Source organism: Sinomonas cellulolyticus (assembly GCF_014656475.1).
Taxonomy (GTDB): Bacteria; Actinomycetota; Actinomycetes; order Actinomycetales; family Micrococcaceae; genus Sinomonas; species Sinomonas cellulolyticus.
Map to the genome: position 1 here is coordinate 1 of NZ_BNCM01000017.1, position 56,138 is coordinate 56,138.

Annotated in this window: 55 protein-coding genes, 1 pseudogene and 2 riboswitches (1 of these 58 running past the window's edge); of the genes and pseudogenes, 24 read left to right on the forward strand and 32 right to left on the reverse strand. The window is 70.2% G+C overall.

Features of this window, described 5'->3' with window-relative positions; all coding sequences use genetic code 11:
- Positions 1-247: 247 nt before the first annotated feature.
- The 15 genes from IE231_RS16365 to IE231_RS16435 all read right to left on the reverse strand — a co-directional run bounded on the left by IE231_RS16365 (position 248) and on the right by IE231_RS16435 (position 13,059).
- Positions 248-529, reverse strand: a complete 282-nt coding sequence (locus tag IE231_RS16365) for a hypothetical protein (protein ID WP_189695067.1) — start codon at positions 527-529, stop codon at positions 248-250.
- Positions 530-661: 132 nt separating this feature from the next.
- Complete coding sequence (locus IE231_RS16370) at positions 662-2,317, reverse strand: hypothetical protein (protein ID WP_189695068.1); 1,656 nt, start codon at positions 2,315-2,317, stop codon at positions 662-664.
- A 716-nt stretch (positions 2,318-3,033) separates the two neighbouring features.
- Complete coding sequence (locus IE231_RS16375) at positions 3,034-3,276, reverse strand: hypothetical protein (protein WP_189695069.1); 243 nt, start codon at positions 3,274-3,276, stop codon at positions 3,034-3,036.
- 97 nt (positions 3,277-3,373) lie between these two features.
- The gene (locus IE231_RS16380) at positions 3,374-4,912 is read right to left on the reverse strand and encodes an NYN domain-containing protein (RefSeq protein ID WP_189695070.1); all 1,539 of its coding nucleotides are present in this window, start codon (positions 4,910-4,912) and stop codon (positions 3,374-3,376) included.
- A 149-nt stretch (positions 4,913-5,061) separates the two neighbouring features.
- Complete coding sequence (locus tag IE231_RS16385; protein ID WP_189695071.1) at positions 5,062-5,583, reverse strand: CYTH domain-containing protein; 522 nt, start codon at positions 5,581-5,583, stop codon at positions 5,062-5,064.
- Positions 5,584-5,792: 209 nt separating this feature from the next.
- Positions 5,793-6,278, reverse strand: coding sequence for a hypothetical protein (locus tag IE231_RS16390; protein WP_189695072.1), 486 nt, complete (start codon positions 6,276-6,278; stop codon positions 5,793-5,795).
- Positions 6,275-6,532, reverse strand: a complete 258-nt coding sequence (locus tag IE231_RS16395) for a hypothetical protein (RefSeq protein ID WP_189695073.1) — start codon at positions 6,530-6,532, stop codon at positions 6,275-6,277. The genes IE231_RS16390 and IE231_RS16395 overlap by 4 nt, the downstream gene beginning before the upstream one ends.
- A gap of 51 nt (positions 6,533-6,583) precedes the next feature.
- Positions 6,584-6,967: a hypothetical protein gene (locus tag IE231_RS16400; protein WP_189695074.1), complete on the reverse strand. Its 384-nt coding sequence runs from the start codon at positions 6,965-6,967 to the stop codon at positions 6,584-6,586.
- 367 nt (positions 6,968-7,334) lie between these two features.
- Positions 7,335-7,694 carry a hypothetical protein gene (locus IE231_RS16405; protein ID WP_189695075.1) on the reverse strand — a complete coding sequence of 120 codons (360 nt, stop codon included), beginning with the start codon at positions 7,692-7,694 and terminating at the stop codon, positions 7,335-7,337.
- A 103-nt stretch (positions 7,695-7,797) separates the two neighbouring features.
- Positions 7,798-9,051 (reverse strand): OmpA family protein, encoded by a 1,254-nt coding sequence (locus IE231_RS16410; RefSeq protein ID WP_189695076.1) that lies wholly within the window; start codon positions 9,049-9,051, stop codon positions 7,798-7,800.
- Positions 9,052-9,338: 287 nt separating this feature from the next.
- A complete protein-coding gene (locus IE231_RS16415) occupies positions 9,339-10,112 on the reverse strand; it encodes a hypothetical protein (protein WP_189695077.1) in 774 nt (257 codons plus the stop codon).
- Between the two features lie 158 nt (positions 10,113-10,270).
- Positions 10,271-11,071, reverse strand: a complete 801-nt coding sequence (locus IE231_RS16420; protein ID WP_189695078.1) for a hypothetical protein — start codon at positions 11,069-11,071, stop codon at positions 10,271-10,273.
- 120 nt (positions 11,072-11,191) lie between these two features.
- Positions 11,192-11,428: a hypothetical protein gene (locus IE231_RS16425; RefSeq protein ID WP_189695079.1), complete on the reverse strand. Its 237-nt coding sequence runs from the start codon at positions 11,426-11,428 to the stop codon at positions 11,192-11,194.
- Positions 11,429-11,518: 90 nt separating this feature from the next.
- Positions 11,519-12,418, reverse strand: a complete 900-nt coding sequence (locus IE231_RS16430; protein WP_189695080.1) for a hypothetical protein — start codon at positions 12,416-12,418, stop codon at positions 11,519-11,521.
- Between the two features lie 278 nt (positions 12,419-12,696).
- On the reverse strand, positions 12,697-13,059 hold the full coding sequence (locus tag IE231_RS16435) for a DUF5663 domain-containing protein (RefSeq protein ID WP_189695081.1): 363 nt from the start codon (positions 13,057-13,059) through the stop codon (positions 12,697-12,699).
- Between the two features lie 173 nt (positions 13,060-13,232).
- On the opposite strand from IE231_RS16435, the gene IE231_RS18480 reads away from it, so the two are divergent.
- Entirely contained in the window at positions 13,233-16,445 is a 3,213-nt protein-coding gene (locus IE231_RS18480) for a tetratricopeptide repeat protein (RefSeq protein ID WP_189695082.1), read from the forward strand.
- 91 nt (positions 16,446-16,536) lie between these two features.
- On the opposite strand, the pseudogene IE231_RS18345 reads toward IE231_RS18480, so the two are convergent.
- The 8 genes and pseudogenes from IE231_RS18345 to IE231_RS16480 form a co-directional block, all read right to left on the reverse strand.
- Positions 16,537-17,383, reverse strand: a pseudogene (locus IE231_RS18345) (ISL3 family transposase); the annotation flags it as partial.
- 104 nt (positions 17,384-17,487) lie between these two features.
- The gene (locus tag IE231_RS16450; protein WP_189695084.1) at positions 17,488-17,802 is read right to left on the reverse strand and encodes a histone-like nucleoid-structuring protein Lsr2; all 315 of its coding nucleotides are present in this window, start codon (positions 17,800-17,802) and stop codon (positions 17,488-17,490) included.
- 149 nt (positions 17,803-17,951) lie between these two features.
- On the reverse strand, positions 17,952-18,116 hold the full coding sequence (locus IE231_RS16455; protein ID WP_189695085.1) for a hypothetical protein: 165 nt from the start codon (positions 18,114-18,116) through the stop codon (positions 17,952-17,954).
- Positions 18,117-18,306: 190 nt separating this feature from the next.
- A complete protein-coding gene (locus IE231_RS16460) occupies positions 18,307-19,086 on the reverse strand; it encodes an enoyl-CoA hydratase/isomerase family protein (RefSeq protein ID WP_201896859.1) in 780 nt (259 codons plus the stop codon).
- 10 nt (positions 19,087-19,096) lie between these two features.
- Positions 19,097-20,272 carry a CaiB/BaiF CoA transferase family protein gene (locus IE231_RS16465; protein ID WP_201896860.1) on the reverse strand — a complete coding sequence of 392 codons (1,176 nt, stop codon included), beginning with the start codon at positions 20,270-20,272 and terminating at the stop codon, positions 19,097-19,099.
- Entirely contained in the window at positions 20,260-21,897 is a 1,638-nt protein-coding gene (locus IE231_RS16470; RefSeq protein ID WP_189695087.1) for a class I adenylate-forming enzyme family protein, read from the reverse strand. Before IE231_RS16470 ends, IE231_RS16465 begins: the two co-directional genes overlap by 13 nt.
- Before the next feature lie 37 nt (positions 21,898-21,934).
- Positions 21,935-23,155, reverse strand: coding sequence for an extracellular solute-binding protein (locus IE231_RS16475; RefSeq protein ID WP_189695088.1), 1,221 nt, complete (start codon positions 23,153-23,155; stop codon positions 21,935-21,937).
- 117 nt (positions 23,156-23,272) lie between these two features.
- Positions 23,273-24,382 carry a LacI family DNA-binding transcriptional regulator gene (locus tag IE231_RS16480; RefSeq protein WP_306341575.1) on the reverse strand — a complete coding sequence of 370 codons (1,110 nt, stop codon included), beginning with the start codon at positions 24,380-24,382 and terminating at the stop codon, positions 23,273-23,275.
- A 129-nt stretch (positions 24,383-24,511) separates the two neighbouring features.
- Here IE231_RS16480 and IE231_RS16485 point away from each other — a divergent pair, with 129 nt between their 5' ends.
- From IE231_RS16485 to IE231_RS16515, 7 genes are all read left to right on the forward strand, one after another.
- Positions 24,512-25,444, forward strand: a complete 933-nt coding sequence (locus IE231_RS16485) for an MBL fold metallo-hydrolase (protein WP_189695090.1) — start codon at positions 24,512-24,514, stop codon at positions 25,442-25,444.
- Positions 25,441-26,448, forward strand: a complete 1,008-nt coding sequence (locus IE231_RS16490; RefSeq protein ID WP_189695091.1) for a 3-hydroxyacyl-CoA dehydrogenase family protein — start codon at positions 25,441-25,443, stop codon at positions 26,446-26,448. The genes IE231_RS16485 and IE231_RS16490 overlap by 4 nt, the downstream gene beginning before the upstream one ends.
- Entirely contained in the window at positions 26,445-27,488 is a 1,044-nt protein-coding gene (locus tag IE231_RS16495) for an L-idonate 5-dehydrogenase (RefSeq protein ID WP_189695092.1), read from the forward strand. The genes IE231_RS16490 and IE231_RS16495 overlap by 4 nt, the downstream gene beginning before the upstream one ends.
- Positions 27,485-28,219, forward strand: a complete 735-nt coding sequence (locus IE231_RS16500) for an SDR family oxidoreductase (protein ID WP_189695093.1) — start codon at positions 27,485-27,487, stop codon at positions 28,217-28,219. The genes IE231_RS16495 and IE231_RS16500 overlap by 4 nt, the downstream gene beginning before the upstream one ends.
- Before the next feature lie 63 nt (positions 28,220-28,282).
- Positions 28,283-29,689, forward strand: coding sequence for an MFS transporter (locus tag IE231_RS16505; protein ID WP_189695094.1), 1,407 nt, complete (start codon positions 28,283-28,285; stop codon positions 29,687-29,689).
- Positions 29,686-30,354, forward strand: coding sequence for a bifunctional 4-hydroxy-2-oxoglutarate aldolase/2-dehydro-3-deoxy-phosphogluconate aldolase (locus IE231_RS16510; RefSeq protein WP_229867267.1), 669 nt, complete (start codon positions 29,686-29,688; stop codon positions 30,352-30,354). Before IE231_RS16505 ends, IE231_RS16510 begins: the two co-directional genes overlap by 4 nt.
- A 26-nt stretch (positions 30,355-30,380) precedes the next feature.
- On the forward strand, positions 30,381-31,313 hold the full coding sequence (locus IE231_RS16515; RefSeq protein WP_189695133.1) for a sugar kinase: 933 nt from the start codon (positions 30,381-30,383) through the stop codon (positions 31,311-31,313).
- Positions 31,314-31,764: 451 nt separating this feature from the next.
- Here IE231_RS16515 and IE231_RS16520 read toward each other — a convergent pair whose 3' ends face one another.
- The 4 genes from IE231_RS16520 to IE231_RS16535 all read right to left on the reverse strand — a co-directional run bounded on the left by IE231_RS16520 (position 31,765) and on the right by IE231_RS16535 (position 33,006).
- A complete protein-coding gene (locus tag IE231_RS16520; RefSeq protein WP_229867275.1) occupies positions 31,765-32,112 on the reverse strand; it encodes a DUF6283 family protein in 348 nt (115 codons plus the stop codon).
- Positions 32,113-32,129: 17 nt separating this feature from the next.
- Entirely contained in the window at positions 32,130-32,375 is a 246-nt protein-coding gene (locus IE231_RS16525) for a hypothetical protein (protein ID WP_189695134.1), read from the reverse strand.
- A gap of 83 nt (positions 32,376-32,458) precedes the next feature.
- Positions 32,459-32,728 (reverse strand): type II toxin-antitoxin system RelE family toxin, encoded by a 270-nt coding sequence (locus IE231_RS16530; RefSeq protein WP_189695096.1) that lies wholly within the window; start codon positions 32,726-32,728, stop codon positions 32,459-32,461.
- Positions 32,725-33,006 carry a type II toxin-antitoxin system Phd/YefM family antitoxin gene (locus IE231_RS16535; protein ID WP_189695097.1) on the reverse strand — a complete coding sequence of 94 codons (282 nt, stop codon included), beginning with the start codon at positions 33,004-33,006 and terminating at the stop codon, positions 32,725-32,727. The genes IE231_RS16530 and IE231_RS16535 overlap by 4 nt, the downstream gene beginning before the upstream one ends.
- Before the next feature lie 388 nt (positions 33,007-33,394).
- A riboswitch (SAM riboswitch) is annotated at positions 33,395-33,511 on the forward strand.
- 37 nt (positions 33,512-33,548) lie between these two features.
- On the opposite strand from IE231_RS16535, the gene IE231_RS16540 reads away from it, so the two are divergent.
- Together IE231_RS16540 and IE231_RS16545 are read left to right on the forward strand one after the other, a co-directional pair.
- The gene (locus IE231_RS16540) at positions 33,549-34,895 is read left to right on the forward strand and encodes an MFS transporter (RefSeq protein ID WP_189695098.1); all 1,347 of its coding nucleotides are present in this window, start codon (positions 33,549-33,551) and stop codon (positions 34,893-34,895) included.
- A 61-nt stretch (positions 34,896-34,956) separates the two neighbouring features.
- Positions 34,957-36,336 carry an LLM class flavin-dependent oxidoreductase gene (locus IE231_RS16545; RefSeq protein WP_189695099.1) on the forward strand — a complete coding sequence of 460 codons (1,380 nt, stop codon included), beginning with the start codon at positions 34,957-34,959 and terminating at the stop codon, positions 36,334-36,336.
- A gap of 50 nt (positions 36,337-36,386) precedes the next feature.
- On the opposite strand, the gene IE231_RS16550 is transcribed toward IE231_RS16545, so the two are convergent.
- The 3 genes from IE231_RS16550 to IE231_RS16560 all read right to left on the reverse strand — a co-directional run bounded on the left by IE231_RS16550 (position 36,387) and on the right by IE231_RS16560 (position 40,764).
- Positions 36,387-37,592, reverse strand: a complete 1,206-nt coding sequence (locus IE231_RS16550) for a S53 family peptidase (protein WP_189695100.1) — start codon at positions 37,590-37,592, stop codon at positions 36,387-36,389.
- A 158-nt stretch (positions 37,593-37,750) separates the two neighbouring features.
- Positions 37,751-39,007: a magnesium transporter MgtE N-terminal domain-containing protein gene (locus tag IE231_RS16555; protein WP_189695101.1), complete on the reverse strand. Its 1,257-nt coding sequence runs from the start codon at positions 39,005-39,007 to the stop codon at positions 37,751-37,753.
- 95 nt (positions 39,008-39,102) lie between these two features.
- Complete coding sequence (locus tag IE231_RS16560; protein ID WP_229867286.1) at positions 39,103-40,764, reverse strand: Nramp family divalent metal transporter; 1,662 nt, start codon at positions 40,762-40,764, stop codon at positions 39,103-39,105.
- 233 nt (positions 40,765-40,997) lie between these two features.
- A riboswitch (M-box (ykoK) riboswitch) is annotated at positions 40,998-41,174 on the reverse strand.
- Positions 41,175-41,278: 104 nt separating this feature from the next.
- On the opposite strand from IE231_RS16560, the gene IE231_RS16565 reads away from it, so the two are divergent.
- From IE231_RS16565 to IE231_RS16585, 5 genes are all read left to right on the forward strand, one after another.
- Positions 41,279-41,866, forward strand: coding sequence for a hypothetical protein (locus IE231_RS16565; RefSeq protein WP_189695102.1), 588 nt, complete (start codon positions 41,279-41,281; stop codon positions 41,864-41,866).
- A 100-nt stretch (positions 41,867-41,966) separates the two neighbouring features.
- Positions 41,967-42,698: a YcnI family copper-binding membrane protein gene (locus IE231_RS16570; RefSeq protein ID WP_229867288.1), complete on the forward strand. Its 732-nt coding sequence runs from the start codon at positions 41,967-41,969 to the stop codon at positions 42,696-42,698.
- Positions 42,699-42,706: 8 nt separating this feature from the next.
- Positions 42,707-43,282, forward strand: a complete 576-nt coding sequence (locus tag IE231_RS16575) for a copper resistance CopC family protein (RefSeq protein WP_189695104.1) — start codon at positions 42,707-42,709, stop codon at positions 43,280-43,282.
- A 59-nt stretch (positions 43,283-43,341) separates the two neighbouring features.
- Complete coding sequence (locus IE231_RS16580) at positions 43,342-44,073, forward strand: glutamine amidotransferase (protein WP_189695105.1); 732 nt, start codon at positions 43,342-43,344, stop codon at positions 44,071-44,073.
- A gap of 1 nt (position 44,074) precedes the next feature.
- Positions 44,075-45,352 carry a M18 family aminopeptidase gene (locus IE231_RS16585; protein WP_189695106.1) on the forward strand — a complete coding sequence of 426 codons (1,278 nt, stop codon included), beginning with the start codon at positions 44,075-44,077 and terminating at the stop codon, positions 45,350-45,352.
- Between the two features lie 18 nt (positions 45,353-45,370).
- Here the strand turns inward: IE231_RS16585 and IE231_RS16590 are convergent, their stop codons facing one another.
- A complete protein-coding gene (locus tag IE231_RS16590) occupies positions 45,371-46,036 on the reverse strand; it encodes a DUF1345 domain-containing protein (RefSeq protein WP_229867290.1) in 666 nt (221 codons plus the stop codon).
- Positions 46,037-46,339: 303 nt separating this feature from the next.
- Here IE231_RS16590 and rpsF point away from each other — a divergent pair, with 303 nt between their 5' ends.
- From rpsF to IE231_RS16620, 6 genes are all read left to right on the forward strand, one after another.
- Complete coding sequence (rpsF, locus tag IE231_RS16595) at positions 46,340-46,645, forward strand: 30S ribosomal protein S6 (protein ID WP_189695107.1); 306 nt, start codon at positions 46,340-46,342, stop codon at positions 46,643-46,645.
- A 69-nt stretch (positions 46,646-46,714) separates the two neighbouring features.
- Positions 46,715-47,332: a single-stranded DNA-binding protein gene (locus IE231_RS16600; protein ID WP_189695108.1), complete on the forward strand. Its 618-nt coding sequence runs from the start codon at positions 46,715-46,717 to the stop codon at positions 47,330-47,332.
- Between the two features lie 72 nt (positions 47,333-47,404).
- Positions 47,405-47,644: a 30S ribosomal protein S18 gene (rpsR, locus tag IE231_RS16605; RefSeq protein ID WP_010144869.1), complete on the forward strand. Its 240-nt coding sequence runs from the start codon at positions 47,405-47,407 to the stop codon at positions 47,642-47,644.
- A 16-nt stretch (positions 47,645-47,660) separates the two neighbouring features.
- Positions 47,661-48,113, forward strand: coding sequence for a 50S ribosomal protein L9 (gene rplI, locus IE231_RS16610; protein ID WP_189695109.1), 453 nt, complete (start codon positions 47,661-47,663; stop codon positions 48,111-48,113).
- Positions 48,114-48,269: 156 nt separating this feature from the next.
- Positions 48,270-48,962: a CE1759 family FMN reductase gene (locus IE231_RS16615; RefSeq protein WP_189695110.1), complete on the forward strand. Its 693-nt coding sequence runs from the start codon at positions 48,270-48,272 to the stop codon at positions 48,960-48,962.
- Between the two features lie 28 nt (positions 48,963-48,990).
- On the forward strand, positions 48,991-50,148 hold the full coding sequence (locus IE231_RS16620) for a dipeptidase (RefSeq protein WP_189695111.1): 1,158 nt from the start codon (positions 48,991-48,993) through the stop codon (positions 50,146-50,148).
- Between the two features lie 24 nt (positions 50,149-50,172).
- Here the strand turns inward: IE231_RS16620 and IE231_RS16625 are convergent, their stop codons facing one another.
- Positions 50,173-50,931 (reverse strand): hypothetical protein, encoded by a 759-nt coding sequence (locus IE231_RS16625; RefSeq protein WP_189695112.1) that lies wholly within the window; start codon positions 50,929-50,931, stop codon positions 50,173-50,175.
- A 469-nt stretch (positions 50,932-51,400) separates the two neighbouring features.
- Between IE231_RS16625 and IE231_RS16630 the strand changes: the two genes are divergently transcribed.
- The 3 genes from IE231_RS16630 to IE231_RS16640 all read left to right on the forward strand — a co-directional run.
- Positions 51,401-54,070, forward strand: a complete 2,670-nt coding sequence (locus IE231_RS16630; protein WP_189695113.1) for a replicative DNA helicase — start codon at positions 51,401-51,403, stop codon at positions 54,068-54,070.
- Positions 54,071-54,231: 161 nt separating this feature from the next.
- Positions 54,232-55,395, forward strand: coding sequence for a helix-turn-helix domain-containing protein (locus IE231_RS16635; protein WP_189695114.1), 1,164 nt, complete (start codon positions 54,232-54,234; stop codon positions 55,393-55,395).
- A 211-nt stretch (positions 55,396-55,606) separates the two neighbouring features.
- Positions 55,607-56,138 carry the start of an NAD(P)/FAD-dependent oxidoreductase gene (locus IE231_RS16640; protein WP_189695115.1) on the forward strand. The gene runs 1,256 nt beyond the window's last position, so the window shows 532 of its 1,788 coding nt (coding positions 1-532); it begins with the start codon at positions 55,607-55,609; its stop codon lies off the right edge, out of view.

The window sequence follows — 56,138 nt, forward strand, 5'->3', positions numbered from 1 at the left end:
CGGCTCTCCGCAGCCCGCCGCTGACCCGACAATCACAACCCACTTACACCGAAAAATTGACAGTCCCCACACGGACAGCGGGGCCGGGAAGTCTGCTTGAGTGCCGCGCGGAGGGGCGTGGGGAGTGATGGCTGAAGTCCGGCCTGCTGGGGATTCGTGGGTGGGCGGCCCCGTCCGTGTCTGGTGAGAAAGACCCTTCCCTGGGGAATCATGTCCACGGACACGGGGGCTCGCGCTGGGAGCGGAGTCAGTCGGTGAAGGTGGCCAGGATGGCGCGCTCGGCGCGGCGGTCGAGGCCAAGGATGACGTTGAGCAGCGACCCGTCCTCCGTGCGGCCCATGATCCGCAGCTCGCCGTCATCATCGTGGACGCCGTTGGGTTTGACGGTGACGTGCAGGACGTGGTCCGGGCAGGCCAGATCGAGTTCGAACGTGCTCCCCGCCGCGGATGCCGCTGCGAAGAGCGGATAGGCTTCATCGGCCTGTAGGACCGTGTAGCGGCTGAGGCTGGACGGTTTGCGCCCTGCCATGCGGTACTCCATTCCATCGGGGCCGCCGCCGAAGCGGGGCGGCATCACCCGCCAGAGGGATTTCCGCCCGCCGGAGTCACACGTGCGTCGCGGTGGTGTTACCGTGGGCGAGCCGCCCCCGGGGTGCTTTCGCTACCAGAGGCGGACGGCGTTCTCCGTGGAGCGCAGGGGCTCGCCGACGAGATCTTCATAGCTGGCCTGGACGCAGACTGGGCCCTGCCGCAGGCCCTTGACCAGGGCCGGTGGCGGGTGGGCGGGGAGGGCACTTGAGCGCAGCGCCGCCTGGTGTTCCGGTGCCGCACCCTGCGGGCCGACTGTCATCGGGCCGTTCCCCGCATCGAAGCGGAATGTGATCCCGCTGGGGCGGTGACTGAGGAGTCCCTCGGTGTGGCTGTGCGCGCAGATGGCGTAGTCGACCAGATCGGCGAAGGTCCCTGCCCGGCCTGACAGGGCGGCACTATCGAGTGCGAGGCCGTACGGGTCGAGATTCGTGTTGTGCCGGTGTGCGGCGCGGGCGCTGGGGTCGGTGAACTGGTTGCCCTCGGCTAGCGTGTGCATGGCATGGGCGGCCCCGTGGTCGATGATCTGCGGCGGCATGGTGGCGTGCCGCATGGTTTGGGTCCACATGGCTGAGCCGAGGAGATTGTCTGCGTGGCCGCTGTCTCCTGATTCGCGGAGCCAGGTGATGGAGGTCAGCAGGGCAGTCCAGTCGATCACAGGGTGTTCCCTGTAGATGGTCTCGAGCCCTCTGGCGAACTCGGCTGTTGCCGCGAGGCCAGCCTCCCGGGCCTGCTCGGAGGCGAGGCCGAACCAGCGGGCGGCTTCATGGTGCTTGTCAGCGCGGATGCTGATTCTGCCGAGCCGGAGCTTGAAGTCGACCGCCCGCCCCGCGGGCAGCCCCGTGTTCGAAAAGGTGTCGCGAAGCCAGATCAAGGCTTTTCCCGGGTCCAGCGACTGGGCCTGGACCCAGCGGATCTCGAGCCGCAGATCCCGGAGCGTGCGCTCCTTGTACGAGGGCGTCGACCCCTTCACCAGTTTCTCCGCAGAGGTGAGGAAGGAGAGAGCATCGTCCCACTGCTCGACTTGCTGGAACACGGCGGCGGCATGGACATACGCATTCGCTTGGGCGACCGGATCCCCCTCGCTCTGGGCAGCTGTCGCGGCCGCATTGTAGGCGTAGGCGGCTACGGCAAGCTGGCCGGAGTGCCACGCTGCCGTGGCCGCGGCAAAGGCTGCAGCGCCGCTGCCGTCGGACGCGCCGAGGGCTTCCACAGCTGTCGAGAGTCCTGGCTGGAACCGCCTGACAGCGGTTTCGGCTGACGAACGCGCCTTCAGGTATGCAGCAGTATCGGTCCTCAGGCTTCCGCCTGCGACCATCCGGTCCACCTCGGCAAGGCATGCCGAGGCGTCGTGATGCCGTCCGAGCCCGGCAAGGATGCGGGCCTTGAGCAGCAGCATCTCGCCCGTCCAGTCGGCCTGTCCGTGCAGCCGGGCGACTTCCAGCGCGGAGTCTGCCTTGGCCAGCGCCTCCAAGGTCTCGTTGGCGTCGTTCAGCAGGTAGGCGGCAAGTCCGGCACTGTGGGCGGATGAGACCTCCCTGAACCGCATGGAGTGCTCGTAGCAGGAGAGCGCCCTCGTCTGGCGGCCCTGGGCCTGTGCCAATCGGCCGCGAACGCACCATGCCCTGGCTGCGTCGGCGGTGCGCAGCGAATCGAATGGCTCCAGGCTGTCGAGTTCGCTGTGCGCGGGTGCGAACTGGGACAGCTTCAGCAGCGCGGTCGCCTTCATGAGTGCTATCGCTGTGGCTGATCCCGGCACGGGTGGCTGTCGTTCGGCCGCACGAAGTGCTTCCAGCGCCTCCTGAGGGGCGTCTTCCGTTAGGCTGTTCGCCCTGTCCAGGATGGTCCCGAGGGTTCCCGGCCCCGCTGCGGGCGGACCGTAGAACGTCCTTTCGGCTGGGGCCTTGGCGGAGGGCCCGCACTGCGCTGCACCCAGGGCTCGGGCGACTATATCGACGGTGGCCAGCGAGATCGCCTTGTAGGGCTTCCCTGCTGCTGCCCCCGGTCTCCCTGCAGACGGCATTGGCTTCCCCCCTGCCGAGATCGCCTACGGTGGCGGTTCATGTCCTCAGACATCGGATCCTACAGTGGCCGCGCCGGGCCGGGAGGCGTGTCGTGGGAGGACGCGGCTTCATCGACGAGGGCGTAGGCGAGCAGGAATAGGCCGTGCGCGCCGGCCTGGCCTCTCGGGATCGAGGCCACAGGAGCGGACCTGGCCCGGCGGGGGAGGGGCGGGCGGGTGCGGCGATGCCGCTTTCGGTTCATTCGCTGTGCTGTCCGGCCCGGATGGTGCAGGAGGGAAGGCGGGGTGATGGTGCCCCGGTCGGGGAACGGCTTGGGCCGTTTGGGCCGGGGCTGGCCCGTGGCGGGCTGGTTGTGCCGGTGCGTGCGGTGTGGTGCCAGTGGCCGGGGCCGTGGGCTGGTGTGGCGGCGGCCGGGGGTGTGTCAGTGGAGTGTTGTGAGGGCGTGGGTGATGTATTCGGCGAAGGCGGTGCGGGTGGTCCGGGTGTGGAGGTGGTCTGCTGCGCCGGTGCGCAGGGTCGTGTAGGCCTCGGGGTTGAGTGCGGCGACGGCGGGGATGGCGTGGAGGGCGGCGTCGAGGTCCGTGGGGCCGTCCCAGGGGGCCGGTTCGGGGGCGCGGTTCGGGTTGACGGGTCCGAAGGGGTTGTGCACGGTTGCCGGGCGCATGGTGGTGTGTCCTCTCTCTGGCCGTGGGCGGCGTAGGGGAGAGGGATTTCCGTCCCCGGGGCCGGCTTGTCCGGGGCCGTCTGAGGGGGCTGTGCCGTTAGTAGAGGATGTCCTCGAGCTGGGTGCGGGTGACGGGCCAGTCGATGCGTGCTGCGCGCTGCTCGGCGTCGTCGTGGACGTGGCGGAGTGCTGATGCGACGGTGGTGATGGCTGGGTTGAGGTGGATCTGCCCGGTGCCGTCGCCGGTGTCGTCGAGGACCTGGGAGGCCCAGAGCAGTCCGAGTGTGAAGCGGATCGTCTCGGCGCGCACCCCTGGGCATTGGTCGGCGGCGTACTCGATGAGTTCGGGGACTCCGGCGGGGCGTCCGAGGCTCAGGCAGGCCTGGATGACTTCGGTCAGGACGAATGGCTCCGGGTACACCACGGGCGGCTCGCAGGTTCCCAGCGCGGCGCGCACCGCCTCCGGGGCGGCCAGCGCGTCATCGGTCAGGTCCGGCACGGGCTGGCCGTCGCGGGTGCCCCGCCGGGCGACGACCGGGCCGTCTGCGGTGGGGAACACCGCGTAGCCGGTGGTGGAGAGGGCGTTCTGCAGCAGCGCCGTGAGCTTGGGGTAGCCGAGCGCGGTGTAGGGGGGTCCGCTGATCTGCTCGCGCAGCCTCGTCCCGACGACTGTCAGGGGCAGGGCGCCGCGGGCGTGCGCTTCCGCGGCGAGAGGGCCGTCCTCGGAGAACAGGGCCCGGACCGCGGCGACATAGCCGGGGCGGCCGGTGACCTCAGCCGGCGGCGCGCTCACCGCGGGGGACGCCTGCCCCGGGGGGCGGCGGTCCGCCCCGTTCCGCTCGCTCGCTGCCGGGGAGTGCACGGGAAGGCCGAGGTGGGCCTCCACGAAGGACTTGAGGTTCCGGAATCCATAGGCCGTGTAGTCGATCCCGGGCCACTGCTGGCGCAGGGCCGCCCCGAGGGCTGCCGCGTTGACCCGGCCCGCGATCCGCAGCTGCCCGTCCCCCTCCAGCAGCCTGCGGGCCTCCGCCTCGAACTCCTCGAATGCCGGCAGGGCCTGCGCGGGTCCCTGGCCGGGTTCGGGGCCCTCCTGCGCGGCGGGCGGGTTTTCGGGGCGGGATCCCTGCGGGCCCACGTCGATCCGGTGGTACTCGTCGGCGACGGATGCCAGGAGGCTGTTCACGGACCCCGAGCTGGGGCCGTTCGTGGACACGACGATGGCGTACTTGTCCAGATAGTGCAGGCGCCTGATGAGCGGGACGAATCCGCCGTCGCCGCTGACGACCACGAAGACCTCGATCCACGGGCATTCGTGGGCGGCTGCGAGGACGTCGACGCAGAGCTCGATGTCGGCGGCGTTCTTCACGTTCTTGCCGAAGGAGAACACCTGGACGGGCTCGACCCCGTGCTCGAGCATCTCGCGCCGGTAGGCGCCCATGTCGGCCCGGCCCCAGTTCGCATAGGCCCGCACCGAGGCGGTCAGGGACCCCACGCCGCCCTCGCGGACGATCTTCTCGATCCCGCGCACGACCTCGCCGATCCTGACCGTGGTCACGTCATTGGAGTACCCGCCGAACAGGTTCTCCATGTCCAGGAAGATCGCCACGTTCCGCCGCGGCGGTGCCCCGTCTGCCACCTGCACACCCCTTCCGTCCACGCTTCCGTCCGCGGCCGCCCCGGCGGCGGCGGCGCCCTGCCTGCAGCGGCGCCGCCGCCTTCCGGGCCTCGCCGGGTCCTCGTCGGGCAGCCTATCCGGGATTCCCTCGCCCGGGCGGCTGCCTGGCCTCAGCGGAGCGGGGCGTAGCCGAGCCGCTCCAGCCCGGGGGCGATGTCGGCGAAGGATTTCCCCGCCAGGACGCCGCCGGCGAGGAAGTCCTCCTGCGTCACGTCCGCCAGGCACACCGCGGGGGGCCGGAAGGAGGCCCGTGCGGCCTCGTGGGGGAACTCGAAGTCGATCAGGACCAGCCCTGCCAGGCGTTCGGCGAAGACGTCGACCTCGGCGGGGAACCCCTCGAGCGTCACGGTGTGGCGGTCCTTGACGACGCGCCGGGCGTTTGAGGCGGTCAGGGCGGCGAACTCCCCCTCGTCGAGTTCGATGGTCTCCTCGCGGAGGGCAGAGGCATCATCCTGCGCCAGCCGGGTCTTCTTGGTCAGCTCGAACCTCTGCCCGGCCTGCCGGGCCCTGAGCCGGGGGTGGGCCGGGCCCTTCTCGGGGATGTACACATCGACGATGCGGACCGGCGGCGCGGCCCGGGCCTCCTCGGGGATGCGTGCGGCAAGGAAGGTGTACTCCAGCTCCAGTCCCATGCTTCCCCCAAACTCGCCGCCGCCCGGGCATACCTCCGGTTGCAGCCCACTCTAATGCGCCCGGTCCCCGTCGCCGGATGATGCCGGGCAGGAGAGCGGCCCTGCCTGCAAAGGGGGGCGGGCGGCCTGGGCCCGTATCAGTGCCGGCCGCCACCCCGGGGGGTCCTCCCCTTCGCGCCGGGCCGGAAGGCAGGGGAGCCCGGCCTTGGTCAGTGCGGGGATGGGCTGTCAGGCCCTCTCGCGCCGGCTGCGGGGCAGGCCCGGGTCCGGGGGCGTGCTGGGCCCGGCTCCCGTCCTTGGCGGTCGCGCCGGGCGGACGCGGGCGTGCCGCCGTGTTCGGTCCCGGGTGCGGGGGCTCGCCCCTGGAGTTCCTGCCGGGCACGGGCGGCGGCGGTGCTGGTGCAGGCTGCGGCGATCCGGGCGGCGTGGGGCGGGAGGTTGGCGGTGATCCAGGCGCGGGTGTGCTGGCCGGTGCCGGGGTGGTGGTGCTGGTAGCGGGCGGCGGCGGCGTATTCGGCCAGCTGCGCGGGGGTGACGCGGTGTGTGAGGGCTTCGGCGAGGTCGGCGCACAGGGCGGTGTAGGCGGCCCGGTAGAGGGCGAGGAGGTCCCCTGGCCGGGTGTGGGCGGCCTCGGGGAGGGCTTCGATGGCCGTTCCGAGTCCGAGCGGGTCGTGGGGGAGGGTGCGGTGGCTCATGTGCGGGTTCCTGGGGCTGGTGCCGGTGGCTGGGCTCCCGGTGCCGGGGCGGTCGGGGGGCTCCCGGCGGGGGAGGGGGCTTGGGTGGTCGTGGTGGTCGGCGCGGCGGGGCCGGGACCGGCGGTGAGCTCGCGGGCGCCCCACCCCGCGGCGGCGCCGGCGGCCAGGGCCGCTGCGAGGGCCACGGCGGCCAGGGCGCGCCGGGGCCGGTGGGGGCGGTATCCGGTGAGGCTGTAGGAGAGGGGGCCGGGCATGGTGCTTGGTCCTTTCCGGGGCAGGGCCGGCGGCGGTTCGGCCGGCGGGTTCTAGTGGGCGGGGTTGGCCAGGGCCGCGGCGGCGATGGCGGTCAGTGCGATGCCGTTGGTGATGGCGTGGATGGTGGCGTGGGGCAGGAGGATGGCGTGGCGGATGGCGATGCCGTCGCCGATCTGGGCCAGGCCGACGGCGGGGAGGTCGCGCAGGAACCAGCCGGCGGCTTCCCAGGTGGGCCCGTCGGAGGTGGGGGAGGCAGGGGAGAGGATCTGGAGCCAGAGGTCGTTGGCGGTGTTGTCCAGGATCAGGGTCGCCTCGGGGTGTCCGTGGGGGGCCGCGGTCGCCGTGGCGGTGCGGGCAGCGCCGGGGAAGGGCTCCCAGTGCCGGATGTCGGGGTCGTGGGTCAGGACGGTGAGCACGTCGTTCCAGTCGGCCATGTCGGGTTGCTTCCTTCTCAGGGGTCGGGGTTTGCGGGTGGTGGGGTGTCCCCGTCCGGCCCGCCCCGTGGCGGGGCGGGCCGGAGGGGGTGACGGCGGGCTAGTTCCAGTGCTTGCCGTGGTCGGGGCAGACCTGCCCGGTGCTTGCGCAGGTGGAGCAGGTGAGCCTGCCGAGGGCGTTGCTGAGGTTCTTGCCCCCGTTGCAGCTGGCGCAGGAAGTGGTGAGCTTCCCGCACTTGCGGCATTTGGCCATGGTGTTTCCTCCTCTCGGGGTCTTGTGGGTGCCTTGGGCGGGCCCGCCGGCCAGGGGGTGTGGTGCCCCGCGTCGTGGCCGGCGGGCTGTGGGTGGCCCCGGGTGGGCTGGGTTTCAGCCTTCCGGGGGTGCCGGGCCGGGTCCGTCCTGCCCCCAATGGCGGGGCGGGCCCGGCCCGGCAGTGTGCTCAGGGGTTTCCGCCGCCCGGTCCGGGGCCGTGGCCGGGAGGGTGTGGTCCAGGAGGTACTGGTAGGGCCCGTGGGCGATCTCCCGCAGGATCTGGTCTGTGGCGGTGCCGGGGCCGGTGCCGTGCCCGGTGCGGCGGCGGAGGTCGTGGCCGGCGGCGTGGATCAGGTCGGTGGCCGCGTAGGGGGGCAGGTGTGCGGTGGCGGGGTGGGCGAGGATGGCCCGGGCGAGGGCGGGGGTGTGCTCGGGGCCCCAGGCCCAGGGGCCCCGCGTCTGGGCGGCGGTCATGGCGCGGCGTGTTTCCTTCTCGGTCAGGCAGCCTGCCCCTGTCCGCGTTTCCCCCCTCCCCGGGCGGGAGGCCAGCGGCTCCCGCCCCGAAGAGGCGTGCGGTTCAGGGGGTCAGGGTGATGCGGACGGTGCGGTTGGCCTCGGCCCTGGCGGGGTCCAGGGTTCCGTCGGGGGAGTGGTCGGGGGTGTATCCGGGGAAGTCGTGGCCTGCCCCGGCGGTGGTGATGCGGGCCGGGTCGGGGCCCCGGGCGGTGATGAGGGCGGCGATGGCCTGGGCCCGGGCGAGGGCGAGGTCGTGCTGGGCCTGGGGGGTGCCGGTGTCCGCGGTGGTGCCGGTGACGGTGAGGGTGCGGTGGGGGTCCGCGGTGAGCCAGGCGGCCAGGGCCGCGGCGGCGGTGGCCGCCGCGGCCGGGTCGCGCAGATCGGTGCTGTCGGGCCGGAATCCCAGGGCGGAGGTGTTCGGGTAGACCGCGGTGCCCCCGGCCCGGGGCAGGTCGACCGGGGCCTGGGCGATCGGCGGGACGGGGCGGATGGCGTGGCCGGCGCTGTTGGGGGTCCCGGCCCCGGAGACGGGCCCGGGGATGATCTGCGCGGCCGCGCCGGCCTTGGCCAGGACGGCTTCCCAGATGGCCTGGTAGTTCCCCGCCTGGGCGGCCGGGAGGGGCTGCTGGGCCCCGGCGGCCTGCCCGAGCCCGGCCCACAGCACCCGGGTGCCGGGCAGGGCGGGGACGGCCTTGGCCGCCGTGACGGCGTCGGCGACCTCCCCGGCCGGGGCGGTGGCCATGGAGGCCACCGTCAGGTCCAGCTTCCCGGTGTCGGGCAGGCCGGGGGAGACGACGACCACGGCCGGGGACCACGCCGGGCCGGCGGTGGCCCCGTCGGTGCGGGCGGTGAGCTGGCCGGCCAGGGCCAGGGCGGCAAGGGCGTTGTCCCCGTCCGTGCGGGCAGCGGCGGTGGTGACGGTGCGGATCAGGTCCGTGCGGGCCTTGTCCAGGTCCCCGTCGTGGGTGTCGCTGCCGGGCACGATGCCGTAGGCGTGCCGGGTCAGGACCGCGTACGGGGCACCGTCCTCGGCCACGACGCTGATCGGGGCGTCGGCCTCCAGCGCGGCGTTGACCAGGCATCCGGCCTCGGCCGGGATGCCCGGGGCGGCGTCGGCGTGCACGGCGACCACGATCGCCAGCGCGCTCGGGGCCGGGGCGCACCCGGCGGACTGGGCCGAGGCGGGGGCGGGGGCACCGCACCCGGTGAGCATCGCCGCGGCGGCGGCCAGCGCCGACGCGGCAGCCGCCGGCGCGCGGAACCGCCGCCGGGGCGGGGTCCCGCCGGCGGCGGGGATCGGAACAGGGGACATCATCAGGACAGCTCCTTCCAAAAAAGGGGGTGGTGTGTTGGGCGGGGTCACGGCATGAAGCCGGGGCCCGGCAGCAGGCTCAGGGATTTCCGCCCGAGCCTGCCGGGGCGCCGGGGCTGGGCCCGACGCCCCGGGAGCCCGCCAGGCGCTGCGTGCCGCGCTTGGCCCGGCCATGCGCGACGGGGCCACCCCCAAGGTTGGTGGGGGCGCCCCGTCCGGGGTGCCATGCGCGCTTGCCGGTGAAGCACTGGGGGCCACGGGGCGCGGGGCGCGGGGCCGCCCCGTGGCGGTCAGGCGGCGGAGCGGCCGCGGCCCGGGTCCTCAGCAGCAGTCGGGTCCTCCGCCGCGGCGGTGGCGTCGGCGGGGGCCGGGGGGTCCTCGGCTCCGGGGGCTGGGGTGGCTTCTCCAGCGGCGGCCTGGCCGGCCTCCTTAGCCTGGGCGGGGTCCTGGGCGTGGCTGGGTTCCGTGGGTGCCTGGGCGGGTGGGGCGGTGCGGTGCTCCTGGGCGGTCCCCGGGGCGGGGGTCCGTGCGGGGGCCGGCCGGGCCTCCACGATGGTGGTGCGGGCCCGGGCGGGGGTGCCGGTGAGTGCCGTGCGGGCGTGGGCGAGGTGCGCCTCGGCGTCCTCGAGGTCCGCGCTGGCGTGGGCGAGGGCGTCCCAGGTCTCGCGGTGGGTGCGGTCCTCGTTGGTCTCGGCCCGGCGGAGGAAGTCCAGCTGGGAGCGGGCGTGCCGGTCCGCGGCGGTGTCCATGGTGTGGTGGGCGGCGTCGAGGTAGTGGTCCAGGACCGTGTAGGAGCCCTCGTCCAGGGCCCCGGCGGCGTGGAGGTCGTCCACGCGCCGGGTCGTCTCGGCGAGCAGGTCCGCCACAGCGGGCACCGGGGCCAGCTGCGGGTGGGGGAGGGCGTGGAAGAGGTCGGTGTCCAGGTCCCGGTTGAGCCGGCCCGCGGGGTCCAGGTCGTAGGCGGGGCGGGACTGGAGGCCCTCCAGGGCCTCGCGGTGGGTGGCCACGGCGGCCCTGCGCCGCCGGCTGCGCAGGGCCTCGCGCAGCGAGGAGAACAGTCTCATGATGCGTTTCCTTCCTGGTTCAGGGTGCCCGGCCGGGGGTCCCCGGCCGGGGCGCTGCAGCCGGTTCAGGGATTTCCGCCCACCTTCCTTCGCCCACCGTCCCTTCCTGCCCCGCCGGGACTGCGCGGGGCAGGAAGGGACGGTGGGCCGTCGGGTGGTCAGAGGGCGTGCAGGCGCGGCGCGGCGGCCGGGCCGGCGGCCCCGCCCTCGTGCACGCCGGTGGCGTGGGCGAGGGCGGGGAGGATGGCCGCGTCGGGGTGGGCGCGGGCGATCGGGCGGGCGTAGGCGTTCAGGCGGCGGCGGGTGTGGGCGGCGTGCTCCTGGAGCCGGGTGGCCAGCACGGCGGCGGCGTTCTCGGCCCGGGTGGCCAGCACGTCAGCCTGCGCCCTCGCGGCGGCGGCGGCCTCCCGGGAGGCAGCGGCCCGGGCCCGGGCCGCTGCGGCGCGGGCACGGTGGGAGCCGACCAGTGCCCGGTGGGCGGCGGCGCGGCGGCCCTTGCGGACCTCGAGGCTGTCGTAGGCCTCGGCCGCACCGGAGGGTTCCGGGCTGGCCGGCCCGGCCGCGGCTGCGTCCTCCGCGGCGGCGTCGGCGTCCTCGGCCTCGGCCTCGGCGGCCGCGGCTGCGGCGTCGGCTGCCGCGGCGGCGTGGGCCAGGCGGGTGGTCTCCTGCCGGGCGGGGTCGAGCACGGCCTCAAGGACCGTGCGCTCCTTGGCCGCGACCTGCCCGGCCCGGGACAGGACCGCGTTCGCCCACGGGGTCAGGGGCGGCAGCGGGTCACCCGGGGCATGCTCGGCGGCCTGGGCCTTGGAGAGGGACCCGACCTCCCGGCGGCCGGCCCGCCGGTCGGCGAGCCGGTCGCAGAGCGTGTACCGGGTCGGTGCCTCCGGGGACCGGAGGTAGAAGTCGATCCCCTCTAGGGGATCACGCCCGGACCGGGCGCCCTTGCTGTTCTCGGACATACACGACCTTCCTTCCTTGGTTCAGGGCCCCATGTCGGGGCGTCACGCGGGTCAGGGATTTCCGCCCGCCCCCAGGTGCGGACGGGCCCGGGGAACCACCTGAGGGTCTCCCGGGAATGCTCAGAGGGTGCCGGCCCAGTTCCGCCCGTGGACCGGACACGTGAGGCCGTGGTGGCAGCGGCTGCACGGGCGCGGGGCCCCGGTGACGCGGGTGCCCGGGCAGTCCTCCCCGAGCGGGCACAGCGCGGTGGGGGACCCGCAGTGCCGGCACGCCGGCCCCCCGACGTCCCGGCCGGACGCGCCCCTGAGGGCGCGGCTGTTGCCGCGGCCGTGGTGGTTGTGGTGGTGGGATGCCATGATGCTCTCCTTCCAGCGGGAGCCCCGATCCAACGCGGGGGCCCGCACCACCCCGGAGTGGGGTGGTGTGGGGTCCCCTTGGTGTGGGGGTCAGGGGTTGTCGGTGTCGGGGTCAGTTGGGGTGGTGGGGGCGGGGCCCGCGGTGCGGTGGGTGTTGGGGTGGTTGTGGGTGGGGGTGGTGGGGGTGTGGATGCCGCTGGTGTGCTCGGGGTGGGCCAGGAGTTCGGCGATGCGGGTGCGGGCGTGTTCCTTGGCCTGCTGGATCGCGTGGGCGATCGCGTGCTTCTGGGCGTCCAGGTCGGTGTCCACGTCGTCGATCTCGGCCAGGCGCTTGGCGTGCTGGGACGCGGCCTGGGCGTACTCGGCGTCGGCCCTGGCCCAGACGGCCCGCGCCGCCGCGGCGGCCTCCCTGGCCTTGATGTGGGCCAGCAGGGCCGGGTCGGTGAGGGTGCGGGCCTTGACCGCGGCCAGCAGCCCGCCCAGGACGAACAGGGCCAGGAGCATGAAGGCCTGGAGCTGGTCGTTGGCCGCCGCGGTCGCGGCCGCGGCGTCCAGCTGGGCCTGGCCCGTGCCGAACCCGACCGCCGGCGGGGTCATCTTCGAGTGCTGGATCCGCAGCCAGAACAGGGTCCCCCCGACCGCGGCCCAGGCCGCGGCCAGGGCCACCGCGGTGGCCCGGCTCGCATGCGACTGGGCGCCCGCGGCCCACGCGGCCAGGTTCGCTGCGGCGACCGCGGCCACCGACAGCAGCCACGCCAGGGCCGCGTACCGGGTGACCGGCAGCAGGGCCGCCTGCGCGGTCACCGCCTCACCCGCCCCGCACACCACGATCCCGGCCAGAGCCGCTCCGACCGCCACCCGCCACCGGGCCCGGTCCCACCCCGCCAGCTCCAAACCCTTCCCCGACCGCACCCGCGCACCCGGCCCGGCAGCACCCGGCGGCCGGGCACCCCCGGAGGCCCCGGCGGGGGCATCGAACACATCAGACATCACAACAATCCCTTCTCGAGGACCCCATCGGGACCCGCTCACGCACGGACCACACCGGCCCGCACCCACCACAGGAATTTCCGCCCCCACACCAAACCCACCGCAGCAAACGGCGCCGGGGGCGCGTGAGCGTCTGGGCCCCCGAGGAGGACGCCAGCCCGACGGGCAGCGGCCACGGGGGGCGAGGCGGTGCCGGCAGGGCACCCGCCCCTCGCACGCCCGGAGGGGTCGAGGGGGAGGGGGCCCTTCTGCCCCCGGGCCAGCGGGCCCGGGCCCGCTCAGGAAGGGGTGCTGTCCGGGGTGTGGTGGAGGGCCTGGCGGGTCTGGGCGAGGATCCGGTCGGTCTCCTCCTGGGCGATCTGCCGCCAGCCGGGCCGGTTGGCCTCCATCCACGCCATCGCCGGGCCCTTGCCCTCCCCGAAGTCCCCCGGGTGGGTGTTCTCGTACTCCGTCACGGCGTCGAACTCATCGAGCTGCGCGCCGGACAGGCCGGCCATCAGCCGGCCCCCGACCCGCATCTCGAGCTCCTCATGCACCCGCAGGGCAAGCCCAGCGAAATCAGCCGCGGGAAGCGCCGCGGCCGCGGGGATCCCCCGCAGGCCCTCCACCAGGAACCCAGGAACCGCATCCAGGCCATCCATCACAGAAATCCTCTCCACTGCACCAGTTCGAACCGTTCCAACACCCCCAACAGGCATCTCCGGCGGCCGCGGGAGAGTGGCAGGTGGTTCCTCTAGGCTTGTGCAGAGACGCTGAAGGTGCTGGCCGGATGGCCGGGTGCTGGCGGTGCCTGGATGCCGGGAGGGGAATGGGCGTGCGAGACAGACTGAAGGATCACAGCCGCTCCTGGCCGCTGGCACCCCTCCGCCGTGTGGAGGCGATCCTGAACGCCATCCGCCGCGGCGCCCGGGACAGCAAGGCCCTGCGCCGCCAGCTCAAGGCGGCACAGCGGAACCACCTCGCCCTCCAGCACCAGGACGCGGGCCGGTGGGAGCAGGCCCGTACCGAATACCAGGCCGCCCTATCCATCTACACCGAGCTGGGCCTCGCCGAGGATCAGGCGAGGGTGCGGAACAACCTCGCCGCTCTGCACCGGGCCGCGGGCCGGTGGGAGGAAGCACTGGCCGAGTTCGAGGCGTCCCTGGACCTCTACACCCGCCTGGACCTGCCCGCAGACCAGGCGAAGGTGCGGAACAACCTCGCCGCCCTGCACCGGGACGCAGGCCGGTGGGAGGAAGCCCGCACGGAGTTCGAGGAGGCACTTGGCCTCTACACCCGCCTGGACCTGCCCAAGGACCAGGCGCTGGTGCGGAACAACCTCGCCGTCCTGCACCGGGACGCGGGGCGGTGGGAGCAGGCCCGCACCGAATACCAGGCCGCCCTGGACATCTACACCGAGCTGGGCCTGGCCGAGGAGCAGGCGATGGTGCGGAACAACCTCGCCGGCCTGCACCAGGACGCGGGCCGCTGGGAGGAAGCCCGCACCGAATACCAGGCAGCCTTGGACCTCTACACCGGCCTGGACCTTCCCAAGGGCCAGGCGATGATGCGGAACAACCTCGCCGGCCTGCACCGGGCCGCAGGCCGGTGGGAGGAAGCACTGGCCGAATACGAGGAGGCCCTGGACCTCTACACCCGCCTGGACCTGCCCAAGGATCAGGCGATGGTGCGGAACAACCTCGCCGGCCTGCACCGGGCCGCAGGCCGGTGGGAGGAAGCACTGGCCGAGTACGAGGCGGCCCTCGCCATTTACATCGAGCTGGGCCTGCCCGAGAAGGAGGCGCGGGTGCGGAACAACCTCGGGGCCCTGCACAGTGACGCGGGCCGGTGGGAGGAAGCCCGCACCGAGTTCGAGGCGGCCCTGGACCTCTACACCCGCCTCGGCCTGCCCGAGAAGCAGGCGTGGGTGCGGACCAACATCGCTGGCCTGCACCAGGCCGCGGGCCGGTGGGAGGAAGCACTCGCCGAGTTCGAGGCGGCCCTGGACCTCTACACCCGCCTCGACCTGCCCGAGAAGCAGGCGAAGGTGCGGACCAACCTCGCCGGCCTGCACCAGGACGCGGGCCGATGGGAGCAGGCCAGCACCGAATACCAGGCGGCCCTCGCCATTTACATCGAGCTGGCACTGCCCGCGGATCAGGCGTGGGTGCGGAACAACCTCGGGGCCCTGCACCAGGCAGCGGGGCGGTGGGAGGAAGCGCTGGTCGAGTTCGAGGCGGCCCTGGACCTCTACACCCGCCTGGACCTGCCCGCGGACCAGGCGGCAGTGCGGGCCAACCTCGCCGGCCTGCACCAGGACGCGGGCCGGTGGGAGCAGGCCCTCACCGAGTTCCAGAAGGGCCTGGACCTCTATACCCGCCTGGGCCTGCCCGCGGATCAGGCAAGGGTGCGGAACAACCTCGGGGCCCTGCACCAGGCCGCGGGGCGGTGGGAGGAAGCACTGGCCGAGTACGAGGCGGCCCTGGACCTCTACACCCGCCTGGACCTGCCCGAGGACCAAGCAAGGGTGCGGGACAACCTCGCCGGCCTGCACCAGGACGCGGGCCGCTGGGAGCGGGCCCGCACCGAATACCAGGCGGCCCTGGACCTCTACACCCGCCTGGACCTGCCCGAGAGGCAGGCGCTGGTGCGGAACAACCTGGCCGGCCTGCACAGCGACGCGGGCCGCTGGGAGCAGGCCCGCACCGAATACCAGCAGGCCCTGGACCTCTACACCCGCCTGGGCCTGCCCAAGAATCAGGCGATGGTGCGGAACAACCTCGGGGCCCTCCACCGGGACGCGGGCCGATGGGAGGAAGCCCGCACCGAGTTCGAAGCGGCCCTGGACCTCTACACCCGCCTCGACCTGCTCGCGGACCAGGCGAGAGTGCGGAACAACCTCGCCAACCTGCACCGGGACGCGGGCCGGCGGGAGCAGGCCCGCACCGAGTTCGAAGGGGCCCTGGACCTCTACACCCGCCTGAACCTGACCGAGGGCCAGGCGATGGTGCGGAACAACCTCGGAGCCCTGCACCAGGCCGCGGGCCGGGGGGAGGAAGCACAAGCCGAATACGTGGAGGCCCTAGACCTCTACACCCGCCTGGGCCTGCCCGAGAGGCAGGCGCTGGTGCGGAACAACATCGGGAACCTGCACCAGGACGCGGGCCGGTGTGAGCAGGCCCGCACCGAATACGAGGAGGCCCTGGACCTCTACACCCGCCTGGACCTGCCCAAGAGACAGGCAGTCGTTCGGAACAACCTCGGGGCCCTGCACCGGGACGCGGGCCGGTGGGAGCAGGCCCGCACCGAATACCAGGCGGCCTTGGACCTCTACACCGGGCTGGGCCTGCTGGTGGGTGTGGGCCGGGCCCATGAAGGCCTGGCGGTGCTGTCCGCGAAGCTGGGGAACCCGGTCGAGGCGTGGGAGCACCACGGGCTAGCACGGGAGGCATTCCTGTCCCAGGGGCTGTCCCAGGAGGCGGCCTCCACAGACATCGCCTGCGCCAGCGCCCTCCACGCCACCGGGCTGATCCCCGTCGCCGATGCCCTGGCCATGGCGGTGCCCGCGGCCCTGCACCTGGACGCAGTCCGGTTCCAGTTCACCACAGCGCCCGAACGCATCGCCTGGTCCTCCAAGGCCTCCGACGCCCTGGCACTGGTGTTCGCCCTGGCCGCGGAGACCGGGAACCCGGCCCTGATCGCCGACACCGTCGAGACCCACCTCAACCGCACCGCCCACACCACCGGGACAGCCGGAACAGGAACTGACCCCGGCCAGGTGGTGGACGCGGCCCGGGCCCTCGGAATCGAGGCCGCAGAAGCCGCCCGCACCCGCACACCCCACCCCTTCACACAAGACGCCGATGGGGGGCCCGCCGCCACCGCCGCAGGAACCACCCTCCTTGTGGCCACCGCAGTCCTGCCCGCCGCACCACCCCCACCCCTACTCGCCCCCACCGGCACCGCACCAGCCCGAATCATCCTCAACCTCCCCACCACCCCCTACCCCAGCCCCCACATCACCGCCACCCCCATCCGAACCTGGTAACAGGACCACCAACCGCTTAGTGGCTTGTCACCGCCAGGGGACTGTCTGATACCGGCTCTGGCGCACTTTCGGTGGTGGCGGCTGACGGCGCTCAGCCGAGGAGGATCCGGCGGCGTAGGAGTCTGAAGCCAGCTCGTCCGTACATCTGGCGCTTGAGCATCTTGGTCCGGGTGTTCACGCCTTCGGTCCTGCCGTTGTGGTGTGGGGTGGTGAACGCGGCGCCGACAGTGTCGCGGTCCTGCTCGATGCCACGGGCGAAGGAGTGCACGTGGGGAAGGTCCGCCGCGCGGGCCGGTCTTGATCCACTCCTCGAGTGCGGCGACGTTGGCCTCGTCGGGCTTCAGGAGGGCGGCGAACGCCTGGATCAGGCCCAAGGCCCCGGTGACCTCGGGGCAGGCCGCGGCGAGATGGTCGAGGCGTTCCTGCTGTCCTGGGGTGAGCCTGTCCGGCCGGGTCAGCAGCAGGCGCGCAGCGCGGCGGGGTGAAAGGTGCGGGCGCTCGTCGTCAGCGCGTCCCTGATTCAGGTACCGGGTCAGCAGGTTCGAACTGCCCTGGGTGCCCTGCCCGCGGATCTCGCGTAAGAGCTGCTGGACAGGCACGGCGGGCTCGGCCGCCCGGCGTTCGCGCAGGTGCTCCCTGTAGGGGTCCACGAGGGTGGGCCGGTACTTCGGGACGCGCCGGAGGCGTTCGGGCGCATCCGCGCGGGCATACCGCTTGACCGCGTTCAGGGACAGGTTGAGCCGGCGGGAACAGTCCATGAGGCCCACGCCCTTCTCCAGCAGCCCGTACACCTGGGCCCAGCGATCTACAGTGGTGCGGGCCTGTGGACCGTCCTGCAGCCCAGTCGCCGACGCCCAGCACGCCGAGTGTGCGGCGACCTCCTTGGCGACGGCCTCGGCGAGGCCGTGCCAGAGGTGCCACCGGTCTGCGACCTGGACGGTGCGGCGCTCGTAGCGCTCGAGCAGAGCACTACTTGACGTAATCGCGATTCCCGGCGGCCGACAGGGGCCAGGGGAGTGGGCGGTGCCCCGCGGGGGTTTGGTCAGTGTGCGGCGGCCATGTACTGCTCGACGATGTCCTTCGGGATCCGGCCCCGGGCATTCACGGTGATGCCCCGGGCGGTGGCCCAGTCGCGGATGACCCGCTGCTGCGGCTGGAGCACGGTCCGGCGCGGCCGTGACACCCGGTCACCCCGGGCGGCAGCGACGAACTCGGCAACGCCCTGTCGCAGCCGGGCTGCGTTGTCCGCGCTCAGGTCGATCTCGTAGGCGCGTCCGTCGAGTGCGAAGCGCACCGTCTCCGCCGCGGGGGACCCGTCGAGGTCGTCGACGGTTTCGACGATCACAGTCTTTGCCATGCCTGCGAACCTACCAGCGGACCCGCTTCAGGGCGGCATCCATCTCTGCTGACCCGAATGCGCGCCCGGCAGACCGCCACGGCGGGGCGAGACAGTGACGACCCGCGGGACGGCGCTGAATGGACGGCCCTATCACCGGCTACGGCGCCTCACCTCGGCGCAAACCGGCCTGAGTACAGCAGGGGAGGGCTCAGAAGAGCGTGGGCTGGCCGGCGTCCAATGAACCGGTCCGACAGGGCCGTCCACGGCTCGCCGAGGTCCGCCAGTGCCTCCTCGATGGACGTCTGGCCCTCGAGTTCCCCGGCGACGACCATGCCCCTGACAGTAGGTGCGTTCGCAGTTCCCCAGGCATAGGCGCGCGGGATGGCCTACGCCTCGGCACACTGGTGCGCGAGCGCGGGGCGGCCTCGTGGTCCCGATTGCGATAGCGGGCTGTTGCGCGGCTGGCCAAGCACGGTAGGAGGCGATTCCCCAGGGTCCACCGAATCGCGCCAACCCGGCCAATCAGTGTCCCGTGAACTTCGGTGCTCGTTTCTCGCGGAATGCGCGAATTCCCTCCTGCCCATCTGCCGTGCTGTACAGCCTGCTGAGGGCTTCCTGTTCGAGCGTCAGTGCGGCGCTGAGTTCACTGCTGCTTCCCTCGTTGAGGAGCCGCTTCGCCTCGCGAACGGCACGGGGCGCCTGCGCTGCCAGCAACTGTGCGAACTCCATCGCTGCGGGAACCAGTTCTTCGGCGGAATGGATGCTGCGCACGAGCCCGACGGACTGGGCTTCACCTGCCGTGACGGTCCGCCCGGTCATGATGATGTCCTTGGCCCAAGGCACGCTCACCTTCCTGGACAGCCGCTGGGTCCCCCCGCCGCCCGGCAGGAGGCCGAGCTTGATTTCCGGGAGGCCGAACTTCGCCTTCTCCGCGGCCAGGATGAAGTCGCAGCACAGGGCGACTTCGAATCCGCCGCCGAATGCGTAGCCGTTCACGGCGGCGATGACTGGCTGGGGCATGCGCTCCAGATCGTCGAAGACGCGCCGAGAGTTTCGCTGGTACTCCTCGAAGGATTCCGGGCTCGCTCCGAAGTATTCGTCGAGATCGGCCCCGGCAATGAATCCACGTCCGGTGCCGGTGAGGACGACGGCGCGAATCGCCGGATTCTGCCGGATCGCTGCCAGCTGTTGCCCGAGAGCGTTGACGAGTCTCGTCGACAGGGCGCCCAGCTTGTCTTCCCGGTCGATGCGGAGGACCGCGACGTGACCGGCCCGTTCGACGACGAGGTTCTCGTGGACCATTGAGGCGCTGCTAGCGGGTGGCATCGACTGACCCTATGAGCTCCTTAACGCGTTCCGGGGACAGGACCTCCGAGAGCACCTCCTCTGTGTGGGCTCCTGTCGCGGGGGGTCCATAGCGAAGCTGCCATGGTGTCGCGCTCATCCGAATGGGGCATCCGATCAGTTCGATGGGATCGCCCGTCGGGCCGGCGGTCTCAACGAGAAGATCGGAGCCCTGGCGGCGGAGCTCGTCCACTGCTTCGGCCGTTGAACGGACGGCCGCGGCCCAGAGGCCTGCAGGGAGCAGCACGTCGAGCCAGGCCTGCGTCGTCCGCGTCGCAACGACGGCCTCGATGGCATGCTTCATCTCGTCTCGCTGCTGCCACGCGTCCATTCCAGCGAGCCCGGGAAGGCCGAAGACCGCGGCCACTCGGTCCGGGGAGGCCATCGCGATGGCCATCCAGCCGTCGGCCGTCTGATAGACCCCGAAGGGTGCCGAGAGCCAGGCCTGCCCGACGCCGGACGCCGATCGGGTCCAGGTCTTCTCCTGATTGATGAGGGTGGAGATCTCCTGGCACTGCATCGAGATCGCCGTGGAATAGAGATCCACCTCTATGCGCTGCCCGATGCCGTGTGTGTGCCGGGCCACGATGGCTGCAAGGATGGCGTTTGCAAGGGTGAGGGCCGTCGCATGGTCAACGATCGCCGTCCCGGCGGGGGTGGGAGGATCGCCCGCCCGTCCGGTCGCCGCCGCGAGTCCGGACATGGACTGGATCAGCAGATCCTGGCCGGGCCTGTCTTCCTTGGCAAAAGCCGAATCGCTTCCCCAGCCCGAGCCCGAGCAGTAGATGATATCGGCCTTCACCTGGCGGAAGTCCTCGTACCCCAGCCCGAGTCGTTGCATGACCCCCGGGCGGAAGTTCTCCACTACGACGTCGCAGGTCCTTGCCAATTCCAGGAGTGCCTCCCGCGCCGCGGGATCCTTGAGGTCAAGGGCAACGGAGCGCTTGTTCCTGTTCATGGCGAGGAAAGCAGCCGAGCTTCCGTCGACCAGTTCACCCATCATCTCCAGATGACGTTCCCATTCACCGTCACGGCGCTCAACCTTGATGACGTCGGCTCCGAGATCGCCGAGCAGCTGCGTGCCGAATGGACCGAGCATCATCTGGGTGAAGTCCAGGATGCGGATGGAGTCTAGAGCCTGCACGAGGCCTCCTTACCTTGCGTGTGTGGTTCTGATTGGTCCCCGCCACGTTCCGCGAGTGCATTCCTGAGGGCGGAGCGGTCGATTTTCCCTGTTGAATTCCGCGGCAGCCGGTCCACGAAGGTCACCGATTTCGGCTTCTTGTAGTCGGCCAGGTGTGCGCGGCAGAATGCGGTGATGTCGAGGGCCTCGATCTGGGGCGCGGGCCCTGTACGTGGGGATCGTTCGACGAAGGCAGTCACGGCTTCCCCCCAGCGGGGGTGGGGCATGCCCAGTACCGCTGCTGCGGCGACGCCGGGAAGCTGTTCGATGACCTTCTCCACCTCGGATGGCTGGACGTTGAATCCGCCCGTGATGATGGTCTCCTTGGCCCGCCCGGCTATCGTCAGGAGTCCGTCGGCGCTGAGTGTTCCGAGGTCCCCGGTCGGGAACCAGGACCCGGCGCTGATGGCGGGTTCCTGGGCATGGCCGAGGTATCCGGTCATGACGGTGTCGCCGCGCACGTAGATCTCCTGAGGTCCCTCTCGGGTGTCCCCGCGCGGGCCGATCCGGACTTCGACCTCGGCAAGCGGCCGGCCGGCAGATGACAGGACCCGGTTCGCATCCTCAGCGGTGGATGGGTCACCCAGCCGCTGCACTGCGCGGGAGTGTTCGGCTCCGGAGAGAGACGCGATCGGGGCCAGTGCTTCGGCGAGTCCGTAGAACTGGTGCAGGGCGCCGGGGAAGAGCTTCTCGGCCAGGGCCAAGGTGTCAACGCTGACGCCCGATCCCCCGTACGGGACCGCACGAGTCTGCGGCTGAGGCGCGGCCTCCGGTGCCAGTGCCAGGTCTCGGAGCATGACGGGAATGAGCGGGAGGACCGTCACGAAGTGCCGCTCCATCGCCTCGAATACGTCTGCCGGCCTGAACGTCGACATGGTGACGGTCGCCGCACCGCGAACCGTGCAGTCGAGGCCTATCGATCCACCGAAATGGCTCATGGGCGCGGCGGCCAGCACCACGTCGCCGGGCCCGATGGGCGGAAGGCATACGCCGGCCAGCGTGGTCTGCGCGATCCATGCCCGGTTCGTGACGGGTATGGCCTTGGGCTGGCCAGTCGACCCGGACGAGTACATCAGCATGACCAGGTCCGAGGAGCCTGTGGTCGGGGACGACGTGCTGGTGCCGTGGCGGCGAAGGCCGCCGATGTCGAAGCGGTGGATCGGGCCGGCGGGAGGATTCGTACCCGATGGGTCGGGGCCAGCGGTGCGGGGGGCATCGCGTGTTTCGCCCACCGCTACGATGGTGGGCTGGATCCCGCCGCGCTGCTGAAGGGCTTCGGCAAGTCCGCTCGCGCGATCGGCATCGCAGACGACGATCCGGGCATCGCAGTCGGCGGCGATGCGGATGATCTCCTGCACGTGCAGCCGGGACGACAGGGCGACACGGACCATGCCCTCACAGATCACCGCCAGCTCGAGCACCCGGAATTCGGGGCTGTTGGAGCACGCGATCAGGACGCGGTCCTGATCTTGGGCACCGAGGCCTCGCAGATAGCCGCCGGCGCGTGATGCGAGCTCTCTGAGCTCGCCGAAGCTGAGCCATCGCGATCCGTCCCACAGCGCCGGGTTGTCCCCGTTCCGCGCCATGGAGCGCTGGATGAGGGCGGCGACGGAAGGACCCTCCTCAGCTGGGCTGGAGCACATGGCGGTCCCACCCGTCCCTGAACGACTGGACGATGGATGCGGTCGGCGCGTGTGCCACGATTGCCGCGTGGAGCACGTGCGCGAAGGACTTCTGGAACGCGGGGAAGCCGGCAAACCTTGCCCGCAGGAACCCGCGGCCGACGGACGGCAGCGTGTCGATGCCGAAGCCGCCCGCGTGGGCGTTGAAGGTCTCGTCCTGCCAGGCGCTCCGGCGTCCCGGCTGCCCTCCGGCCAGCGGGAAGCCGTTGACCTGGACGTCGCGGCTTGTGGCGTATGCGGCAAAGCAGGCGGCCTCGGCCCTGCTGGTGCTTCGGGAGGAGATGGCCAGGCCGACACCGCCGGTGAGGGTGCCGATAGGGTTCCCGTCCAGCGAGGGACTGGGCAGGAACCGTATCTGGCGTCTGCCGTCGGCGGGCCTGGAGTATGTGATGTAGCCGAACACATAGGGGCTGTAGGCATACCCCGGGCGCGTGTCCTCCTTGGCCGGATCGGACATCGCCTCGAGGACGTCGATGGGGCTCATCTCCAGCGATTCCGGTGCGCACAGCGACAGGAGCTCACGCAGTCGCTCGAGGGCCTCGGCCAGCACCTCCGGATCGATGCCGCCGGCTGACCACCACGAGGGGCGGCCGTCCGCGTGGCGGACTGCGGTCAATGGACCTCCGCCATCACCTTGTGGCCCGGAAACGAGTTCGCAGAGGGAAAGGAGGGTCCCCCACATGTGGGTCGGATTCGCGGGCACAGCGATGCGGCTGGTGCCGAGTCTTTGGGAGAGGTCCGCGAAATCCGCCCAGCACCGGGGCACTTCGGCGCTGGCTAGCTCGAGGGCGTCGTAGGCCGCCACGTGGGCCGCGGCGTCAAGCCCCAGCCCCCACTGCTGGCCCTGCCAGAGGTAGCTCTGATGGCTTGCTCCGACAGCGTCGTCGGCCCGGTCGGCCAGCTGATCGACGGAGAGCAGGGCGCTGATCGGGACGACGGCGCCGCTCGCGGCGCAGTCGCCGATGAAAGGGTGGTCGATGGCCATGAGGTCGTACTCCTGGGCCAGCTGCGCCACAGGAGTGTCCTCGAAGGAGGCAAGGGGACGCGCATCCCACTCCACGCGGATGTCGGGGTGCGACGCGTTGAATGCCTCCGATATGGCGCGCAGTGCGCCGACCCCCCGAGGGTGGTCCCATGCCATGCCCCGCACTGTCACTGCCATGTCCCTGTCCTTGCTCGAGGTCTCAAACTCGCGTCCCGTGTGACTCACGTCGCTAGGTAAAACGATTTACTGATTGCTCTGAGAATGCAAGGCCGGGTTGTCGTCGTTACCCGATCGTTATCTTAGATGGGTGCTGCCCGGGCAAGGGCCAGTGGAGCCGCGGGCGATGACCTCCGCGGCCGGTGCGCTGAGCTTCTCGTGGACGGGCCTCTTTCCTTCCCGCTGGTCGAGCAGCAGCTGCACGGCGCGTTCTCCGAGTTGGCGCAGGGGCAGCGAGACGACCGTGAGCCCGGGGTTCAGGTACGCGGCCGTGGGGAAGTCGTGGATTCCGACGATGGAGACCTGGTCGGGGACCTGGAGGCCGGCAGCCTGGCACGCCTTCATGGCGCCGAGCGCGATGAGTGAGTTCGCGGCGACCACGGCTGTTGGCATCTCGGGTGTGGAGATGATGGCCTCCATGGCTCGCATGCCGCCCTCCGAGGAGTGCCCTCCGTTGACGATCCACCGTGCCTGCGGCACGAGGCCGGCATCGATCATCGCGTCCCGCCAGCCGCCCAGGCGCCGTGCGGCGCGGTCCTCGTGTTCGTCGATGGTGAGATAGGCGACCTTCCTGTGACCGAGCTCCAGGAGGTGGTTCGTTGCCAGGAGGGCGGCCTGATGGTCGTCAACGGTGACACTGCCCACCTCGGGATTCGGGGATTCCGCGTTGACCATGACGACCGGCAGCGTCTTGGCGGTCTTGGCGATGATGGAGTCGGCGCTGTTGTCGACCGTCTGGAGCAGGATCCCGTCGATGGCCTTGCTGGCGACGAGCCGGCGGAATACCTCCTCGTCGGTGGCCAGGACGTCTGCATCCGTCAGGGTGAGGACGTAGCCCGCCTCGATGGCCGCCGTCTGGGCTCCTGCGACGATGTCGCTGTAGAGGGGATTGCTGACATCGTGGACCGCCAGGCCGATCAGCCCGGTCGATGACATGCGCAGCGAACGGGCGGCGTGATTCGGCGAATAGTTCAGCATCTTGGCCGCCCCAAGGATCCGCTCCCTGGTCTCTTCCCTGATGCTGAGCGTCTTGTCGGCACTGAGCGCGCGCGAGACCGCTCCGACGGACACGCCGGCAAGTCTGGCTACATCGGTGATCGTGGCGATGGTCGGCCTCCGAAGATCGTTCCTCGGTTCAAACCCTACAGCCGAAGCCTGAGGGAGGCCCGAAAGCCAAAAAGTAACGATAAGGTAACGGAACCTAAGGCCGGGTTGACTCGCGAGTCCGAACGGTAAATCGTTTTACTCAGTACCGAGTGACCTGCGTCACCGGCATCCCGGTCGCCACGGCCACCATTCCGACATCCAGGAGAAAAATTGAGCAACCCGGCAACCTACACCGAAGGCCCGTTCACGGCGATCACTTCCAAGCTGAACGAGTACGAAGGCGACGCGGTGGTCAACGTGTACCTCGTCGAGGGCGGCACTGAGAACGCGCTGATCGACTCAGGCATCCATTCCGGCTACAAGGACATCCAGAAGGTCCTCGCCGACAAGGGCATCGACGAGATCAAGCATGTCCTCAACTCGCATGAGCACATGGACCACGTCGGCAACAATGCCGCGGTCGTCCGCGACTACGGTGCCACGATTGGGGCCCACCCGAAGTACAAGGAGTGGATCTCAAACAACGAGCTCAACGCCCAGATGCTGGTCCACCGCTTCGAGGAAGGCAAGTCCTGGGATCTCCAGCAGGAGTACCTGTCGTGGATGGGGCCGGAGTCGGCCAAGGTCGACTTCGACATCGAAGACGGCGACAAGGTCGAAATCGGCAATGTCCGCCTCGACATCGTCGGCCTGCCGGGCCATTCACTGGGCGAGGTCGGATTCCACCATGCAGAGTCCAACATCCTCATCGTCCTGGATCTCCTGCTCCTGCCCAATGACGTAGTCCTCTACCTCCACGAGGATCCGGACATCACCCTCGCCTCACATGCCAAGCTCACCAAGTTCATCCAAGACAACGGCGTCAAGACCGTCCTGTCCGCCCACGGCAAGCCCTGCACCGCCGAGGAGGCCATCGCCTGGTCCAACGAGTGTGCCGACCGAGTCCGGAAGATCGCCGCGTCCGTGCGGCGCCACATCGCCGAGGCCCCCGGCATCGAGTTCGCAGAACTCCGTGACCGCGTGTGCGAGGATTTCGGCAAGAGCAAGGAATGGCGCGCGCTCATCACGGTCAACGGCCACCTCGAGAGCCTGCTGCGCAAGGGCGTCATCGTCGCGAGCGGAACCGGATGGTCCCTGGCATGAGTCCGGCACCCGGCCTGTCCGACCGTCCGCTCGCGGTCCTGGGCGGAGGCACCATGGGCTCCCAGATCGCCGTCGTCCTGGCCTTCTCGGGCCAGGACGTCCGGCTGTGGGTCCGTGACGCCGCCAAGATCGACGCTACCCGGCGCCGCGTCGATCTCGTCATGGCGCAATTGGTCGACAACGGCCTCTGCTCGCCAACGGACACCGAGGCCGCGGCCGGCCGCCTGTCAATCCGCACCAGCCTGTCAGAGGCAGTGGCGGATGCAGGGTTCGTCATCGAAGCCATTGCCGAGGACCTCGCGGCGAAGCAGGACGTGCTGCGCCTTGCCGAAACGGTGTGCGATCCCACGACGGTGCTGTCGTCCACGACCTCAGCACTGAACGCCTCGGAGATCGGCGCCGCGCTGGAGAACCCCGGACGGTTCGTCATTGCACACTTCGCCCAGCCAGCCCATCTCGTCGATGTGGTCGAAGTCGTCGCAGGCGCGTCCACCAGCGAGCAGACCGTCGATGCCGTCAATGGTCTGCTGGCGGGCCTCGGCAAGCGCCCGGTCAGATGCCCGGATATCCCAGGATTCCTCTGGGCCAGGATCCAGCACGCCATCCTGCGCGAGTTCGTCTCCCTGGTCGAACAGGGCCACGCGACGCCTGCCGACTGCGACCTGATCCTCAAGGCAGGCCTGGCCAGCCGCCTCCCGGCCATGGGCAGCTTCGAACACGCCGACCTCGCTGGACTGGACCTGATCTCGGGCCCCGCCGCGCAGGCAGTATGGGCGGACCTGTCCAATGCCAGCAACCCCGCGGACACCCTCATCGGCAAGCTGGTCCTCGAAGGCCGCCTCGGCATGAAGACGGGGGAGGGCTTCTACGACTGGACCATCCGCGACCCCGACGAGTTCAAGCGGACGCGGGATGAGGAGATCGTCCGCCGGAGCCAGATCAACCGGGAGAAGCTGACGGCGGCGGCCGGGCACAGCGTGTCCGCAGGGAGAGCGGCGACATGAAGTCCGTCGTCCTGCACGGCGCCGACGACCTGCGGATCGAAACCGGCTCAGATCCCGCCCCCGGCCCCGGCGAGGTCCTGGTCTCCGGTGCCTACGGCGGGATCTGCGGATCGGACCTGCACTACTGGCGGCACGGCCGGAACGGCGCCTTCGACGTAGTGGAGCCCCTCGTCCTGGGCCACGAGTTCTCGGGGAGGATCCTCGAACTCGGAGCCGGAGTCGACGGAGTCGACCCCGGCCAGCTGATCACCGTCCATCCCGCCACGCACTGCGGCCGCTGCCGAAGCTGCCTCAGCGGTGCACGGCACCTGTGCGAGAACGGCAGCTACGCCGGCTCTGCGGCCGTCATCCCACACCGGGCAGGGCTGTTCTCCACGGTGCAGGTCGTCCGGGCAGATCAGATCCGCCGGCTTCCGGCAGCAGTGTCCCCCCAGCACGCTGCGGTCATCGAGCCACTGGCCGTTGCCGTCCACGCCGTGCGGCGCGCGGGCGGCGTGGACGGGCGCAGCGTCCTCGTCAACGGGGCGGGGCCGATCGGCGCACTCGCCGTAGCTGCCGCCAAGGCGGAGGGCGCGCAAACCGTCTATGCGAGCGATCTGAGCGCCTCGGCTCTGGCCATCGCAGCGAACATGGGCGCCGACGAGACCATCAACCTCGCGCAGGGCCAGCAGCTGCCGTACGACGTCGACGTCGTCATCGAGGCATCGGGGGCCGCCGCGGCCCTCGGCGGATGCCTCTCGAGCGCTCGGCGCGGCGGAACCGTGGTGCAGGTAGGCAACCTCCCAGGAGGTCCGATCCAGGCGGAACTGGCAGCCCTTGTCGGACGCGAGATCAACTACGTCGGCGCCTTCAGGTTCGATCACGAAATGACCGATGCCGCCGACATGATCGCAGCCGGGCTGGACGTCAGCCCGGTGGTGACCCACACCTTCGGCCTCGACGATGCGCTGGGCGCGTTCAAGACGGCGGCAGACAAGAACATCTCCAGCAAGGTCCTCCTGGACCTGCATCCCACCCAGGATCGGAGCACCGTCGCATGAGCAACTTCACAGTGGACCTCACCGGGAAGACGGCAGTGGTCACAGGGGCCAGCGGAGGCATCGGGGGCGCCATCGCCCAGGCCCTGCTCGACGCCGGAACCCGCGTCATCGCCCTCCAGAGACGCACCACCTGCGATCTCTCCGGCAACATCGAGGTAGTCCCGGTCGACCTCGCTGACCCGGCCGACACGCTGCGGGCGGCCAACGCCGTGGCATCCGAGGAACAGGTCGACATCCTGGTGAACAATGCAGGGATCTCCCTGCGCCATGCCTTCGAGGACTTCCCGCTCGACGACTGGGCCACCGTGCTGCAGGTCGACCTGACGGCGGTCATGCAGCTCTGCCAGGTCTTCGGCCGCCAGATGCTGGTCCGCGGGGAGGGAAAGATCGTCAACATCGCGTCCATGCTCGCCTTCAACGGCGGCTACACTGCCGCGGCGTATTCCGCGGCCAAAGGCGGCGTCGTGCAGCTGACCAAGTCCCTGTGCCACGAATGGGCCAGGCACGGAGTCAACGTCAACGCCATCGCCCCTGGCTACTTCAACACCGAGCTCAACGCACCCGTCATGGGCGACACGGACCGCATCGCGCAGATCACGGCCCGCATCCCGTCGGGTAACTGGGGCGAGACCACCGACATCGCAAAGGCCGCCCTCTTCCTCGTCTCTGACGCCGCGGCATACATCCACGGCGTCACGCTCCCCGTCGACGGCGGATTCCTCGCAGTCTGAAGCGCTGCGACCCGTCACACCGAGCAAGCAGTTCACCTGTATGACAACAATGGAGTGAGTTATATGGCAAGCACCAACATTCGCGGAGTGATCCCCGCGATCGAGCAGTCACCACTGACCAGACGGCAGAAGCTACTGGTCGGGTCCGCCGTCGTGAGCAACACGGTCGAGTTCTTCGACTTCTTCATCGTCGGATTCATCCTCACCATCATCGCCACACCGTGGCACCTGAACTTCATGGAGAGCTCCATGATCCTCCTGGCCGGCGGCGTCGGATCCGTGCTCGGTTCCATCATCTGGGGACGTATCGCAGACAAGATCGGCCGCCGCCCCTGCTTCATCTGGACAGTCCTGACGTTCTCCATCGGCACGGCGCTGTGCGCCGCGGTGCCCGAAGGGAACTGGTGGCTGTTCGCATTGCTTCGGGTCGTCGTCGGCTTCGGCGTCGGCGGCCTGCCCGTCGTCGACATCCCGCTGATCGCCGAGTTCGTCCCGTCCAAGCAGCGCGCCATGCTCTCCGGCCTGACGGTCGTGTTCATCCCCGTCGGACTGTTCCTCGGCTCCCTGTCCGCGTCCGCGCTCGGAGCACCCCTGGGATGGCGCGGGCTGCTGCTCCTGGGCCTGATCCCCGTCCTCCTGGCCTTCCCGATCCGACGCATCGTGCGCGAATCGCCCCGCTGGCTCATGGGCCAGGGACGCATGGACGACGCTCGCGAGTCGATCGCCTGGTACCGCAACATGAACCCCGCCGACGTGGAACTGCCGCCTGTCAGCGATGTCCAGGTCGGCCAGAAGCGCAAGCGCAGCATCTTCCACAACAACCGCAGGGCGCTCATCGTCGCCACCGTGGGAAGCTTCTGCTTCATCACCGGCTCCTCCGTCGTCCAGTCGTGGGGCCCCACACTGCTGACGCTGCTGCTCAACGTGACTCCTGCGCAGGCAGCACAGATGTTCCTGCTGGTCAGCCTCGCCTCTCTCATCGGGCGGCTCATCACCGCGAAACTCGCCGACGTCGTCGGTCGCCGGCCGGTCATCATTGCGTGTGGGTTCGTCGGGGCCGCATGTCTTCTGGTTGCCGCATACTCTGGCAATGCGGTGATCCTCGGTGCCTCGCTGTTCTTCGTCGCGATCCTCGGTGCCACGCTCTTCGGGGACGGGGCGTTCGGGATGCTGAACACCTTCACCTCGGAGATGTTCAAGACTGAAGACCGCGCCTCGGGCCTGGGCCTGGCCTATGGTCTCGGTTCCACCGGCAAGATCTTCGGACCGCTGCTCCTCGGGCTCCTCTCCGGCGGCTCGAACCTGGTGTCGCCGAAGGCCACGGCCGATGCGCTCCCGGCCGCGTTCACCGTGTTCGGCATCCTGCTGGCCATCGGCGCATGCGTGTACTTCTTCGCCAGGGAGACCAAGGGACGCCCGATGGATGCCGACGACGACGTCCATGCGCCAGCGGTCGGAGCCCAGGCGTGAATGCCGTGATTGCCGAACGCCAGGCCGTTTCGCCGATCCTGCAGGAAAGCCCGGTCGTAGCCGTTCTGCGGGCCCGGACGGCATCGGAGTACAGGCCAGTCATCGAGGCGCTGCTGGAAGGCGGGGTTCGCTCGATCGAGCTGACGCTGAGCACCGGCGGCGTGTTCGACGTCCTGCAGGACCTGGTCGAGGGCTACCAAGAAGCTGAAATCGGTGTCGGCACGATCACAACTGTCGAGCAGGCCCGCGAGGCGCTGGACCAGGGCGCCAGATTCCTGGTGACGCCGGTCACCGACCTCGCTGTCATCGAGCTCGCGGCGAGCCGCGGGGTCCCTGCCTATCCGGGTGGGCTGACTCCCACCGAATTGCACGCAGGGTGGGCTGCCGGGGCCTCTGCCGTGAAGCTGTTCCCCGCCTCCGCGGTGGGCCCCGGGTACATCAGCCAGCTTCGGGGCCCGTTTCCGGACATGCAGGTCCTCCCTTCCGGCGGCATCGACCTGGCAGACATCGATGCATGGATCTCAGCGGGGGCCGTCGCGGTGAGCGTGGGAGGGCCACTGGTTCAGGACGCATTCGCCGGCGGCGACCTGAAAGATCTCACGGCCCGCGCCACCTTGGCCAGCCAGCGGGCCCGGGACGCGCGGCAACGCCAGGGGGCGTCGTGACTGGGCCGGGCAGCCCGTCTGAGGTTGTGACCTTTGGAGAGACGATGGCGCTCATGCGGCCCACGTCTGTCGGGCCCTTGAGCCACGTTTCGAATCTTGGGCTGTCTATCGGCGGGGCGGAGAGCAACGTCGCCATCGGCTTGAACCGGCTGGGCACCTCTGTGACGTGGATCGGACGTGTGGGTGATGACAGCCTGGGCGACCTTGTTCTCAGGGAACTGGCCGCCGAAGGTATCAGCACCGTGGCCATCCGCGATCCGGGGGCTCCCACCGGGCTCATGGTCAAGGAGACGCGTACGGCGACAGCCAGCCGGGTTTGGTACTACAGGTCCGGCAGCGCGGGTTCGAGGCTTGAGGCAGCGGACCTGCCAGACGAATCCATCCGGAAGGCGCGTGCGCTGCATGTGACCGGGATTACGCCTGCGCTGTCCCAATCGGCAGCCACGGCGACGCTCCACGCAATCGATGTCGCTCGGGAGGCTGGGACCCTCGTCTCGTTCGACCTCAACTATCGTGCAGCACTCTGGTCCCCGGAGGCGGCCCGGGGAATGTACAGGCAGATCGTGGAGAAGGCCGACGTCGTCTTCGCCGGTGACGACGAGGCGGCAATCCTCGTCGGGCCAGCGCCAACATCCCTCGAATATGCAGTCCGGCTGGCAGCCCTCGGTCCGAGCCAGGCGATCATCAAGAGTGGCGCCGACGGCTGCACCGCAATAATCGACGGAGCCAGCCACGCCAAGCCCGCCGTGGAAACTGCCGTCATCGACACGGTGGGGGCAGGAGACGGATTCGTCGCAGGCTACCTCGCGGAACTGCTGAACGGACGCCCCGCGGAAGAGCGGCTGTCGACAGCAGTCCTAGTAGGGGCCTTTGCCTGCACCGTACCCGGGGACTGGGAAGGCGCACCCAAGAGAAGGGAGCTCGCCATCCTGGAGGCCAGCGAACCTGTCATCCGGTGACCTCCTCAACTGGATCACGCAATACACACGCGTTGGCCCTGGCCACGACGTGGAAGGCGTTATGCCGCCGTCGGGAGTGGGCAGTTCCCCGCGGGTCCGGTCAGCCGGCGGTGGCCATGTACTGCTCGACGACGGCTGCCGAGCTACCAGCCGGACTGATGCGGGCGCAGGTGGGAGGGGTTCAGAACAGCGTCGGAGGTTCGGTGCTGTCCGCGGCAGTCGTGGCGGTCCAGGGCTCGCCGAGGTCGACCAGGGCCTCCTCGATCGAGGTCTGGCCCTCGAGCTCCTGTGCCACGGCCATGCCTTTGACCCTAGACGTGCCCTGGACTCCCCGGGAGCGGGACACGCGGTCGCCCCGGCTGCCCGGTGCTCCCCGGCAGGTGGGAGGGGATCGAGCCGGAGCTGATTCCTCGCTCAGGTCAGGCTGTCGCGTCCAGTCTGCGCTTGCGGATCAGCTTGTCGATGGTCGCGCGGGCGTCCTCGCCCGGGTCGCCGATGTCCCTGCCGCCTCGGCCCCGGAGCCGAAGAGCGTCACCTCGGTGCGGTAGTCGAGGCAGGCGGGGTCGAGGCTGCCCTCGATGAGCCCGAGGCGGACCCCGAGCAGGTCGGAGGGGTCGCGGTGTCCGAGCCAGCCGGAGCAGACCGCCCCGTCGCCCGGGTGGCAGTAGAACACCGCCATGGGCTGGTCCTGGAGGGCGCGGTCGTACTCGGGCAGCTTCTCGTACTCGGAGGCGTCCCACACCCCGGACGGGGCACCGCACCGGTAGGGGCAGGACGCGCGCGGCCGCGGGCGCGGCATCGCGGGCCCGCCCATCCTCAGCCTGCCTCCCCGGCGACTTCGCCGCGGGAGCCATGCCCGCACGCGTCGCAGACCGCGTACGGCCACGTGCTCGCGCTGGCCTTGGGCATCGCCCCGGCCAGCGAGAACGAGCCGACCGGCCTGGCCTCCAGCCGGAGCTCCACGAAGATGCTCCAGGCGCCGCAGTACCGGCACGGCGCCGCCAGCGGGACCCGCTGGCCGAGCTCGGTCGGGAGCTGGACCTCTGGCACAAATGCCTCCATACATTGATCCTGCAGGTTCCAGTCTTCCAGCCGGACGGGATGGCGGACATGCTCCAGCGCTCCGGCCGCCGGAACGGAGGACGTCATCGGGGCCAGCGGCCAGCGGCCCGGGTGCCGACGTCCAGCACGGTCATCGTGCGCGCCCCGTCGTCGAGGACGACGAGCACGCTCATGTCGCCGCGCCGGGCGGAGCGGCAGCCGGCGAGCCCGCCGCGCAGCGCGTGGGAGCGGCGCTGGGGGTCCTCGGCGAGGGAGCCGCAGATGAAGGCGAGCAGGGGCCCGGCGGTCCTGGGCGGGAGCTGGGCGAGCCGGCGGAAGGCGGCTTCTGTCAGGAGCGGGGTGTAGGCGGTCACTGCTGGCCGCGCAGCCTGGCCAGGAGGGCGCGGGCGTCGGGCTCGCCGTGGACGCGGCCCTCGGCGGCGTCGGCCGCGGCCTCGGCGAGCCGCTCGCGCCAGTCGGGCTGGGAGAGCCAGAAGAGGGTCTCCTGGACCTCCTCCCACTCGCCGGCGCCGACCATGACCACGGCCGGGCGCCCGTTCCGCGTGATCGTGTAGCGCTCGTGCTCGCGCTCGGCGCGCTCGGCGTACTCGGACAGGTGCGCCTTCAGGTCCGACAGCGACGTGGTGATCATGCGCCCCATGCTACCCTGACCAGGCCCGGATACCGCTCCCCCGCGGACCGGAATTCAGGGCCGATAACCGCGACTATGTCAAGTAGACGAGAAGCTCGTCGCTTGACGGAATCTCGGTTACGGCACCCCGCCACTTTCAGTAGAGGTTCACTGATCGCTGGCACCGGGACCAGCTTGGATCCGCGATTTGCCTCCCCCCGGGTCGCCAGAAGTAGCACAGCGTTCGGCGGGTCGGTGCCGCCGTTTCTCGGAGTGCAAGTTCAGTAAGGGGCAGCCTGGGCGATGCGTCAAGCTCCGTCATCGCCGGCGGCCCACCGAACCCCCGCAGTGTGACCGACCGTGACGTCCGCTTTGCGAGCCGCTCCCCGCCCAGCGAGACTGCTTCAAGAATCAAGAGTTCCGGCAACAAGCCCTGGCTTGCCGGACGGCAACCCTCCGGCTGTAGTGGGGTGCCCCAGGTGAGGATTCGACGGCGCGCGGGACCCCGGCGTCGTAAGTATGGCGCCTGAGCGAGCCTCGCGCCGCGACTTCAAGAGGACCACATGGCTACCCTCCTCCGCGCCGAGCCGGCACTCGGCACCGCCCTGCGCGCCAAGCGGCGCATCCTCGCGTCCGCGTTCGTGGGCACCACCATCGAGTGGTACGACTTCTACCTGTATGGCACGGCGTCGGCCCTCGTGTTCAACAAGCAGTTCTTCCCGGACGCGAGTCCGCTCGTGGGGGTGCTGGCCTCGTTCGCCACGTACGCCGTCGGGTTCATCGCGCGGCCGCTCGGTGGCGTGATCTCCGGGCACCTCGGGGACCGGATCGGCCGGAAAGCCCTCCTCGTCGCCTCGCTTCTGACCATGGGCCTCGCCTCGACGCTCATTGGGGTCCTGCCGAACTACGCGACCATCGGCATCCTCGCTGTGATCGGCCTCGTGGCGCTCCGCCTCATCCAGGGCCTCTCCGCCGGCGCCGAGTGGGGAGGGTCGGCACTGCTCTCCGTGGAGCACGCGCCCGCCGGGAGGAAGGGCCTCTTCGGCTCGTTCACCCAAGTCGGCTCGGCGGCCGGCATGCTCCTCGCCACCGGCGCGTACGCGCTCATCCAGGCCTTCCTCACCCCGGACCAGTTCCAGTCCTTCGGGTGGCGCCTGCCGTTCCTGCTCTCGGGCGTGCTCGTGGTGGTGGGCCTGTGGATTCGCCTCGGCGTCACCGATGCCCAGGAGTTCACCGCAGTGAAGGACGCAGCCGGCATCGTCGCCCGCCCGGTGGCGCGCGTGCTGCGGGAGCACCCGCGCGGAATCCTCGTCACGGTCGGCATGCGCCTTGTGCAGCCGGCCATCTACACGCTCATGACGGTGTACATCCTCGGCTACCTCAAGGACCGCCGCCACGACACCACGTCCGGCCTCGCCGCGATCCTCATCGTCTCCGCGCTCGGCCTCTTCTCCGGTCCGTTCTGGGGCTGGCTCTCGGACCGGATCGGCCGTCGCCGCATGGCGGTCGCCGCGTCGGTGGGCGTCGTCGTGCTGATCTGGCCCTTCTTCTGGTTCCTCGACCACGGCAACCTCCAGTTCCTGCCGCTCGTGCTGCTCGTGGGGATGAACATCCTGCACGATGCGATCTACGGCCCGCAGGCTGCGTGGTTCGCCGAGCAGTTCCCCACGGAGCTGCGCTACTCGGGCGTCTCCTTCGGCTACCAGGTCGGCACAGTGCTCTCCGCCGCCGTCACGCCCCTCGTCGCGGCGGCCCTGCTCGAGGCCGGCGGCGGGACCCCGTGGCTCGTGTGCGGCTGGTTCGCACTGCTCGGAGTCCTCACCACAGCGGCCGCGCTCGCCGCCAAGGATCCGGCCGCGGAGAAGCACGCCGTCCAGTCAGCCGCAGCGCAGGCCGGGCCGAACGCCTGAGCCGAACGGCGCCGTCGTGCGTTCGGCGCGATCCGCACACCCCGCACCCGAAAGGAACCCCATGGCCAAGCCCCTCCTCCTCAACGCGTTCGAGATGCTCGTGCCGGTCCACCAGTCGCCGGGCCTCTGGCGGCACCCGGACTCGCAGGGCCACCGGTTCGCCGAGCTGGGGTACTGGACCGAGCTGGCCAGGGCCCTCGAGGACGGCGGCTTCCATGGGATCTTCTTCGCGGACGTGCTCGGCCAGTACGACGTGTACGGCGGCAGCGCGGACGCGGCCGTGCGCGGCGGGGTCCAGTACCCGGCCCTCGACCCGCTGCTGATCGTGTCAGCCCTCGCCGCGGCGACCGAGCGGCTCGGTTTCGGCGTCACCGCCTCCGTCACCTACGACCACCCGTACCTGCTCGCCCGGCGCCTCGGCACGCTCGACCATCTCACGGGCGGCCGCGTCGCCTGGAACATCGTCACCTCGTACCAGGAATCGGCGGCGCGGAACCTCGGCCTCGACGCGCAGATCCCGCACGACGAGCGCTACGACCGGGCCGAGGAGTTCATGGACGTCGTGTACAAGCTGTGGGAGGGCTCAGTGGACGACGGCGCGCTGGTTGCCGACGCGTCCGCGAACCTCTTCGCGGACCCGGCGCGGGTGCGGGGGATCGCGCACGACGGCGCCGCCTACCGGGTGCCGGGCCCCGCCTTGGTGGGGCCCTCCCCGCAGCGGACCCCGCTGCTGTTCCAGGCCGGTGCCTCGGCGCGGGGCAAGGCGTTCGCCGGGAAGCACGCCGAGGCGGTGTTCTTCTCGAGCTCGACCCCGGCGCAGGCGAAGAAGTTCACCGACGGGCTGCGGGCGGAGCTGGCTGCCGCCGGACGGGCTGCCGACTCCGTGAAGACGTTCAACCTCGCGACCGTGATCGTGGCGGAGACGGACGAGGCCGCCGCCGCGAAGCTGGCCGAGTACGAGTCCTATGTGGATACCGACTCGGCGCTCGCGCTGTTTGCCGGGTGGACCGGTGTGGACCTCTCCGGGCTCGACCAGGACGCGCCGCTCGAATATATCCGGAGCGAGGCGAACCAGTCCGCCCTCGCCCAGTTCACCACGCTTGACCCCGAGCGGACCTGGACACTGCGCGAGGTGGCGAAGTTCATCTCGATCGGAGGCCGCGGCCCGGTGATCTCCGGCTCGCCCAGCACGGTGGCCGACGAGCTGGAGCGCTTCGCCGAGGAGGGCGGCGTGGACGGCTTCAACCTGACCTCGGCCGTCCGGCCGGCGGACTTGCTCGAGGTCGCCCGCCTCGTCACGCCCGAGCTGCGCCGGCGCGGGCTCCTCGCCGAGGCCGCTGTGGGCTCGACGTTCCGCGAGACGGTCCTCGGCGCTGGTCCGCGCGTGGCAGCGGATCACCCGGCGCGGCGGGTGGCCGGCGTCGTGCCTGCGGCCCTCTAGCAGCCGACCTCCCCGGCCGGGGTCACCTCTCGGGTGACCCCGGCCGGGGGTCAGAAGCCGCCGGTCCCGTTCGGTGTGCCGAGCCCGGTCGGGCCGTCCCAGCCGTTGCGGGCGTTGCACCACTGGGTGGTCGGGCACGTGCCGTTGCTGCCCGAGGTCACGTCGAACAGGCTCGAGGAGTGGCCGTACGGGATCGAGTTCGCGTAGGTGCCCGTCGCCGCCGAGCCGGTGCTGCCGCTGAGCGCGTACACCGAGGCGATGATGGGTGACGCCTCACTCGTGCCGCCGAACTGGCCCCACGTGGAGTTGGTGCTCGAGGTCGGGTAGTAGACCGCGAGGCCGCCGTAGCTCGGATCGGATGCGGCGGAAACGTCATTCATCGCACGCCCGGCACACCCCGTGCCGTAGCTCGAGGCCGCAGGGATCGGCTGGTTCAGGGTCGAGCAGCCGGACCCCGTCCCGTTCCACACGGACTCGCTCCAGCCGCGCGTCCCCGGCGCCTTCACGAGGGAGGTCCCACCCACCGCGACCACGTAGCTGGACGAGGCGGGGTAGGACCCGCCCTTGTACCCGTTGTCACCTGCGCTCGCCGTCACGGCGATCCCCGGGAAGTTGTAGTACTTGCCGTAGGTGGAGTCGGCCGCGTCGGAGCCGCCGTACGAGTTCGAGATCGCCACGACACCGGGCAGCTTCGCCGCCGTCTGCACCGCTGTACCGAGATCGGTGAAGGAGGCGGTGTTGGCCTGGACCACGACGATCTTGCAGTCCGGGCAGGCAGCGGAGACGGCGTCGACGTCGAGCGACTGTTCCTGGGCCCATCCGGTGTTGAAGTGGGGGAGCTTGGAGCCGCCGTTCTGGTTCATCACCGTCAGGCACCCGTTGCTGGTGGTACAAGCGGAGAAGCCGAACTGGGAGCGGAAGACGCCGAGGTCGCGCTCGAGGTTCGGGTAGCCGTAGGCGTCGACGATGGCCACGGTCCGGCCGCCCGACTTCAAGCCGCCGAGCTTGTAGGCATCCTGCAACTGTGTGGGCGTGAGGGCGGTCGACGGCGGTGCCGTCGCGTTGGTGATCGGCCTGCCGTTCGCGTCGGCAGCCTGGCGCGCGTGGCAGGCGGCCTCGCCGGCGCGTGGCGCGGCGCAGACCTGGATGGAGTGGTCCGACTGCGGGTTCGGTCCCGGGGCGGCCCATGCGGGGGTGGCGGTGGCGGCGCCGACGAGCAGCAGGCCCGCGGCCGCTGCGGCGAGGATCTTCCTCACGTGCCCTCCTGGGGTGGGAGAAACGCTCTGACAGGGGTGCCGGGTTGACGCGAGTGATAACGACGTATAACAAAGCCAGTTAATCCGGCACCTGCGAGACTCTCAGCTTCCGTACAGGCAGGACAAGATTCAGCGGCAGATTGCCAGTAGATTCCCAGCTAAGCCGTACCCGTCTCACGATGGCCCGTCTCGCGGCGCGACCAGTCCTGGGGGATCGCCGCCTCGAGCGCGTCGTCGACGGTGATGAGGCCGATCATGCGCCGCCCGCCGTCGACCACCGGCAGCGCGAGGAGGTTGAAGTCGGCCATGCGGCGGGTCACGTCGATGACGTCGTCCGTCGGCGCTGCGACGACCACGTCCCGGTCCGCGATCTCGGACAGCGGCCGCGCGGCGTCGGCGCGGAGGGCAGCGACGAGGGTGAGCACGCCGTCGAGCGTCCCGTCCTCGCCCAACAGGTACACCACCACGAGCGCCTGCGGCTGGACGGAGGACGCCGCGCGGACGGCCGCGACGGCATCACCCGCGGTCGCTGTGGGCGGCAGTGCGACGAACTCGGTGCCCATGAGGCCCCCAGCGGTGAGGTCGTGGTACCCGAGCAGCCGGTGCACGGCGCCGCGCTGCGGCTCCGGCATGGCGGTGAGCACCGGCAGCCGCCGTTCCTGCGGCAGGTCCATCAGGGCATCCGCGGCGTCGTCGGTCTGCATGCGACCGAGCACCTCTGCGACCTCGGAGTCGCTGCGGCCCTTGAACAGCTCGGCCTGGCTGTCCTGGTCGAGCTCCTCGAACACGTCCGCCTCGAGCTCGGGGTCTTCGTGGACCTGGGCCAGGAGCTCGTCTTGCTCGTGCTCGTTCGCGTCCTCGATGATGTCCGCGATCTGTGCGGGTTTGAGGCCCTGGACGCGCCCGGTGGACCGCCGGACTCGGGCAGAGGCCGCGTGCCCTATGAGCGGCTCGAATTCGAGCCAGTCGCGCACGTCGTGGGACGCGTGGCGTGGCCCGAGCCCGAGCCAGCGGCGGCGGTGCACGTCAAGCCCGGTGGCGGCCCAGCCTTCGAGCACTTGGGTGAGCTGGATGTCGTACGCCTTGACGAAGGCGACCCGTGCGAGATCGATGAGGCGGTGGCCGAGGACATCCTCGGACAGCAGGACCTCGCCCTCGCGGCGTGCGAACTCGCGGACGTCAACAGTGCTGCTCGAGAGTTCGACGCGCTCGGGGGTGAGTGCTTCGAGATCGGCGCTCGAGACGAAGGTACGGGTCCCGCCTACAGCCACCACGAGGCCCGTGACGATGGGGTAGTCGGTGTCACCGAGGCGCACGATCACATCTGCGAGCGTGCCCATGCGGTGCCCGTCGGAATCGTGGACAGGGAGCCGCAGGAGGGTGGAGAGGGAGAGGGGCTGGGTCGCAAGGGTCATCGGTATCGGTGGCCTTTCGGGAGCACGTCGGGCACTCGAGCTGACTCTATGTCAGGTCAGATCGGTGAGGATATGGGGTTCTGGGGCTGGACGGATCAGACGCCGAGGGCGAGCTGCACGACCCGGACCACGACGAGGATCATCGCCACGAGCAGGTACAGGCGCAGCACGCTGAGCCCAACCCGGCGGGTCACCGACAGCTGCGGCCGCTCGAGCAGTGCGAGCGGGGGCATGCGCCAGGTCAGCCGCTGGCTGCGGTCGACGGCGGTCGCCTCCTTGGCGTTCCCCCGCGCCTTGGCTGCGAGGCGGGGGATTGCGAGACCTATGCCGGTGAGGACGGCAAGCGCGCCGCCCACTCCGAGGATGGCCAGGATCGTGGCTGCGTCGATGTCTGGGAACAGCACCGCGGCGGTGAGGACGACGGACAGGATCACGAGGACTGCGATGACTGCGGAGGTGAAGATGTTCATGGCGCGCCCGTTGACCCACGGGCCCATGACCTGCTTGTCGTTGCACAGGAGGAGCAGGAAGACGGTCGCGGAGGGAAGGAGCACGCCCGCGAGGACCTGGACACCGACCGTGAGGAGTCCGAGAGGGCTCCCGGGGATGACCACGATGACCGCGGCAATGAGGATCACCGCGGCGAAGGCCGCGTAGAAGCCCTTGGCATCGCTGACCTTCCGGTGGAGGGAGTGCTTGAGGCCGAGGACGTCCCCGAACGCGTAGGAGGTCGAGAGGCCTACGGCGGCGGCACCGATGATCGAGGCGTCGATGAGCGCGAGGGCAAAAAGGATGCCTGCGAGGTGTCCCAGGTACTTGCCGAGGCCCTCGGCGACGCCGCCCGCGTCGGTGAACTGGCCGAACTCCGGACGCCCGGCGAACGTGAATGCCGTGAAGGAGATGATGGCGGCGGCGCCGAGGATCACGATGGTGATCCCGAGCCACAGGTCCACGCGCTCGTACTTCATGTACCGCGGGGTGATGCGCTTGTCGATCACGTAGGACTGCTGGAAGAACAGCTGCCACGGGGCGATGGTCGTGCCGACGATCGCGATGATCAGGAGCGTCACGTCGGCCACGTCGGAGCCCGCGGGGAAGCCGGGCACCACGAAGTCATGGGCGATCTGCCCGTAGTCCGGGCTGCTCATGAAGAACACGGGCACCAGCAGCAGTGAGCCGACCACGAGGGCGATGCACACGCGCTCGAACGTCTTGAATGAGCCCGTGCTGGCTGCACCCACCACCACGACGGCCGCGACGATCACCCCGGGGATCTTGGGCACGCCGAGGTAGTCCAGACCGATCGAGATGCCGATGAATTCCGTGACGATCGTGAGGGCGTTGAGGATGAACAGGTCGATCGCGCTGAACGCGCCCCAGAACTTCCCGAAGCGCTCGAGGATGAGGCGGGCGTGCCCCACGCCGGTCACGACGCCGAGGCGCAGCACCATCTCCTGGTTGACGTAGAGCACCGGCACGAGGAGCAGGAGCGTCCACAGGAGGCTTGTGCCGTAGTTCTGACCGGCCTGGGTGTAGGTGCCGAACGCGCCGGCGTCGTTGTCGCCGACCATCACGATCAGGCCCGGGCCGATGATGGCCAGGAGCGTCTTGAAGCGGGACTTCCAGCTGGAAGGTCCCGTGGCGGTGGACGTCTCGCTCAGGTTGATGGTGCCGAAAGCGCCCTGGATGTCGCCGACGTGGGCGGAGTCGAGCACGGCGGAGTGGTTCGGGTCAGGGTTCACGGGGGTCTTGATCACGGGGACCTGCTTCCTCCCGGCGGTGGCCGAGGCTGGTGAAGCGGGCACGCTACGACACCCGGCCTGCGGGCAGGGGAGGAGCAGGCAGGGCGCGTCGGCGCGCAGCGAGAGGACGGGATGAGCCGGTGGGCTCAGGGGGTATGCGGGGAGGGACTACTGTCGCCGCTTGACACGGAGCTGCCACCTCCTCGCATCGTTTCCCACGTGCCTTCAGGAGGCCCGGCCATGAACCGGGGGCCCTTCCTCGTAAGACCTTCAGCACTCCGCGTCGTGACCCTGCGGCGGTGCCGGAGGGAGCCAATCGGGGTTGCCCCTTACTCCGGGGCAGCCTGTCCTGACCGGGGGCGTCTCTCGACGTTTAGGGTCGCTGGCTTGTTTCCGCGAAGGAGCCTCAGCTAACGAACGGCACCTTGCGAGGGCATAGTACATGGCCGACCTCGAAGGTCCATTCAGGTTCGCCTCCAGCGGGTGATTCCCTAGAGTGGGACCGGAACCCGGTGGAAGGCGGTGTGGTGTGCGTGCGCTGTTCAGGCTCCCGCGCGCCGCAGCCGTGTCCGGATCCACCGTGCTGCTCGCTGCAGCCGCCCACACTGCGGCAGGTGGCTCGCTCCCGGACCCGCTGATCGGGGCCGGGCTGCTCGCCCTCGTGCTCCTGCCGTCCGTCTGGCTGTGCGGGAGAAAGGTCTCGCAGGCAGCGATGGTCGCTGTGCTCGGCGTCGGCCAGCTCACGCTGCACGAAGCGTTCAACGTCCTCTCGCAGTCCTCCGCGACAGTGCCCACCCTCGGGCCGACTGCAGGGCATGTCCACGTCCTCGCGCCACTGGCCGCTCACGCGGCGGGGGCTGCCGGACACTCCGAGGGCACCGGGATGCTCCTCGCCCACGCCCTCGCGACCCTCGCCACAGCGATCCTCCTCGCCAGGGCAGAGGCGGCTCTCTGGGCACTCGGGGACTGGCTGCGGCCGCTCGTGCGCATGCTCGCCCTCCCCGCCCTTCACCCGGCACCGTCCGTTCCGGCCTTCACCCAGGTGATCCTCGCGCGCTCCCGGGGCGTGGCGCGGCTTCCTACGCTTCGCGGCCCGCCGCCGTCGTGCGCCGCCTGAGCCAGCGGCTACCCGACACCCGCACGCCGCGGGATTCCCCTGCTACCGTGCCCGCCGGACGCGGATGCGCCCAGCGGGCCAGACACCTGAAGGCACAACATTGCATACCTCCCTCCGCCGCGCCCTGACAGCCTCGGGCGCGGCCGCCGCCACCGCAGTCCTGCTCGCCGTAGGTGCGGCCGCCGCAAACGCCCATGTGAGCGTGAGCCCCGACGACACCGGGGCCAACGGCTTCACCCATCTGACGTTCAACATCCCCAACGAGTCCCCCACGGCCAAGACGTCCAAAGTGGACGTGAAGCTGCCCACCGACACCCCGTTCACCTCGGTCTCCGTCAAGCCGGTCGAAGGCTGGACGGCGCAGATCGTCACGGCGGACCTTCCGAAGCCGGTGACAGTGGCTGGTGCGACCGTCACCAAGGCGCCCACCGAAGTGGTGTGGAAGGCCAACGACCCCGCCCACCAGATCGGCCAGAATGAGTACCAGTCCTTCTCCGTCTCGGTCGGGCGGCTCCCCGCGGCCGGAACGAACGTGGTCCTGCCGGCCATCCAGACCTACACGGACGGAAGCGAGGTGAAGTGGGACCAGACGGCCCAGGAAGGCCAGCCCGAGCCGGACCACCCGGCCCCGTCGTTCACCACCACGGCCGCAGACGACGCCGCACCCTCGCCGTCGGCATCCGCGTCCGCGCCGCAGACCGCGGCGCCAGCAGCGCAGACGTCGGATGCTACGGCGGCGTGGGGCCTGGGCCTGGGCATCGTCGGCGCGGTGCTCGGCGCAGCCGCGCTCGCCGTCGTCCTGGCAGGCCGCCGCAAGGCGGCTGCCAAGTGAGGGCATCGATGAGGGGTCTTGTCCGGCTGCTGGCCGTCCTCGGCCTCGGCGGCGCGCTGATGCTGCCGGCCGCAGCTGCGCAGGCCCACGACGTCCTCGAGCAGACGACCCCGGCCGACGGGTCCACGGTCCAGAGCGTGCCCGCCTCCGTGGTCCTCACCTTTGACCACACGCCGATCGGGATCGGCACGGAGATCCAGGTGAAGGATCCGGCCGGGACCAATCAGGCGGATGGGGCGCCGAGCATCGTGGACGGCAACGTCACCCAGCCGATCAAGCCGGGTGCGCCGGCCGGCACGTACACCGTGGTGTGGCGCGTCGTCTCAGCGGACTCGCACCCCATCGAGGGAACGTTCACCTTCACGGCGAAGACCGCGGGGGCAGCCCAGACCGGGTCGGCGGCCGCGGGCCAGCAGCAGCCCAGCTCCCCGGAGGCCGCCTCCGCGCCGGGAACAGCTGCGCCGTCGTCCTCCTCCTCGCCGACGCCGGAGCTGTGGATCCCGCTCGCCGCAGCGGCGCTGGTGCTCATCGCGGTGCTCGCGTTCCTGACGCGCAGGGCCGTGCGCCGGGCCGCCGAGGAGTAGGCCTGCCTGCCCTGCGCGTCCCCCTTCCGGCGCGCAGGGCAGCGCTGCACACTGAATGCATGCGCCCGTTCCTCCTGCTCGCTGCTCGCGACCACGACGAGGTTGCCGATGACGAGTACCGCGCGTTCTGCGCGTACAGCGGACTCGCCCCGGAGGAACTGCACCGTGTGCGCGCCGAGGCCGGTCCGCTTCCGGACATCCGCCTCGAGGACTACTCCGGGGTGATCCTGGGCGGCAGCCCGTTCACGGCGTCGGACCCGCCCCAGGAGAAGGGGCCGGTCCAGCGCAGGGTCGAGGCCGAGATCGTGGAGCTCCTGGACCGCATCGCGGACGCGGACTTCCCGTTCCTGGGGGCGTGCTACGGCGTCGGCATGCTCGGCACCCGGATGGGCGCGGTGGTGGACCGGCACTTTGGCGAGCCCGTGGGCCCGGTCAAGGTGCGGCTCTCCGCCGTCGGGCTCCACGACCCGCTGTGCGCGGGCCTCGACCCTGCGTTCCACGCGTTCGTGGGCCACAAGGAGGCGGTGCGCACGCTCCCGCCCGGTGCCGCTCTCCTCGCAGGCTCGGACACATGCCCCGTGCAGATGTTCCGCTTCCGCCGGAACCTCTACGCGACCCAGTTCCACCCCGAGCTCGATGTGCCCGGCCTCGAACGCCGCATCGACGCCTACCGGCATTCCGGATACTTCCCGCCGGAGACCGCCGACGAGGTCAAGGAGCGGGCCAGGACCGTGCGCGTGAGCGAGCCGCAGAAGATCCTCGCGAACTTCGTGGCCCGCTACGCTGGCTAGCATGCCGACCGCCGCTCACCTCCACGCCCTTGACCTCGGCCGCTTCGTGATGGCCTCGCCCTCCAGCTTCCACGCGGCGGCGGAGGGTGCGCGCCGGCTGGCGGAGGGTGGCTTCACCCTTCTGGACGAGGCCGCGGAATGGCCCGTCGGGCCGGGCGCCTACGCGGTGGTGCGGGACGGCGCCCTCATCGCCTGGACCGTCCCCGACGGCGCCGGCCCGGCCACGCCCTTCCGTATCCTCGGCGCGCACACTGACTCGCCCTCGTTCAAGCTCAAGCCCAAGCCCACGACCGGCCGTTTCGGGTGGCTGCAGGCTGGGGTGGAGGTGTACGGGGGCCCGCTGCTGAACTCCTGGCTGGACCGCGAGCTGCGGCTCGCCGGCCGTCTCGTGACGCACGACGGCGCGCAGCACCTCGCGTCCACCGGCCCCCTCCTGCGCTTCCCGCAGCTCGCGATCCACCTCGACCGGGCGGTGAACGACGGGCTGACGCTGGACAGGCAGCAGCACATGAACCCGGTATGGGGCCTCGGCGACCCCTCCGCCGCGGACCTGCTTGCCATTCTGGCGGAGACCGCCGGCCTAGACCCCGCCGACGTGGGCGGATTCGACGTGGTCGTCGCGGACACGCAGGAGCCCGCCGTGTTCGGTGCCGAGGGCGAGTTCTTCGCCTCCGGACGCCTCGACAACCTCTCCTCGATGCACGCCGGCCTGGTCGCGCTGACGCAGTCGCGTGTGTCCGGTGGGGGAGACGAGATCGCCGTCCTCGCCGCGTTCGACCACGAAGAAGTCGGCTCCGCCTCCCGCTCGGGCGCCTCGGGCCCGTTCCTCGAAGACGTCCTGGCCCGGATCGGGGACGGCCTCGGCGCGACGGCGAGCGAGCGCCGTCGTGCGTTCGCCGCATCCTGGCACATCTCCGCGGATGCCGGCCACGCCATCCACCCCAACTACGCCGAGAGGCATGATCCGGCCAACCGGCCGCTGCTCAACGGCGGACCGCTGCTGAAGATCAACGCGAACCAGCGCTACGCCACCGATGCGCCGGGGGCTGCCCTGTGGGCACGGATGTGCGCGGAGGCCGAGGTGCCGTACCAGGAGTTCGTGTCCAACAACGACGTGCCGTGCGGCTCCACGATCGGTCCGCTGACCGCGACGCGGCTGGGGATCCGTACCGTGGACGTGGGCATCCCGCTCCTGTCGATGCATTCTGCGCGGGAGCTCGCCGGTGTGCAGGACCCGTGGCGGCTCTCGAAGGTGGCGGAGAGGTTCTTCGCGGGCTGAGGCGGCCCCTGACGCCGCTCAGTTCGCCAGGTTGATCACGAGGTTGATCGTCGAGGCCAGGATCACCGTGCCGAACACGTAGGCGAGCAGGCTGTGCTTGAGGGCCTCGGTGCGCATCGCGTGGTTCGTGATGGCCGTGTCCGAGACCTGGTAGGTCATGCCCAGGCTGAAGGCCATGTAGGCCACATCGGTGTACTGGGGCGGCTCGTCCTGGTTGAACTGGATGCCCCCATCCGGGTTCGCCGTGTAGTACAGCTCGGTGTAGCGCAGGGTGAAGATCGTGTGCACGAGGAGCCACGAGGCCGCGACGACGAGCAGTGCTAGCAGGGCGTAGAGGGCCTTGGCGGCGCCGTGGGCCTGGTTCGCCGAGACCATCACGATCGCCACGGCGACGATGGCCGCGAGGTTCGCGCCGAGCAGGAGCACGTCGCGGGTCGCGCGGCTGGGGTCCTCCTCGAGTGCGTGGACCTTGGTTTCGGCCGCGTCCATGCGGGCGATGCGGACCCAGACCCAGATGTCGTAGACGAGCGCCGCCGCGCCCCACGCCGCTGCCGGCGCCTGCCACCACGAGTCGAGGAATCCGGTGACGAGCAGGACGGCAAGCGCCACGCCTGCCATGGTCCACAGGCGCATGGACGCCATGCGGGCCTTGGTCGAGCGGGCCCCGGTGGTCTCAGTCTTCATGCGGCAGATCTTCCCACTGCGGGCTGGGAACGGCGCTTGTCCTCCACAGGCTGCGGCCCGGCGTGTCGTCCACATGGCGGAGCCGGAGGCGCACGACGGCGGCCGCTCGCCGCTAGCGTGGGAGAACGGAGGTACTCGGGGTCGGGTCAAGGGCCGGCCCACGATCCGGTAGACTTGTGCAGTCTGTGTGCCTGCATTCCAGTTCCGGGTGAAGATCCGGGAGGAAAGGCGCGCAGTCACGCACATGAACCTCCTGTTGCGGAACGCCCGCAACCGCTTAGCCCAAAGGAGGTGGGTTCACACATGCGTCCTTACGAACTGATGGTCCTCATCGACCCCGAGGTCGACGAGCGCACGGTCCAGCAGTCGCTGGAGAAGTTCCTCTCTGTGATCACCACCGACGGTGGAACCGTCGACAAGGTGGACATCTGGGGCCGTCGCCGTCTGGCCTACGACATCAAGAAGAAGAACGAGGCGATCTACGCCGTCGTGAACTTCACCTCGGAGCCGGCCACGGCGCAGGAGCTGGACCGCCAGCTGTCCCTCAACGAGACGATCCTGCGCACCAAGATCATCCGCCCCGAGGACCAGAAGGTTTCCGCCAAGTAATTGGCGTGACTCCCTCAACCCCAAGTACTTCGATCTTCACGTACGCGTAGAACGGAACCAGGAGGAAGCATGGCAGGCGAGACCACCATCACGGTGATCGGCAATCTGACGAACGACCCCGAACTGCGGTTCACGCCGTCCGGCTCGGCGGTCGCCAACTTCACCGTGGCTTCGACTCCGCGTACGTTCGACCGCCAGGCGAACGAGTGGAAGGACGGGGAGACCCTGTTCCTCCGCGCGTCCATCTGGCGCGAGGCAGCCGAGAACGTCGCCGAGTCCCTCACCAAGGGCATGCGGGTGATCGTGACCGGGCGTCTGAAGAGCCGTTCGTACGAGACCAAGGAAGGCGAGAAGCGCACCGTCATCGAGCTCGAGGTCGACGAGATCGGCCCGAGCCTGCGCTACGCGTCTGCGAAGGTCAACCGCACCCAGCGCTCCGGCGGTCAGGGTGGCGGCAACTTCGGAGGCGGGCAGGGCGGCAGCTTCGGTGGCAACCAGGGCGGCAACTTCGGCGGCGGCAACGCCGGCGGGGGATGGGGCGGCAGCCAGGGCTCTCAGGGCCAGGGCGGCAACTCCGGCGGCTCATGGGGCGGCGGCCAGCAGCAGGACGATCCGTGGGCAACCCCGGGCGTCAGCAACGCCGGCGGCGGCTGGGGCAACGGCAACGACTCCGAGCCCCCGTTCTGATCGACTTCCTTTCCACACCATTCACCATCCCGTGGCTCACGCCACGGGCTCCAGAGACTAAGGAGCTCCACGATGGCCAAGGCTGAAATCCGCAAGCCGAAACCAAAGTCCAACCCCTTGAAGGCCGCTGACATCACCGTCATCGACTACAAGGACGTCGCCCTGCTGCGCAAGTTCATCTCGGACCGCGGCAAGATCCGCGCTCGCCGGGTGACCGGCGTGACCGTGCAGGAGCAGCGCAAGATCGCCCAGGCGATCAAGAACGCCCGCGAGGTTGCCCTGCTCCCCTACTCCGGCGCTGGCCGCGGCTGAGAAGGGAAGCAATCTCATGGCAAAGCTCATTCTGACGAACGAGGTGTCGGGTCTCGGCTCGGCCGGTGACGTCGTCGAGGTCAAGGACGGCTACGCCCGCAACTACCTGGTGCCCCGCGGCTACGCCGTGGCGTGGACCAAGGGTGGCGAGAAGCAGGTCGCCCAGATCCGTGCCGCCCGCGAGGCGCGCGCCCACAAGACGCTCGAGGCCGCTCAGGCCCAGGCCGCTGCCCTCTCGGGTACGCCGGTCCGTCTTGAGGTGAAGGCCGGCAAGGAGGGTCGCCTCTTCGGCACCGTCCGCGCCGAGGCCGTTGCCGGTGCTGTCGAGGCCGCTGGCCTCGGTGCCATCGACAAGCGCCGCGTGGTCATCCCGGGACACATCAAGTCCACCGGCAAGTACGAGGTCTCCGTGCGCCTGCACGACGAGGTCTCCGCCGTGGTCAACCTCGAGGTTGTCGCCGCGAAGTAGTTCGCGTGGCGTGCCCGTCCCGCGACGGGCGGACTTCGAAGGCCCCCTCTGCCTGTTGGCGGAGGGGGCCTTTGCTCTGCCACGGGAATAGGGGCGGCCGCGCCGCCGTTGTCAAACTGTATGCAAACGCATGAACTTCGAGGGCAGGACAGTGATATGGCCGAGAATATCCGCATCGTCGTCATCTCCGCGGGGCTGGGTGTCCCCTCGTCCAGCAGACTCCTCGCGGACCAGCTCGCCGCAGCTGCCGAGAGACTCGCACGCACGGCTGGCTTCGCGCCGTCGGCCGCGATCTTCGAGCTGCGCGACCTCGCCGTGGACATCGCCCACAACTTCGTGACCGGCTACGCCGGGCCCAACCTCGCCGAGGCGATCGCCGCCGTCGAGCGCGCCGACGCGATCATCGCAGTGACGCCCGTCTTCTCCTCGAGCTACAGCGGCCTGTTCAAGTCCTTCATCGACGTCCTCGAGCCCCGCTCGCTCGAGGGCAAGATCGTCCTGCTCGGCGCCACCGGCGGCTCGGCCCGGCACAGCCTCATGCTCGACTACGCGATGCGCCCCCTCTTCAGCTACCTCCGCACACGGATCCTGCCCACCGCGGTGTTCGCTGCCCCCACAGACTGGGGCCAGGGCGACGGCGGTCCCGCTGCGGCAGCGGGCGGCCTCACCGCCCGGATCGAGCGTGCGGCCACCGAGCTCGTGCAGGAGCTCGCGCGCGAGCACCGCACGGGATCCCAAGGAAGCCGCTCCGACCGCGGCAGTGGCACCGGCCTCCCCGCAGTGGCGACCCGGCCGGAGGACAAGTCCTTCGAGGAGCTGCTCGCCGACCTCACCGGCCGCTCCCTCTGAACCGCGCCGCCGGACGTACCATGGCCGGATGCACCCCGTATCCGAGCACGTCCCCGCGCCCCAGCCCGCACCGGTCTTCGACGGCCACAACGACCTCCCCTGGGCCCTGCGGCAGGACTTCGGATACAGCGTCGCTGCGGCGACGCTCGACCAAGGCCAGCCGCGCCTCCACACGGACATCCCCCGGCTGCACGCCGGGGGAGTCGGCGCCCAGTTCTGGTCCGTCTTCGTCCCCTCCACGCTGGCCCCAGCAGAGTCGGCCGTCGCCACCCTCGAGCAGATCGACTGCGTCCGCCGCATCGTCGACGCCCATCCGGACACCTTCGAGCTGGCGACCTCGGCGGCCGAGGTGCGTGCCGCCGTCGCACGCGGGAGGATCGCCTCGCTCATGGGTGCTGAGGGCGGCCACAGCATCGCCGGCTCGCTCGCGGTCCTACGGATGCTCGCCGACCTCGGCGTCCGCTACATGACTCTCACCCACAATGACGACCTGCCCTGGGCGACCTCCGCCACCGGCGCCCTCATGGAGCGCGGGGCGGATCCGGGGCTGAGCCCGTTCGGCCGCGAGGTCGTCGCGGAGATGAACCGGATCGGGATGCTGGTGGACCTCTCCCATGTGTCGCCGCAGACGATGCTCGACGCCCTCGCTGCCACCACCCGGCCCGTCGTCTTCTCCCACTCCTCCACCCGGGCCGTCTGCGGCCACCCGCGCAACGTCCCGGACGAGGTGCTCGAGCTGCTCCCGGCCAACGGCGGGGTCCTCATGGTCACCTTCGTGCCCAAGTTCGTCTCCGAGGCCTGCCGCGAGCACGCCCTCGCCGTCCGGGACCGGCGGCGGGAGCTGGGCCTGCCGACCGGCTTCCACGACGTGGCGCCCGAGGAGGACCCGGACGCGGCGGCGGAGTTCGCCGAATGGCTCGGTGCCCACCCCGCGCCCGAGGCGACGATCGACGACGTCGTGCGCCACCTCGAGCACTCCCGCGACGTGGTGGGGCCGCAGCACCTAGGCCTCGGGGGGGATTTCGACGGCACCACGGACCTGCCGCGCGGGATGGACGGTGTGGCCGGCTACGCGCCGCTGCTCGCGGCCCTGACCGAGCGCGGATGGGCACGGGAGGACCTCGACGCCCTGTGCTTCGGCAACGCCATGCGCGTCCTGGAGGCCGCGGAGGCGCCCCAGTCCTGAGGGGTCCTCAGTGCTGAGTGAGCCCTAGAGGAGCGCGACGAACGCGCGAGCGTCCTCAATGGTGATGTCGGAGTGGCGGCGCAGCATCTGGGCGGCGTCCTCGGCGTCGCCGATCTGGGCGAGGGCCTTGATCTCGTTGTAGATCTCGTCGTTGAGCATGTTGGAGGCGACCTCGAGCGTCTCGCGGCCGTTGCTCACAATCGCGCGGTAGCGGTACGGGAAGACCTGCGGGCGCGGCTCGTCACGATAGCTCTGGGAACTCTGAACCGCAGGCTCCGTGGGCTGCTCTGCCCTGCTGGCGGGGGCGGGGCGGTCCTGCGCGCCATGGCCGGTCCCGTGCTGCTGCTCCGGCTGCTGTTCCTCGGGCTGGGGACGCACGACGGCGCGCGGCGGCTCGGGCGCGGCGGGCGCCTCGGGTGCCGGCGCGGCGTCGCGCGCGGACTCGCCACGCCCCGCGTCAGGACCGGCGGCATGCCCTCCGTGGAACTGCTGGGGATAACGGTCCATGAGGATCACGGCGTTGCGTGCCTCCACGAGCCCCGCACCGGTGGCCTGACGGTACGCGGCTACGGCCTGGACGGTCAGGCCTCGGGCGATGAGCGAGTAGACCTCGCGGTGCTCTCCTTCCGTCAGCCGGGCGGAGGCTGCTGCAGCGGCGTCGGGGCCGCCGGACAGCGCGCCCTCGACGGAGGCCTTGCTGCGCTTCGCGCCGGCGCGGACCAGGAGAATGAGCGCCACGGCGACGGCTAGGAGGATCAGGAGCGGAGGCAGGAGGTTTTCCATCAGGGCTTCTCGGGTGGCGGCGTGTGCCTTTCCAGCGTAGTGCCTGCCGTGCGTGCGGGGCGAGGCAGCCGATAGATGTGCTGTGCGGCATAGAGGGTGGGCCCTCCCACCAAGTATGTGGCACAGCTCACATTCAGGCCGTTTCTATACGGGTGCGCGCATCTCTCTGCGCCGAGTGGTCTGCGCGGCCTGTGGATTGGAGCTGTGGAAAGTTTTTCTTGATCCACAGCGTGTCAACAGAGTTTCCGCAGGTCAGACGGTACTTCTTCTAGTCAGATTCAAGTTATCCACACTTGTCCACAGGTCCTGTGAACACTTACTGGCGGGTTACCCACACGTTGTCCACAGCCGCGGTGGACGGCGGGCTTCACGGCTGTCGGTGGGTGCGGATACGGTGTGCACGTCCCTCCGGAGGGCGCCCCCGCGGGCCTCCTGCCGGATGAAGCGCTAGGTGTCCGAGGTGTTGCCTGTGTCCACGTCCCACGTCGATTCCGCCCCGGCCTTCCGGGACTCGGACGCCGGCCGGACCCCGCCCCAGGACATCGTGGCCGAGCAGTCCGTCCTCGGCGGCATGATGCTCTCCAAGGACGCGATCGCGGACGTGGTCGAGGTACTCCGCGGCGTCGACTTCTACCGCCCGGCGCACGAGGCGATCTACGAGGCCATCATCGACCTCTACGGCAAGGGCGAGCCCGCCGATGCCGTGACCGTCTCGGACGAGCTCACCAAGCGCGGCGAGATCAACCGGGTGGGCGGTCCGGCCTACCTCCACGAGCTCATCCAGTCCGTCCCCACCGCCGCCAACGCCGGCTACTACGCCGAGATCGTGGCCGAGCGCGCCGTCCTGCGCCGTCTCGTGAGTGCCGGGACCAAGATCGTCCAGCTCGGCTACGGGCAGGACGGCGAGGTCGAGGACCTCGTCAACCAGGCCCAGGCCGAGGTGTACTCCGTGGCCGAGCGCCGCGCCGCGGAGGACTACGTGCCGCTCTCCCAGGTCATGGAGGGCGCCATGGACGAGATCGAGGCGGCCGGGCATCGCGGCGGCGGCCTCACGGGGGTGCCCACCGGCTTCTACGAGCTCGACGAGCTCACCCACGGCCTCCATCCGGGCCAGATGATCGTCATCGCCGCGCGACCCGCCGTCGGCAAGTCGACCTTCGCCCTCGACTTTGCACGCTCTGCGGCCATCAAGCACAAGATGGCCACCGTCTTCTTCTCTCTCGAGATGGGACGCAACGAGATCGCGATGCGCCTCATGAGCGCGGAGGCGTCCATCCAGCTCCAGGACCTGCGCCGCGGCTCGCTGCGGGACGAGCAGTGGTCCAAGATCGCCTCGGTGCTCGGCCCCCTGAACGAGTCCCCGCTCTTCATCGACGACTCGCCCAACATGTCCCTCATGGAGATCCGTGCCAAGTGCCGTCGCCTCAAGCAGCAGCACGATCTCAAGCTCGTGGTGCTGGACTACCTCCAGCTCATGACCTCGGGCAAGAAGGTCGAGAGCCGCCAGCAGGAGGTCTCCGAGTTCTCCCGCGCCCTCAAGCTCCTCGCGAAGGAGCTCAACGTCCCCGTCATCGCGCTCTCCCAGCTGAACCGCGGATCCGAGCAGCGGCAGGACAAGCGGCCGATGGTTTCCGATCTGCGCGAGTCCGGCTGCCTCACGGCAGATACCCGTGTCCTGCGCTCGGACACGGGGGCCGAGACCACCTTGGGCGAGCTGTTCGCTTCCGGGGCAAAGGATGTCCCCGTGTGGGCTCTTGATGAGAGCCTCCGCTATGTTGAGCGACACCTCACGCATGTGTTCTCGACGGGGGTCAAGCCGGTGTATCGGCTCACCCTGGCATCTGGACGGACCGTGCGGGCAACTTCGAACCACCCGTTCTTCACCTACGAGGGGTGGAAGCCCCTCGGCGATCTGGCGGCCGGCGATCGTCTGGGTGTTGCGCGGCACGTGAACGGCCCCTCAGAGCGGGCCGAATGGGACGACCGGCAGGTCATCATGCTCGCGCACCTCATCGGCGACGGGTCCTTCGTGCGCAGGCAGCCGATTCGCTATGCGACCAAGGACGAGGCCAACGTCACCTCAGTAACCGAGGCGGCAGCATACTTCGGCATTACGCCCATCCGAGACGACTATGCAGCGGCCCGCTGCTTAACCCTCCGGCTTCCCGCGCCGTTCCGTCTCACCCGTGGGAAGCGCAATCCGATTGCGGCATGGCTCGACGGTATGGGACTTTTCGGTGCGCGGAGCTACGAGAAATTCATCCCCCAATCCGTCTTCGCGTTGCCGAAGCGGCAGATCGCGCTGTTCCTCAAGCACCTGTGGGCAACCGACGGCTCGGTCACGGTAAACAAGGCCGGAACAGCGGGACGCGTGTACTACGGATCGACGTCACGACGGCTGGTTGACGACATTGCGCGCCTCCTCTTGCGGTTCGGCATCACCGCGCGGATCAGGATCGCTACCCCCAAGGCGGACTATCGCCCCGGCTACACCCTTGATGTCTCCGGTGCCGACGATCAGCGCCGCTTCCTCCAGGAAATTGGGGTCTCTGGCGAAAGGTCTGCGAACGCGGAGAGGCTTCTGGACATTGTTCGCGCCACGACCGCCAACACGAACGTCGACACCGTCCCCAAGGCCGTCTGGGACGACGTACGCCGCGTGCTCGCCGAGAGCGGCATGACGCATCGCCAGTTCCAAGCTGCCCTCGGAAGCCAGTACTGCGGGTCCACCCTATTCAAAGTGTCGCCGTCTCGGGAACGGCTCTCGCGCGTGGCCGAGATCCTCGGGTCGGCGGACCTCGAGATCCAAGCACTCAATGATCTGTTCTGGGACACCCTGGTGAGCATTGAGCCCGACGGTGAGGAAGAGGTCTATGACGCGACGGTCCTCGGAAGCCACAACTTCATCGCCAATGGGATCGCCGTCCACAACTCCATCGAACAGGATGCGGACATGGTCATCCTGCTCCACCGTGAGGATGTCTACAACAAGGAGTCACCCCGCGCGGGTGAGGCGGACATCCTCGTGGCCAAGCACCGCAACGGCCCGACCAAAGACATCGTGGTGGCATTCCAGGGCCACTACTCGCGCTTCGCGAACATGGCGGCCGACTCCGGCGGCGAGGGCGGCGGGTTCTAGCGAATTGGCGACGGAGGGTCTGTATTGGGCGGGCGCTCACGTCTCCGTCGACGAGAGCGGGCGCCAAGCGCGTACCCAAAGCTTCTGTCCAAACCGCGGTGATCCATGCCACTCTGGTGGGGCCGGTCCGCTCGGGACGGCGCAGACTCGAGGGGGTGCCCGTGACGCAGCCGCGCCTCGAGGCAGCCCTCACTGTCTTCGACGACCCGACGGCCAAGGCGCGTGAGCTGCTCCGACTCCACCGCTCGTGGCGGTCCACGCTCGAGGTCCCGGGGCCGGTGCGGACAGTCGTGGCCCGGGCGTGGCAGCGGCAGGGTGCCGAACCGGCCTCCCGCCGCACGCTCGCCGATGCTGCGCTAGCGGAGCGTCGAGAACGGGCAGCCGCCCTCTCCTCGGTGCTTCCCCTCCTCAGGGACCGGCTTATGCCGCTCGCTGCCGAGGCCGGCAACGAGCTCGTGGTGAGCGACGACGAGGGCTACGTCCTGTGGGTGAGCGGCCCCGCGGCGGTGCGCCGCAAGAGCGAGCAGCTCGGATTCATTCAGGGGGCCCGTTGGCGCGAGCGGGACGTCGGCGTCAATTCCTTGGGCACCGCGATGGAGGAGCGGCGACCAGTCCAGATCTTCGGGCCCGAGCACGGCGCCGAGGAGCAGCACACGTGGGTGTGTACGAGCGCTCCGATCCTCGGGCCCAAGTCCGGCGCGCCGCTCGGCGTCGTCACACTCTCCGGCTCGTACCGCACCGCCCATCCGCACACGCTCTCGCTCGTGAGCATGACCGCGCGCGAGGCGATGGACCTCCTGGGACGCGAGCACGACGGCGAACTTCGCCGCCTCGCGCTCCTGGCGGGAGGCGGCTCGGGCGTGGTCGGGCGGCGTCTCGTGGTGGACGACGCCGGCTGGGTAGCCGTCGCCGACGGGTTCGGGGTCGGGGACCGGATACGCCTCCCGGCCGGTCTGGCGGACGGCGTTCACTGGGTGTCCGGTGTGGGGCAGATGCGGGCCGAGCGCCTCGACGGAGGCTGGGTCCTGCACCCTGCCCATGGCCGAGCCGAGCTGCACCTCAAACCCGGGCCGCCGCCGTCGGCCGTCCTCGGATCCGCAGGCGGGGAGACCGAGATCCCGCTGACGGCGAGGCACTTCGAGCTGTTGGCGCTCCTTGCCGAGCAACCGCATGGACTGGAGTCGCGGGAGGTTCTTGCCCGCCTCAAGGGGGTCCAGACGGAGGTCACCGTCCGTGCTGAGTTCTCACGCCTGCGCAAGCGGCTCGGCGGCCTCATCGAGAGTCGGCCGTACCGCCTGACGGTGCCCGCCGTCGTCGTGCGCTGACCCAAGGCGACCCCGCATCGCAGGGAAGTGACCCCTCATCGCGGGCAAGTGACCCCGCATAGCAGGGAAGTGACCCCCCATCGTTGCGGGGTCGCGTCCCGTCGGTTGCGGGGTCCTTGGCCACGGCTGCAACGTTCTGCAACGCTCCCGCAGATGTGACGCACGCCATACGTTCGTACGCATCGACCCAGGCGTTCAAAGGAGAAGTGCGATGAGTGATGCAGCACTGCAGGGTGCGAGGACGTGGTTCGCGGACCTCGAGGAGGCGTTCGCCGCGGGCGACGTCGGGGCAGCGGCCTCGCTGTTCGGCGATGAGAGCTACTGGCGCGACCTGGCCAGCCTCACCTGGAACATCCACACCGCCGAGGGCCGGCGGGAAATCGAGGCCATGCTGGCCGCCGTCGGCCCAGAAGCCTGGCCCCGTGAGCTCGAGGTGACGAGTGCGAGTGAGGCAGACGGCGTGACCGAGGCCTGGTACACCTTCCGGAACAAGGCGTTCCACGGAAAGGGGCTCGTGCGCCTGCGCGACGGGAAGGCGTGGACGTTCCTTTCCAGCGCGCAGGGTCTCAACGACTTCCCGGAGCCCTCCGGGCCGCGGCGTGAGCGCGGGGCGGAGCACGGCGTCAACGCCTCGACGCACAACTGGCTGGACCGCCGCACCGCTCGCGCGGAGACGTTCGGCATCGACGAGCAGCCCTATGTGCTCGTGGTGGGCGGCGGGCAGGGTGGGATCGGGCTGGCCG

Bases quoted from the DNA above. Each gene is read 5' to 3' on its own strand.
- IE231_RS16580 (WP_189695105.1), top strand. From the start codon at position 43,342: ATGCGCCCGTTCCTCCTGCTCGCTGCTCGCGACCACGACGAGGTTGCC.
- IE231_RS16545 (WP_189695099.1), top strand. From the start codon at position 34,957: ATGGCCAAGCCCCTCCTCCTCAACGCGTTCGAGATGCTCGTGCCGGTC.
- IE231_RS16370 (WP_189695068.1), bottom strand. From the start codon at position 2,317: ATGAAGGCGACCGCGCTGCTGAAGCTGTCCCAGTTCGCACCCGCGCAC.
- IE231_RS16555 (WP_189695101.1), bottom strand. From the start codon at position 39,007: ATGACCCTTGCGACCCAGCCCCTCTCCCTCTCCACCCTCCTGCGGCTC.
- rpsF (WP_189695107.1), top strand. From the start codon at position 46,340: ATGCGTCCTTACGAACTGATGGTCCTCATCGACCCCGAGGTCGACGAG.
- IE231_RS16505 (WP_189695094.1), top strand. From the start codon at position 28,283: ATGGCAAGCACCAACATTCGCGGAGTGATCCCCGCGATCGAGCAGTCA.
- rplI (WP_189695109.1), top strand. From the start codon at position 47,661: ATGGCAAAGCTCATTCTGACGAACGAGGTGTCGGGTCTCGGCTCGGCC.
- IE231_RS16435 (WP_189695081.1), bottom strand. From the start codon at position 13,059: ATGGATGGCCTGGATGCGGTTCCTGGGTTCCTGGTGGAGGGCCTGCGG.
- IE231_RS16420 (WP_189695078.1), bottom strand. From the start codon at position 11,071: ATGTCCGAGAACAGCAAGGGCGCCCGGTCCGGGCGTGATCCCCTAGAG.
- IE231_RS16500 (WP_189695093.1), top strand. From the start codon at position 27,485: ATGAGCAACTTCACAGTGGACCTCACCGGGAAGACGGCAGTGGTCACA.
- IE231_RS16625 (WP_189695112.1), bottom strand. From the start codon at position 50,931: ATGGAAAACCTCCTGCCTCCGCTCCTGATCCTCCTAGCCGTCGCCGTG.
- IE231_RS16540 (WP_189695098.1), top strand. From the start codon at position 33,549: ATGGCTACCCTCCTCCGCGCCGAGCCGGCACTCGGCACCGCCCTGCGC.
- IE231_RS16495 (WP_189695092.1), top strand. From the start codon at position 26,445: ATGAAGTCCGTCGTCCTGCACGGCGCCGACGACCTGCGGATCGAAACC.
- IE231_RS16415 (WP_189695077.1), bottom strand. From the start codon at position 10,112: ATGAGACTGTTCTCCTCGCTGCGCGAGGCCCTGCGCAGCCGGCGGCGC.
- IE231_RS16430 (WP_189695080.1), bottom strand. From the start codon at position 12,418: ATGTCTGATGTGTTCGATGCCCCCGCCGGGGCCTCCGGGGGTGCCCGG.
- IE231_RS16520 (WP_229867275.1), bottom strand. From the start codon at position 32,112: ATGCCGCGCCCGCGGCCGCGCGCGTCCTGCCCCTACCGGTGCGGTGCC.
- IE231_RS16575 (WP_189695104.1), top strand. From the start codon at position 42,707: ATGAGGGGTCTTGTCCGGCTGCTGGCCGTCCTCGGCCTCGGCGGCGCG.
- IE231_RS16460 (WP_201896859.1), bottom strand. From the start codon at position 19,086: ATGGTCCACGAGAACCTCGTCGTCGAACGGGCCGGTCACGTCGCGGTC.
- IE231_RS16470 (WP_189695087.1), bottom strand. From the start codon at position 21,897: ATGGCGCGGAACGGGGACAACCCGGCGCTGTGGGACGGATCGCGATGG.
- IE231_RS16410 (WP_189695076.1), bottom strand. From the start codon at position 9,051: ATGATGTCCCCTGTTCCGATCCCCGCCGCCGGCGGGACCCCGCCCCGG.
- IE231_RS16475 (WP_189695088.1), bottom strand. From the start codon at position 23,155: ATGGCAGTGACAGTGCGGGGCATGGCATGGGACCACCCTCGGGGGGTC.
- IE231_RS16590 (WP_229867290.1), bottom strand. From the start codon at position 46,036: ATGAAGACTGAGACCACCGGGGCCCGCTCGACCAAGGCCCGCATGGCG.
- IE231_RS16400 (WP_189695074.1), bottom strand. From the start codon at position 6,967: ATGGCCGACTGGAACGACGTGCTCACCGTCCTGACCCACGACCCCGAC.
- IE231_RS16375 (WP_189695069.1), bottom strand. From the start codon at position 3,276: ATGCGCCCGGCAACCGTGCACAACCCCTTCGGACCCGTCAACCCGAAC.
- IE231_RS16490 (WP_189695091.1), top strand. From the start codon at position 25,441: ATGAGTCCGGCACCCGGCCTGTCCGACCGTCCGCTCGCGGTCCTGGGC.
- IE231_RS16525 (WP_189695134.1), bottom strand. From the start codon at position 32,375: ATGGAGGCATTTGTGCCAGAGGTCCAGCTCCCGACCGAGCTCGGCCAG.
- IE231_RS16615 (WP_189695110.1), top strand. From the start codon at position 48,270: ATGGCCGAGAATATCCGCATCGTCGTCATCTCCGCGGGGCTGGGTGTC.
- IE231_RS16450 (WP_189695084.1), bottom strand. From the start codon at position 17,802: ATGGCAAAGACTGTGATCGTCGAAACCGTCGACGACCTCGACGGGTCC.
- IE231_RS16600 (WP_189695108.1), top strand. From the start codon at position 46,715: ATGGCAGGCGAGACCACCATCACGGTGATCGGCAATCTGACGAACGAC.
- IE231_RS16405 (WP_189695075.1), bottom strand. From the start codon at position 7,694: ATGACCGCCGCCCAGACGCGGGGCCCCTGGGCCTGGGGCCCCGAGCAC.
- IE231_RS16585 (WP_189695106.1), top strand. From the start codon at position 44,075: ATGCCGACCGCCGCTCACCTCCACGCCCTTGACCTCGGCCGCTTCGTG.
- IE231_RS16535 (WP_189695097.1), bottom strand. From the start codon at position 33,006: ATGATCACCACGTCGCTGTCGGACCTGAAGGCGCACCTGTCCGAGTAC.
- IE231_RS16365 (WP_189695067.1), bottom strand. From the start codon at position 529: ATGGCAGGGCGCAAACCGTCCAGCCTCAGCCGCTACACGGTCCTACAG.
- IE231_RS16455 (WP_189695085.1), bottom strand. From the start codon at position 18,116: ATGGTCGTCGCCGGGGAACTCGAGGGCCAGACGTCCATCGAGGAGGCA.
- IE231_RS16395 (WP_189695073.1), bottom strand. From the start codon at position 6,532: ATGCCCGGCCCCCTCTCCTACAGCCTCACCGGATACCGCCCCCACCGG.
- IE231_RS16620 (WP_189695111.1), top strand. From the start codon at position 48,991: ATGCACCCCGTATCCGAGCACGTCCCCGCGCCCCAGCCCGCACCGGTC.
- IE231_RS16425 (WP_189695079.1), bottom strand. From the start codon at position 11,428: ATGGCATCCCACCACCACAACCACCACGGCCGCGGCAACAGCCGCGCC.
- IE231_RS16390 (WP_189695072.1), bottom strand. From the start codon at position 6,278: ATGAGCCACCGCACCCTCCCCCACGACCCGCTCGGACTCGGAACGGCC.
- rpsR (WP_010144869.1), top strand. From the start codon at position 47,405: ATGGCCAAGGCTGAAATCCGCAAGCCGAAACCAAAGTCCAACCCCTTG.
- IE231_RS16385 (WP_189695071.1), bottom strand. From the start codon at position 5,583: ATGGGACTGGAGCTGGAGTACACCTTCCTTGCCGCACGCATCCCCGAG.